We start from the raw sequence: 51,706 nt of genomic DNA, 5'->3' as shown, positions 1-51,706 counted from the left end.
ACCGCCATGGTGGAGCGGGTGGTCGCCCAGCTCACCAATGCCGCTGGCGGCGATGCGCAACGGGCCCAAACCGCTGCAGAAGCAGGGTTAATGGAAGTAGAGCGCTTGCTCTACAACCACAGCGAATCTCTTTAATTAAGGGGATCGAGGCGGGTCAGAACAACGGAAGGAGCTCCTGCTCAACCGCCTGCACCAGGGGCCATTGCCTCTGGTGCTGCAACCAACGCAGGCGCAGGATCAAGGGATCGATGTCGCATTCCAGCGGCCAACAATGTTCAAGCTGTTGGCGCTGATCAGGATTGGATCGGTAACGAGGACGGCTTTTGGCCATGGCGGCAGGGGGCCGGAAACCCCAAGAGCTGTTGGCTGGAAGCTAAGGGTGGCATCAACGGATGGAATGGTTAGAAAGACCTAACTTTCGCGGCTGACCGATCGCACGTCCTTCGTTTCAGCTCCCAGGAGACGGCTCGCGTAGCAGGATCCAACCCCGTCAGTGGCAACAGCAACTCGTTCAGCTGCTCCGCAGACGACTGGATCCGGAAGCAAGCCACGGACGCGATGTCCTGATCCATGCGGGACCTGGTGCGGGCAAGACCCTGGGGGCCTTGCTCGGATTCCAAGCCATGCAGCAAGAGGGAAAGCTGAAGTGCTTTTTGGTGATGTGTCACCGCACATCGATCCTCAGCCAATGGCGTTCATCAGCAGAGCGGCTGGGGCTTCGCCTCGAAGACTGGAGTGAATCAAGCGCCCAGCTTCAATCCCAAAACACCCATTCTCAAAACATCCAAAATGCCGATGGTTGGATCGTCACCTATCAAGGGGCGGCGAGTCAGCTGCAGGGGCTTAAACAGGCGCTCGAGTCATGGGCGGGTGATGAACTGCTCGCGATTGCGGACGAAGCGCATCATCTAGGGGTGGACCCGGATGAACCCGATGGTCCCGTCTGGGGACGCACCTTTCTAGAGCTCAGCAGCCAGGCGCGTCTGAGGCTGGGGCTCACAGGAACACCTTTTCGAGCCGATAATCTCGCCTTTTGTGCCGCGAGACGGATCCGTATCCAAGAAGGAGGGCAGCTGGTGGAACAGATCAGCCCTGACCTTTGCGTTGAACCCCGAGAGCTGATTGCAGCGGGCGATGTGCGACCACTGGAATTTCGCTTTCAAGACGGTTGGGTGGAGCACAGCCGTGAGGGGAAGCCTGATCGCGATGTCTCGCCACTCTCTGAGGAGGTGCGTGAAAGTTGGAGAGCACGCAATTTGCGCCGGGCGATCCGTCTATCCGACAGCAGCAGTATTGCTCAGCAACTTTTGATCAGAGCCAGGCGCAAGCTGGAGCAGGTGCGTGAACAGCACCCGGGCGCGGGTGGTCTTGTGATCGCCAAAGACATTGCTCACGCCCGCTCGATCAGCACCCTGCTGAGAGAACAGGGTGATCGGGTGGACCTGGTGCATTCACAAGACCCCGAAGCCGCTGTGCGACTCAGCAACTTTCAAGAGGGAGGTGCCGACTGGCTTGTGAGCATCGACATGTGCGCCGAAGGCTTCGACGCCCCCAGGTTGCGTGTTGTCGCCTATCTCACCACTGTTGTGACCCGCAGTCGCTTCGTGCAGGGCATCACCCGAGCCGTTCGGATGTGCAACATCAGGGCGGCTACAGAAACGGTGCCAAGAGACCCTTCCTATGTCTTTGCTCCAGCAGACCCCTTGCTGATGAGCTACGCGCGCAGTTGGTCCCTCTCAGAGCCCTATCGAATTCAAGCGCAACCGCAGGAGGTGGATGCCGATGACCCGCTGCAGTCCGGTGCGTGGAGAGGTCCAAGCCTGCCCTTGGAGGCCGTTAACGATGGCGCCGGTGCCGTCATTCGACTCAGAACCCCCGAATTACCCAATTTTTTGCATCAATGAAAACTTCTCTGTAGAAAAAAAAATGCGACGTTGTGCGAAATCACACACGATGTTGGCTCTCCAACAGGCAATGTGGTCTCTATCTGGGAGTCAGTCATGGACGCAGCACTTGAACGACGAGTCAGTGTTGCCACCTGCTGGGCAACAACCAGAATCAATGCTCTGGACAGCGCTGAGCGCTATGAGGACAGCTACGCCCTGACCCAAGAATTCAGAGAATGGATCACATGTATCGGGGAAAGTCCGGAACTGTTCGCTGAATCTGTGCTGAGCGTGGGGAAAATCTCAAAAAACCAAAAAGGTCTTGACCTCGAGGAAGGGGCGGAAGACTCGGTCGAAATCTGAATAAATTATTAAATCTTGCTCTTGCGGCACATCTTTTTCCGGAAATTTCACGGCGCTTCGCAATAAAAACGGAGCGATCGCCAAGAGGTTCCGTTTAGATTCAACTCATACTCAATACGCATAAGCCATGGGCGTGAGCGAGAATTTAGTGATTGTTGGATCCGGCCCGGCTGGGTATACGGCAGCCATTTACGCGGCAAGAGCCAACCTCAATCCGCTGCTCATCACTGGGTTTCAGCGCGGAGGCATCCCCGGCGGTCAACTGATGACCACCACCCATGTTGAAAATTTCCCAGGCTTTCCTGATGGGGTCCTTGGCCCCGATCTGATGGATCTCATGAAGGCGCAAGCGGAGCGCTGGGGCACTCACCTGCTCGAAGCCGATGCTGACGTCATCGACCTGAGCCAACGTCCCTACACCATTCAGGCGGACGGCGAGACGATCCAAACCCAATCGATCATCATCGCCACTGGCGCGAGTGCCAACCGCCTGGGATTACCCAGCGAAGATCGCTTCTGGAGCCAGGGAATCAGTGCCTGCGCTATTTGCGATGGCGCAACTCCCCAGTTCCGCAATGAAGAGTTGGCGGTGGTTGGCGGTGGAGATTCCGCTTGTGAGGAAGCGGTGTATCTCACCAAATACGGCAGTCATGTGCACCTATTGGTGCGTTCGGAGCGCTTACGGGCTAGCGCCGCCATGGCTGATCGCGTTCAAGCCAATCCCCAAATCACGGTGCATTGGAACACCGAGGTGGTGGATGTGGAAGGAACGGACTGGATGAACGGCCTCCGCCTCCGCAATCGAGACAGCGGCCAGGAAGAAACACTGGCTGTACGTGGCATGTTTTATGCCATCGGTCACACGCCCAACACCGAGCTCTTGAAAGGCCAACTGGATTGCGATCCCCGCGGCTATCTCGTCACCCAACCCGGCAGACCCGAGACCTCCCTCGAGGGGGTGTTTGCAGCGGGTGACGTCGCTGACGCGGAATGGCGCCAAGGGATTACGGCTGCAGGCAGTGGTTGCCAAGCGGCGCTTGCCGCAGAGCGCTGGTTAAGCCACCACGACTTGGCCACCCTTGTTCGTCGTGAGCAAGTGGAACCGCAAAAAGCCACGGCACCGCAAGCCATCGAAGCAACAACAGAAGCCACCTATGACGCCGGCGCTGAATGGCAAAAAGGCAGTTATGCGCTGCGCAAGCTCTATCACGACAGCAACAAGCCCCTGCTCGTGATTTACAGCTCCCCAAGCTGCGGCCCCTGTCATGTGCTGAAGCCGCAACTCAAACGGGTGTTGTCAGAGCTGAATGGACAGGCTCAAGGCGTTGAAATTGACATCGAAGCCGATCAGGAGATTGCCGAACAGGCAGGCGTTAACGGCACCCCAACGGTCCAACTGTTTTTTGACAAGTCGCTCCAGCAGCAATGGCGCGGGGTGAAACAGCGCAGTGAATTCAAGGGGGCGATCGAGGCCCTTCTCAAGGGCCAATAAGCCAAAAACCGATGGGTTAACGGCGGCGTGGGCCACCAGGACGATTACCACCTGGACGTCCACCCGGTGCGCCGGCGTTGCGCTCGCGGTAGGTAATCCGACCACGGGTCAGGTCATAGGGACTGATTTCCACCAAAACCTTGTCGCCTGCGAGCAGTTTGATGCGGAATTTCGTGAGCTTTCCGGCGGCACGGCACAGGCACTGGTGACCAGCGGGCTGCTCCAGGGTTACGAGGTAAAACCCGTTCCCCTGCTCTTTTTCAATCACACCCGAGGTCTCAATCATGCGCCAAGGTCAACGTCGTCATTGACACCAGTTTAGAAGGCCACCTCCAACGCATTTCCACCATTGCGCCCTCACTCTCTTTAGGGTCAACGCCCCTGCTAACAGCCCCTTTGATGCTCCCCCCGCTTTCCCTCGACCTGGGCCTGTTGCTTATTTCTATCGGCGCTGTGAATCTCTGGCGTAACCGTCAAAATGCGAATTAGCTTGTTGACAAGTTCTGCAGTGCTTCTGTGTCTGAATCAGCTCTGATTGCGTTCACATCCCTGGTTCAATCTGATTCTCAGCTGCGGGAACAGGTTCGCCAGGCACCCTCCCCGGCCCACGTTGTGAATCTTGCCTCCGAAAAAGGGCACGTTTTCAACCAAGCCACCCTGATGAAGATGCAAGCAGAGAAGACCAAGCACCTTCACGACGACCATCTCAACAACGCCTCCAGCTGGGGAGAAGCCCTTCTGCTCTGCTTTGGAGCGCACAACTGACCCTGCTGCTCCACAAGCCCTACGGGGTTCTGAGTCAGTTCACACCTGAACCTCAAAGTCGCTGGGGATGTCTCGCTGAGTGGGTCCCCATTCCCAATGTTTACGCTGCTGGGCGCCTCGATGCCGACAGCGAAGGCCTGTTGTTGCTCACCGATAACGGTCGGCTGCAGCAACGCCTCACCGATCCTCGCTTCGGCCATTGGCGGCAGTATTGGGTTCAAGTGGAGGGTTGCGCTACCGATCGCCAGCTGGATCAACTTCAGCGAGGAGTGATGATTCAAGGGCGCCTGACCCGTCCTGCCAAAGCAAGGCTGCTGGCGGAGCACGAGACACAGGCAATCAGCGATCGCCAGCCGCCGATTCGCGAACGCCGCTCGATTCCAACCTGCTGGATTTGTCTTGAACTCCGCGAAGGACGCAACCGCCAAGTCAGGCGGATGACCGCAGCCGTGGGTCTCCCCACACTGCGGTTGATTCGTCATTCCATTGACTTGATGGATGGGGACAAACGTTTGAGCCTCGAAGGCCTCGATCCTGGGAAGTGGCGAGAGGTCACCCGCACGGAAGATCAGCGCCTACAGCGACTGCTTAGCCGCTCGGCAACGCACCGGTGAGCGTGACCGCGCGAAATTCGATTCCCTCAACAACCCTCCAGGGCGTCTCAGAACGCTCTGCGTATTGCACCTGCTCAAGCCCTAGCGCTCGGAAATCCTCCAGAAACGCCTCCTCCAACCAGGCCCCGCTGATGCAGCCACTCCAAAGCTCGGCGTCCTGCTGAAGATCCATCGGCACCGGGCGATCACAAACGATGTCGCTGATCGCAACGCGGCCGGCAGGGCGCAACACGCGCCGAATGTTCTGCAGCAACAGCTCGCGTGCCGATGGGTTCACCAGATTCAGCACGCAATTACTTAGCACCACATCCACGCTGGAATCAGCGACCAGGGGTTCTCCCTGAGCATTGGTGGCATCCAGCGCCTCAATGGCACCCTCGAGAAAGCAAACATTGGCGTAGCCAATTCGCTCTGCCACCACGGGTGCAGCACAACGCGAGAGGGCCAACATGTCCGCATTTCGGTCCACACCAATCACGCGGCCTGTCGGCCCAACCACCTGCGAACAGATAAAGGCATTCTTGCCGCTTCCACTGCCGAGATCCAACACAGCATCTCCAGACCGCACCCAACGGGTGGGGTCCCCACAGCCGTAGTCCCTCTCCACCACCTCCTGGGGGATGGGCTTCAGCAAGGAGGGATCGAACGCCACTGGCGTGCAAAGGCAGGCCTCCTGTTCCGCTGCGGCAGCACCGTACCGGTCCTCTACCGCCTGGGTCTGATCGAGAGAAGACGGAGTGGGGCCGCAACAAGACGACATCGGCAACGGGGCGTACGTGCTCCCCATTCTGGACAGGACTGAGCCCAAAAGAGGCAGAGCCCCTAGCTCAGAACATCCTGAAGCTCACGAACGGTTTGCCATTGCCCGTAGTAGTAATTGGCGCTGGCGCGGCGATCGATATCTTCAATGCCATCAAATGCGTCGAAGCCAACGCTTTGCCAAAGCTCATGGCCACAGGCACGGTTGAGCTCCGTTTCCGCTTCTCGGGCGAGATTGTCGAGCCGTCGCTGAAGATTTTTAACCTGGGCGACAGACATGACAACACTCCGAAAACGACTCGATCCTAGCGGGTAAATAGTACAAGCGCACTATGCGTTGACTAAAGTGCCTAGAAGGGCAGCTTTTTCTTGGCGTCCTTGTCCAGATCAGCCTCCATATCTCTGAGGCGCTTCAAAATCGTGTCGTAGTACTCACGGATATAGGCCTCCATCTGGGTGGTTTCGTTGGGATCAAGGCCAAAGGCGCGATAACTGGCCTCCATGGGGGCATCAAGGGAGCCACCACCACCGGTGACTTCCGCAAAGGCAAGGCGCTCTGCCACGTTCACGGCTGGTTCAAAGAACGAACAGATGCTTTGCATCAGATTGAGCAAGGCCCCAGGAACGCGAAACACCCTTGCTGACCTTGAGCTCGCCAGCTCACAGAGTTGAATCACCTCTCCGGTGTTCCAGGCTTTAGGCCCTACCACCGGATAGGAGCAGCGAATGGTTTCTGGATGATCCACGGCCGCTACCGCAAAACGCGCCATGTCTTGCGTGTTCATGTAGGCAATCGGGGTGGGACTTCCACTCACCCAGACCGTTTGGCTTTCCAAAATTGGAATGGCGAACTGACTGATCACACCCTGCATAAACGCTGCTCCCTGCAGGATTGTGTAATCAAGGTCTGACTCCTCCAGCAGTCTTTCGGTGCAGTGCTTGATGTCCATCAAAGGGACATTGCGATGCTTTGACGCACCCAAGAGGGAGAGGAACACAAACCGCTTCACATCGGCTTTTTCACAAGCCCTAAGCAGATTGAGCTTGCCTTTCCAATCGGTGACATAAATGCTGTTGGGATCCGTTGGCCGACTGGTGGCAGCATCGATTACCGCATCCATGCCATCGAGGGCGTAATCGAGGCTGGCTGGCTCGAGAAGATCACCTCGTGTGAGCTCGCACCCCCACTCCTGTAGGAAGGCCGCCTTTCGAGGTGAGCGCACTACGCAACGCACTTTGTGGCCAGCATCAATCGCTTGTTTTGCGATTTGACGACCAAGCGTTCCTGTCCCACCAACCACCAGAACTTGCATCGGGTCAGTCATTGCAAGCGAGGAGCCTAAAGGGCTCAAAGGCTTGCCGCGCCCTTCAGTCGCCTTGAAGTTTCAAAAGCAGGGCACCACCAGCGAGGCCCACGGGAATCAACACCCAGAACACGACAGCAATTCCGAAAATTTCCGAAGCCATGAAACGGGATTCACAATCAACATCTATTTAACGATCTTTCCCGCCGAATTCGGCGCATCGTCGTAACAAGATGCCGAGAGGCGCATTGGTTCGCACCTGCCCAGCCATCACTCCACTCACGCAGGCGCCATACCCGGAGGCCCGCAGAGCGGCAACCAAGGGCTCGATCGCCGGCGGACCTTTGAGCTGAAACCGTCGAGACAATTCAGCCGTTGACCAGCAACAGGCCGGTTGACCGGGATCCGCCAACAGCCCCTCCAACATCCGCCTGCTACGAGGAGCAAGGGTCTGGTCTCGCCCCTCGCTCAACCCTGCGCTTACCCCTGCATTGAAGCCTGCGTCCAAGCGGTCACTGATCTCCAAGAGCCCGTTGATCGCGGAAACATTCTGAATCGGACCGATCCAGAGCGGACCACTCACCGCCCAGCGTCCGCAGCCATCCGTACAGGCGCAGGGCCTCCACCCCTGGAGGTCCAACATCGCTTGCACCGCTTGATCCCCGCAGCGCTCACAACGGGCGACGAAGCCCAGCTGCTGCTCCTCACCGGAACGGATGCGCTGGCGCATGCGCACCGCCACACGGAAGGTGCGGCCATCGCTGAAGCTGAACAAAGGTTCGAGGCCCCGTCCCAGCAGCCAAGCCTCACGGGCGACAGCAGCCAGTTGCAGACGCAGCGCCAGCTCCCAGCTCGATGGGTGAGCACGAGCCGCGGCACCAAACCGACGCACAGCGGCAAACCGGTCATGCCCCGTCGGAGAGCGACCGTCGGTGCTCGCGAGCAACAGCACGCCTCCAAACCGCATCGCCTGAAGCGTCGACTGCAGCAAAACATTCGGGCAGCCAAACGGATCGATATCGATCAGATCGAAGAAGCGGTGCTCCAAATAGGCCTCACGCAACAGCCGCTCCGCCGGCTGATGGATCTGGTTGAGCACAACCCCGTCGCAGGCATGCAACGGTTCGAGATTGGCAGCCAGCAGCGGCCCACGCTCTTGATCGGCGTCATTCACCCAGAGCTCCACAGGCTGATGAGACGCTCCTCGCGCCTCCAGGGCCCAGCGCAACGAACGGATCCCGCAGCCAGCCATGAGGTCAAGCCAGCGCAGGGGACGCTCTCTGGAGGCGCCCTCCAAGGTGGAAGCGGCTAACAACACGGAGAGATCTCTCGCCGGTCTGGAGTCGGGGCGAAAGAAACCACTCCCGGGCCGCAATGTGGCCATCCCTTCGCGATAGTGAGCGTTCAACTCCGTCAGGCGTGTGCACGCAACCGCTCTCCAGCCTGCCTCCAACGGTGCCGAATGGGGCGAAAGCGCTATTTGGACCTGGAAGAGCTACCGCTGTCACTGGCGCGTGCTCGGAGATCCCCAAGCCCCGGCGATGGTTCTGCTGCATGGGTTTGGTGCCAGCAGCAGCCATTGGCGGCACAACGCGGCCCCGCTCTCAAGGGCTGGATATCGGGTTTATGGACTTGATTTGATCGGCTTCGGTCGCTCTGAACAACCGGGGCTACATCCCCAGATCCGCTTGGACAACCGTCTTTGGGCGCGGCAGTTGGCAGCCTTTGTGGAACAGGTGGTTCAAAAACCTGCTGTCTTGGTGGGCAATTCCTTGGGGGGTCTCACCGCACTCACCACCGCGGCCTTTCGGCCTGAATTAACAACGGCAGTGGTTGCGGCGCCGCTGCCCGATCCCGCCCTGATCAAGCCGCTGCCACAGCGGCTGTCACCCCGCCGTCGCCGGCTACGGAATGCAGCGGTTCCGTTGCTCTGCCGCCTGCTCCCTCTCGAACTTCTTGTTCCCTTGATCAGCCGCACCTCGCTGCTGCGCATGGGGCTCCAAGGGGCATATTCACGCTCCATTCGCTCCGATCGGGAATTGCATCAGCTAATTGCCCACCCAGCCCGTCGCCGGACCGCCGCACGCAGCCTGCGCGCCATGAGTGTTGGCATGGCCTTACGTCCACGCGGAGCCACAGCACCAGCGTTGCTGGAGCGTTTAGCCAAGCAGGATCGGCCCCTGCCCCTCCTGTTGCTTTGGGGCCGGCAGGACCGATTCGTGCCTTTGCTGATTGGCCAAAACCTTCAAAGACAGCATTCCTGGCTGAAGCTCTGCGTGCTCGACGGCAGTGGCCATTGCCCCCACGATGAAAGCCCCGAACACTTCCATCAAGAGCTTTTGCGCTGGCTGGACCTTAATTTAGGGAGAACAAGCGCGCTGGAAGCACAGCAACGGGCATGAATCACACCCTGTCCGTCCTGGTGGAGGACGAATCCGGCGCACTGAGCCGCATCGCCGGCCTGTTCGCCAGACGTGGCTTCAACATCGACAGCTTGGCGGTGGGTCCTGCTGAAACGAACGGGCAATCGCGTCTCACCATGGTGGTGGAAGGCGATGAGCACACCCTTCAGCAAATGAGCAAGCAGCTCGACAAGTTGGTGAACGTGCTCCAGGTGCTCGATCTCTCGCAAATCCCTGCAGTGGAACGGGAGCTGATGCTGATGAAGGTTGCCGCACCAGCAGAACAACGCAGCGGCATTCTTGAATTGGTGCAGGTCTTCCGCGCCAAAGTGGTGGATGTGGCCGATGACGCGCTCACCCTGGAAGTGGTGGGAGATCCGGGCAAATTGGTGGCACTAGAACGCCTTATGGCTCCCTACGGCATCTTGGAAATCGCCCGAACCGGGAAGGTAGCCCTGGAACGGGCTTCAGGAGTGAACACCGAATTGCTGAAATCAGCCATCAGCGGAGCGCGTGTGCCCGCTTGATGGCTGATTTTCAAAGGCCTGGCGTCAGGAGCTTCGCCTTTATCAACTTGTCGTCCTGTTGGATCGCATCGACAACATCCAAGCCATCGGTAACGCGACCAAAGACGGCATAACGGCCATCAAGCTCAGGCAGCGGTCGTAAAGCGATGTAGAACTGCGCGCTTGCCGAATCGGGAGACTGGGAGCGAGCCATGGCAAGCGACCCTCGATCGTGGCTCAGCTTGAGCTTTTGCAAATCACTGGGATTGGTGCTCTGACGGCTGTAGCGGGGCTCCTCTTCATTTTGATAGGAGAGCTCGAGGGGGATGAAGCGGGCTTGACCACTGTCTGGATCGATAAAACTTCCCTGGCCGTATTGAGACTTCAAGGTGCTGACGTCGCTGGATGCAGGGTCGCCACCTTGAACCACAAAAGGCACGGGCTCACGAATCACCCGATGGAAAACAGTGCCGTCGTACACACCCCTCTTAACAAGATCCACAAAATTGCCGGCTGTTACAGGTGCCGCGTCACCATCGAGCTCAAGCTTGACCACCCCGCGGGTGGTTGTGAGCTCCACGTTGGCCTTCCCTTGAAGACAGGGACTACTGGCCTGGCTGCAACCCGAAGGAACGGAAGCCGTTGACGTGGACGTGGACTGGGAGCAACCCACCAGAAGGGGCAAGCAGACCGCAAGGGATAGGAGCGTCCGCATCATTGAGCGCTTCATAAAAGAGAAAAAGATCAAAGTCCTTCGAGATTCACACCTAAAAAACGTGCCAACTCAGCTCCGTCCTGTTCCAACTGGGCCAGAGGCAGGGGTTCACCCACTCGGGTGAGGGGCATGTCCCGTCTGCCACGCACCCGCAGCGAAACCCGGCGACGCGTGTTGAAGCCATCTCTCACCTCAACTTTCACCGCCTGAATGTCCTTGATGGGAATTTCAACACTGATCGGCTGACGAAATCCACGCCTCGAGATGGTCACCACACCGGCGGAGCGATCAAAACGGTTGCTACCTGAGCCCACATTGATCGTGATCACGGCCCAGAGATACGTGGCGAGCAGGGCTGCTGCGAGGCTGTACAACCCCATGACGAGACCCTGAGGGACAAAAACCAAGCCGGCGGGATGGCCGAGGGGCAGGAGATCCCTACCCAAATAGCTGGAGAGAGAAGCAAACAGGAAACCAATACCGCCAATCGTGACCATCAAGGCCACGAGAATGTTCGAAAGCCGGCGCGAGCCGAGGACGGGTTGTTCGAGCAGATCAGCGGCCATCAAAGCCCAAAGTCAGAGGTCATTTTGGACTGCAAAGCCAATCAGCTGAGCCCGCTACAAAGCATTGCCACGAAACGAGGACTCAAATCGAAAGAAACCCAGAAGATGCATTCCTATACAACGGGTTTCAGCTGGGCCATCTAAGCCCCGAAGCACCCAACAAGATTGTTAAGGTCCCCCATGAACCCAATGCATGCGGGTTAACCGCACCGTTCAACTCATGACGATCGCTGCAGGTCGCATGCCGCAGCGGGGATGGTTCGACGTCCTCGATGACTGGCTCAAACGCGACCGATTTGTGTTTGTCGGCTGGTCCGGCATTCTCCTTCTTCCCACGGCCTACCTTTCGATTGGTGGCTGGTTAACGGGAACCACCTTTGTAACTTCCTGGTACACCCACGGCATTGCGTCGTCGTACCTCGAGGGTTGCAACTTTCTCACCGCTGCTGTGTCCACCCCCGCTGATGCGATGGGTCACAGCCTTCTCTTGCTCTGGGGCCCAGAAGCCCAGGGTGACTTCGTCCGCTGGTGTCAGCTCGGAGGCCTTTGGGCTTTCGTTGCTCTCCACGGCGCCTTTGCACTGATCGGCTTCATGCTGCGTCAGTTCGAAATTGCTCGTTTGGTCGGCATTCGTCCTTACAACGCCATCGCCTTCTCCGGTCCGATTGCGGTGTTCGTCAGTGTCTTCCTGATGTACCCCTTGGGACAGAGCAGCTGGTTCTTTGCACCCTCCTTTGGTGTGGCTGCAATTTTCCGCTTCCTGTTGTTCCTCCAGGGCTTCCATAACTGGACCCTGAATCCTTTCCACATGATGGGAGTGGCCGGCATTCTTGGCGGTGCACTGCTTTGCGCTATTCACGGCGCAACCGTGGAAAACACTCTTTTTGAGGATGGTGAACAGTCGAACACCTTTAAGGCGTTCGAACCCACCCAAGAAGAAGAGACCTATTCCATGGTCACCGCCAACCGTTTCTGGAGCCAAATCTTCGGAATTGCGTTCTCCAACAAGCGTTGGCTGCACTTCTTCATGCTGTTTGTGCCTGTGATGGGCCTGTGGACCAGCTCCATCGGCATCATTGGCCTTGCCCTCAACTTGCGTGCCTATGACTTCGTGTCACAGGAAATCCGCGCTGCTGAGGATCCTGAATTTGAGACCTTCTACACGAAGAACATTCTTCTGAATGAAGGCCTGCGTGCCTGGATGGCACCGGCTGACCAGCCGCACGAAAACTTCGTCTTCCCTGAAGAGGTTCTGCCCCGTGGAAACGCCCTTTAATTCCGGTCTTATCGCCACTGGCGGTAAAGACCTCGACTCCACCGGCTTTGCCTGGTGGGCCGGTAATGCTCGTCTCATCAACCTGTCTGGCCGACTGCTCGGTGCCCACGTGGCCCACGCTGGTCTGATGGTGTTCTGGGCTGGCGCCATGATGCTGTTCGAGGTGAGTCACTTCACCTTTGACAAGCCGATGTATGAGCAGGGCTTGATCCTGTTCCCACACGTGGCCACCCTTGGCTATGGCGTTGGCCCTGGCGGAGAGGTCACCAACCTCTACCCCTTCTTTGTTGTTGGTGTTCTGCACCTGATCAGTTCTGCCGTGCTCGGATTCGGTGGCCTGTATCACGCCCTTCGTGGTCCAGAAATTCTGGAGAACTACTCCACGTTCTTCTCCCAGGATTGGCGCGACAAGAACCAGATGACCAACATCATTGGTTATCACCTCATCCTTCTGGGTGTGGGCTGCCTGCTCCTGGTCTTCAAGGCCATGTTCTTTGGTGGCGTTTATGACACCTGGGCCCCAGGTGGTGGAGACGTTCGTTTGATCACGAACCCCACCCTTGATCCCGGTGTGATCTTCGGATACCTCTTCCGCGCACCATTTGGTGGCGAAGGCTGGATCATCGGTGTGAACTCCATGGAGGACATCATCGGTGGCCACATCTGGCTCGGTTTGACCTGCATCTTCGGTGGCATCTGGCATGTCATCACCAAGCCTTTCGGCTGGGTGCGTCGCGCCTTCATCTGGAATGGTGAGGCATACCTGAGCTACAGCCTTGGCGCTCTGAGCTTCATGAGCTTCATCGCTTCGGCCTACATCTGGTTCAACAACACCGCTTACCCCTCGGAGTTTTACGGCCCAACGAACGCCGAATCCTCCCAGGCACAAAGTTTCACCTTCCTTGTGCGTGACCAACGCATGGGAGCCAACATCGGTTCCGCCATGGGCCCAACCGGTCTTGGTAAGTACCTGATGCGTTCACCAACAGGTGAAATCATCTTCGGTGGTGAAACCATGCGTTTCTGGGACTTCCGCGGTCCTTGGTTGGAGCCCCTTCGTGGACCCAACGGCCTAAGCCTCGACAAGCTTCAGAACGATATTCAGCCTTGGCAGGTTCGCCGCGCCGCTGAATACATGACCCACGCTCCTAACGCGTCGATCAACTCTGTTGGAGGCATCATCACCGAGCCCAACTCGGTGAACTTCGTGAACATCCGTCAGTGGCTCGCCGCGACGCAGTTCATCCTTGCCTTCTTCTTCCTTGTTGGTCACCTCTGGCATGCAGGCCGCGCCCGCGCTGCTGCAGCTGGTTTCGAAAAAGGAATCGATCGTCAAGCCGAGCCCACCTTGGCTATGCCTGACCTCGACTGATCATTCACTGATCACCGATCGCAACCCTCGCCGCAAGGTGAGGGTTTTTTTATTGGTCACACATTGTTGACAAGCATTGTGGATCAAACATTGTTCAAACACTGGCCGTCAAAACAAACGGCTCTCCTCAAGACAAGCTCAGAAGCCAACATCCAGCAGGGAATACCCCTTAGGGGCGCGGCCCTTTTCCCCTGGAGCCGCTGGAGTCACTGTTAAGGATTCCGCCTGCCTCAAGTCTTCAGAGGAGAAATCCACCTCTTCAACGCTGAGCTCGCTGGATGCATCTTGAGGCGTTGCGTCAAAGGATTTTTGAAGGGGTTCAAAAGCAAATGCAGGCGCCACTCCTGCCGTGACAATCAGCAGTGAAAAACAGCGGCAAAGCAGGCAGTTCATCATGGTCGCGACGCAAGAGCTGTCTTTGATTTAGCTACAACAAGAGAAAAATGACAACGGCATCAGGAGAGTGCCAGCCAGCGTCGAAGCAGCGGCAAACTCAGGCCGATCACATTCGAATAACACCCATCGAGTTGCTCCACACAGCAGCCACCGCGTCCTTCGAGCGCAAAACCACCAGCACACTGCAACGGCTCTCCGGAAGCGACGTACGCCTTCACTTCCGCATCCGTGAGATTGGCAAACAGCACACGGGTCGTGACACACGTGCGCTGCATCTCAGCCGCTGAACCATTTCTTGAAAGCGCCAGCGATGCGGGCAATAAACAGTGCCCTGTATGCAGTTCAGCCCAGCGCCCGCGCATCCGTTGCCAGCGCTCGACGGCCTCATTCGCATCCACAGGCTTACCAAACACCTCGCCCTCAAACGCAAGCACCGAATCACAACCGAGCACGGCCGTAATCAAGGGATTGCGCTCAGCACTCTGGGCAAGGGTCCGCTGCACAGCCAATGCCTTGGCCTCCGCCAATAGCTGCACCAACTGGGCTGGATCAGGATGCTGAATCTGATCCTCATCCACGCCGCTCACCCTCACCTGATGGGGGATCTGCGCTTGCTCCAACAGACGGCGTCTGGCTGGAGACGCGGATGCCAACAGCAACACAACAAACAAGCAACCTTGATCAGTTTGATGCTGGTCACAGCCACGCTCGGAATCAAGCGGGAAGAGAATGATCTCCGAAGCGGCAAGGTCGTGACCTCATCCACCACCCTGGTATCGGAACGAGCCTTGAAGCGGGCACGTCAGGCCATGCGCTGTCTTCCCTTTCGCCGCGCGTTCTATGACGACCTAGAACACGAAGCCCGAAGCAGCACCCAGCTCAGCAGCCAAAAGGATTGGATGGCTATCAGCCGCAAACCTCTCTCTCGCTCGAGCACGGAAGACGATCTGATCTGGCTCATTCAAGTGGGCGTGCTTCGCCGCGAAGTGGATGGCCAAGGGCTCACAGAGCGGGTGCGGCTCACGCCGATGGGACGCGACCTCCTCGATCATTGGGATGGTGAGATTCCAAGGGCAGATGCACTACAAGTGATGCATCACTGGCTGCGCAGGCATCGTCCCCGGCTATGACCTCGTCTCGATTCGAATTAACCCAATAAAAGGCTCACAAATTTGAGCTCACGAGCCGACAAAAAGGAGGACATTCTCATAACGTCGGGTCACTTTTCATCGGTGATTCAGCAAGGGTGATTGCCAAACAGTCCCAGTTGAAAACCATTTTGCTGGTGGCAGAGCGCGATGGTCAGCGCTGCGCCGGTCCTGTGCTGATTGCAGGCATCGCCGTGGGAGTGGGAGTGATCCAACTCTCCACTGGCACCCTCAAAGAATCCAGCCCGTTGAGCTTGCAAATGCTCAGTTTGCTGGTGCTTGAGCTGATGGGTCCGCTGCTGGTGAGTGTGCTGGGGATGGCCCTTCTACTCCCACGCTGGATCGATCGTGTGGCATCAACAGGTCATCGCGCCTGGCGCCGTTCCGTTCCGGGAGCGGCCTTGATCGGCATCGTGCTGATGCTGATGTTTTTCAGCGCCTCTCTGCTGGCAGGCATCCTGATCACCCCCCGCAGCGAACTCGGGATAGAACTGTTCGCGCTGTTGGCAAAAACAAGCTTTGTTGAATTGCTGCGCTCACTCCTGCGTTCAGCTGGCTTCCTTGCAGCACTCTGTGCCTGGTGTCAGTGGAGGGCAGATGGGCCGCTGCGTCAGGGCCATCGCAAGACTTATATCGTCAGCAACTTGCTCATGGAAGGCTTGATGATGGGGATCGGCCTGAAGCTGATCTGGTTCCTAGTGACCAAAATTCTTCCCATGAATGAATTGATCAGATGACGCTTTCTCCCAGACAACAAGGACACCGAAAAGACCGTCTTCTCTTCCTGGGATCAGGCCTTCTGCTGGTTGTGTTTGTCCTCGTGGGGTTTGCCAAAGCGCAGCGCTGGGGCACCCGGTTTGTTGACATCTACATCAAAGCCAGCGACGTCAATGGACTGAACCACGGAGAAGACATCCGCATTGCCGGCATCGTGGCGGGTCAAGTGGGAACGATGCATCTCGATGATCAAGGCGACGTGAAGGTCACGCTCAAGATTGAGGAAAACAAAGCCCATCTGATCGGGCCTTCCAGCAAGGCAAGTCTCGCCAAAGAGGGGTTGATCGGCGAGCCCTATCTCGTGATCACTGCCGATCCCAGACCACGGGAACAAGCCCAGGAGATACAAGGCCGCACAATCGGCTACGACGAACCGATCAATATCGATGCCCTGCTCAAAGAGCTGGCCAGCTCTCAACAACTACTGAATCTCACGCTGCGTAATACCACCGCCTTAACAGCAGAAAACGGGAGCATCAGCACAGCCTTTCATTCCACCCGTCGTCTTGCGGAGTCGTTGCAAAAGGAAGTCACAGCCGCGGCCCCCGTGGTGCGGGAATCGATCGCCAGCGTGGCCAAAGATGTTCACGCCGTAAGCCAATCGACCGAGGCTGTGGAGCAAGACACGCGATCCTTCATTCAAGAAACCCAACCTTTGGTTGTTGAGTCGCTCAAGGATGCCGATCAACTCACCCGTTCCAGTCAGGAGTTAATTGATATTTTGCGCCATCTGTTTGGCTCCTGGTTAGAGCCTGTTAATGGTGGCGGTGAAGACGTTCTCGAGAAACAGAGCTCGATGCCCCAAGAAGAGCAACCCATTCCACGACAGGAATGATCTCCTGGGGGCTAACCCTTCCTTGGACCACTCCAAGGAGAGAATGATGGCTCCGTTGTTTCCTTGGCTCCCTTGCAGCGCCCCCTGATGGTGCTTGGCACCTCGAGTGGTGCCGGCAAAACCCTGATGACAGCCGCTCTCTGCCGGGTGCTGAAACGACATGGAGAGCAACCCTTGCCCTTCAAAGGGCAAAACATGAGCAACAACGCCTGGGTGGATGCGTCCGGAGGCGAAATGGCCTATTCCCAAGCGATGCAGGCCTGGGCCGCAAAACTCGAACCCTGCTGCGCCATGAACCCAGTGCTGCTCAAGCCGAAAGGCGACAGCACGAGCGAAGTGATCCACTCCGGCCACAGCGTCGGCACCGCCAGAGCGGAACACTATTACCGCGATTGGTTTCGCCCAGGCTGGAAAGCGATTCGCAGCGGATTAGCCGAGCTGCAACAGCAATGGCCCGATGGACGGTTGGTGCTGGAAGGTGCCGGCAGTCCCGTGGAGGTGAACCTGCAAAAACGCGACCTCACCAACCTGAGGCTGGCGCAATATCTGCGAGCCAACTGCTTGCTCGTTGCCGACATCGAACGGGGAGGCGTGTTTGCCCAAATCGTTGGCACCCTCGCCTTGCTTCGGCCTGTGGAACGCCCTCTGGTGAAAGGGATCTTGATCAACCGCTTTCGCGGGCGCCGAGAACTTTTTGATGAAGGAAGAACCTGGCTCGAAGACCACACCGGAGTGCCGGTGCTTGGCGTCATGCCATGGCTCAACGATGTCTTCCCACCGGAAGACTCCCTCGACTTACTTGAGCGAAAACCCACCCGAGGACCCACGGACCTCGAGATTGCTGTGCTCAAACTGCCTTCCCTCAGCAACTTCTCGGATCTCGATCCCCTCGAAACCGAACCATCCGTGAAACTGCGCTGGGTCGCCCCGGGCGAAGACCTTGGCAAACCCGATGCCGTTGTGATCCCAGGCAGCAAACAAACCCTCCGCGATCTTGCCGCCATCCATCACAGCGGCCTGGGGGACGCTCTTTGCGCCTACGCCTTCAACGGTGGACACGTCTTTGGCATCTGCGGCGGGATGCAAATGTTGGGCGAAACATTGGGCGATCCGGAAGGTCTTGAAGGAGGCGGCTCATCCCAAACCAACAACCATCAAGGCCTAGGACTCCTGCCGCTTCATACGCTGTTTTCCGCCGACAAAGCCCTCAAGCAGCGCAGCAGTGTGGCCCGCTGGCCCAATGGAGGCAGCACTCTCAAGCTCGAAGGATTTGAACTGCACCATGGCCGCACCACTGCGACTGAAACCTGCCAAACGCTCTGCCTTGATGCAGAGCTTGGCTGGGTCAATCCCATCGGCGAGCAAGGAGGTCTTGTGGCAGGCACCTATCTGCATGGAGTGTTTGAGAGTGGCCCTTGGCGCCGACGGTGGCTGAATCAGCTGAGAGAGCGCAAGGGATTACCACCCCTTCGTGAGGATCAACCACATCACAGCCGTCAGCGAGATGCCCTGCTCGATCGCCTCGCTGATGCCTTCGAGCAACACATCCAGCTCGCCCCCCTGCTCAGCAACCGTCCAAACGGTTGAAGCCTGCTGCCCTCAAGGGCTCGTTAGGGTGAAATTAAGAATGAACCAGCGTGCTTTGCATCCGCCCAAGGGTGCCGTTTTGCCCCTATCCACGATGGAGAACCAACAGTCCGCCATCACGATTCAATGGCCAAACGGGAGCCAAAGTCAGTGCTCCAAAGGTGATGACTGGCTCGGGGCGGCGCAAGCGGCAGGCGTCCACATTCCAACCGGTTGTCTCGGGGGCAGTTGTGGAGCCTGTGAAATTGAAGTGAATGGTCAGACGGTGCGTGCCTGTATCAGCACGGTGCCGGCTTCAAGCTCCGGATCCCTTCGCGTGGAATTCGCCACAGACCCCTATTGGTAGTTGAAACATGGGCGTTATCGCGGGGTTGGTCGCAGCGCTGGCTTGGACCTTTGCAAGCAGCCTTTGGCGTGGCCTCTCCACCTCACTGACGGCTCTTGAACTGAACGGGCTGAAAAACGCGATCGCCTGTGCCCTGTTGCTGCCGGTGCTCTTGTTCCTGCCATGGGCAGATGAGAGCCAAGCCCTGCTCTGGCTGTTGATCAGCGGTGGGCTCGGCATCTCCTTAGGAGACAGCTTTTATCTGGCCGCCCTTCGTCGTCTTGGCACAAGACGCACCCTCACGCTTGAGGCTCTGGCACCGTTGCTCGCAGCCCTCGGCGGACTCGTCGTGATGGGCGAAAGCATTCAAGGGCAAGCGTGGGTAGGCGCCGCCATGGTGTCCCTATCGGTTTTGCTTGTGGCGCGTCAAAGTCCACCAGACAGCACGCGCGATCGCGATCGCAGTCGGAGCGTGCAGTGGCAAGGGATTGTCTTGGCGCTACTCGCCGTGTTGTGTGGAGTGAGCGGAGCAGCCGTCTCCCGCAGCGTTTTGATCAGCACGGATCTCACGGCATGGCAAAGCGCAGCCACTCGCCTGTTGGGAGGGTTGTTGCTCCTGCTGCCATGGCTGCGGATCCGCACCCTGTTCCCGAAGCCCCGCCCAAACCACAGGCGCTGGCCAAGAGTGCTGTTGGCCACCCTGCTCGGCACCAATTTTGGGATTGTGTTGCAGCAGGTGGTGTTGAAGCAATTACCCCTCGGTATCGGCATCACGGTTCTCAGCACGGCCCCCGTGATGGCTTTATTGGTTGCAGCACCGGAAGGCGACCATCCACGAGCAGCTGGCGTGTGTGCATCACTCCTGGCGGTGAGCGGAGTTGCCCTCGCCGTTCTCGCCTAACTCACGGAGCAAGCCAACGCCCTTCTACGGTTCAGCCACTGATAAAACGTTCATGAAAGCCCGCCGCTTGGTTCCCCTAATCGGCTCCGTTTTGGCCCTTTTGGCCATGGTGGCTTGGATCGGCGAGATCGATCTTGGCCTCGATGAATCGCTGCAGACCCCACCCACGGAGCAGTCATGAGGTCTCAAGCCACGTATTTCGGAGCCAATGGCTGGCTTTTGGAAATCGCTGATCTTCGTGTCCTCGTCGACCCCTGGCTCAGTGGCCCCTTGGTGTTCCCACCTGGAGCCTGGATGTTGCGCGGCGAACTGCCCCACCCCTGGCCTGTTCCGGAGAATCTTGACCTGCTTCTGCTGACCCAAGGACTCGCTGATCATTGCCACCAACCAAGCCTGAAACTGCTGCCGCGCGACCTGCCTGTGGTGGGCTCTGCAGCTGCCGCAAACGTGGTGAACCGTTTGGGTTTTGAACAGATTGAAACCCTCAAACCGGGTGAAACCTGCACCATCAAGGGGCTCAGCATCGAGGCCACAGCAGGCGCGGCGGTGCCCAATGTGGAAAACGGTTACCTCCTTGATTGGTCCGATGGGTCGTTGTATCTCGAGCCCCACGGCGTGCTCGATCCCAAACTGGCCTCCCGGCCTGTCGATACCGTGATTACGCCGGTGATCGACCTCGGCTTACCACTCGCCGGTAACTTCATTACCGGTGCCAGCGTGCTTCCAGACTTGATTCAACGCTTCACTCCCCGCACGGTGCTGGCCAGTACAACGGGTGGAGACGTGACCTTCAGCGGACTGATCAGCACCCTCCTGCAAGGGGCGACGATCAAAGAGCAGCCTGATCCACGCGTTGTCATCCCAGTGCCTGGCGAGCCTTTCGGACTAGAAGCCCACACGGCAAGCCCAGAAACAATCAACACCGCTAAACCGTAGATATCCCTGGACCAAGTCTCGATGGCCTTTGCCCAGTCCTTGACGCAACTCGAGATCCCAACCAAAGGGAAAGGGTTCACGCGACTGAACGAGCGCATTGAATCCTGGCTCGGAAGCAAGGACATCGAGCAAGGGGTTTTGCACCTCACCTGTCTGCACACCAGCTGCAGCCTCACGATCAACGAAAACGCCGATCCACGCGTGCTCAAGGATTTAGCCGCATGGATGGAGGCCGTTGTGCCACAGGACGGCAAAGGACCAGCAGACGCCCAAGGCCAACGGCGGCGTTATCTCCATGACGACGAAGGAGACGACGACATGCCTGCTCACATCCGAACGGCCCTCACCAGTCAGACCATGACACTTAGCGTTCAAAACGGTCGCTTGCTCTTGGGCACCTGGCAAGCGGTGTATCTGTGGGAGCATCGCCAACTCGGAAGCACACGGCGCGTCGCTTGCCACTTGGTCGGAGAGAAGCCGGCAAGCTCAACACAGGCAACCTCAACACAGGCATCCTCAACACAGGCATCCTCATCACAGGCAACCGAAACACGTGCAACCACAACCCAAACAGCGAGCAACCAAACCCTGCTCAATCTGCGCAACGCCACACGATTGAATCAACAAATTCAAGACAGAATTCAACCCGAAGCCTGGGCTGAAGATGGTGGGAATGCAACCGATGTTGACCTCTTAATTGACAGATTGCATGACATCAGCGACAGCTGATTCATTCGAACGATTCGTGCTTGGTCTCAGCCGCTACTAAAGATTCAGGCAACCCTCAACAAGATGGGAAGAGCACAAGCAGGAGCCGCCCACGTGATTGGACTCAGACGGCTTTATTGCAACCGCAATGGTGTGTTTTTGATGGTTGATGTACCAGCCGCAGACGTCAAACCCAAAAAAGCAGAACTGATCCTCAAAGGCTGGCTGATTGAAGACGACATCCTTGTGTAAACCAAAAGCCAAGAAGACGTCCACAATTGGGCAGCACGAGACGACAAGCTGGAAGGAGAATTCACTTAACGCCTCATGGAACCCATCACTTGGCTGATCATCACTTGGGCCACCTATGGAGCTCATCGCACCACTGCGGCCCTAGAAAAAGTTCCACAAGCCTCAAGAGATCAGTGCGAAGCCAACGCCAGATTGATCAAGGCATGGCAACCAAAAGCCAGCACCCTATGCATTGAAGGGCTGGGCTCTCCCTAATCCGCTTTCAGGAGCTTGATTAACGGCGGGCAATCCCTCTCCCGCCACCGATCAAACCAAAATCAATCAACAAACCAATACCAACAATGAGGAGTCCACTAAACGAACTAATTCCGCCATAGGACGCACTCGCCCAGCAGTACCCCAAGGTGGTGGTTGGCAATATCACCAAGCCAATCAAGGGTGCAACAAAATCTGGAAGAGGTAAGCCGCTGAAGGGTCCGAGCACAAAGGGCGCATTCACAAACCAGAGAAGAATCAGAATCAACCTTGGAACGAATAGGCCCAAAGCAGCCAGTAAACACATCAGCGTGAGGGAGTTTGAACTCTCTTTAGCAAAGTGAGTTCAAACGTGCCCGGTCGTCCAATCTGGAGATTCGGGATGGCTGTGTTGATGCTGGAAGAACAAGGGAATGGTTCGAAACCGCCATCCAGAGCAAGGGTCTTAATCGCCGGTCTGATCGGCAACGTGATGGAGTGGTACGACTTTGCCCTCTATGGCTACTTCGCCACGGTGATTGGCCAACAATTTTTTCCCTCAGCTAACCCAACGGCGTCCCTGATTGGTGCCTTCGGAGCGTTTGCCGCCGGGTTCATCGTCCGCCCCCTTGGAGGAATTGTCTATGGCCGCATCGGCGATTTGGTAGGACGTCGCCGCGCCCTAACCCTGTCGGTGATCGCCATGGCGATCCCAACCGTAGGGATGGCCTTTTTACCCACCCATGCCCAGATCGGAATTGCAGCGCCGATTGCCGTGGTGCTTCTACGACTCCTCCAGGGAATTTCAGCCGGGGGGGAATACACAACCTCGATCATTTTCCTCGCCGAATCTGCTCCAGATCGACAACGGGGCTTCTTTTGCATCTGGGGACTCTGGGGTTCCGTGTTGGGGATGCTGATGGGTTCAGCCTTTGGAGATCTCCTCACGAGAACCCTCACACAAACGCAACTGGGGGATTGGGGGTGGCGCGTGGCCTTTGCTATGGGCTCCGTCGTGGCCCTAACGGGGGTGATTATTCGCCAAGGCGTCGGAGAAGACAACACATCCAATAAAACAAAAACCCCACTCTCCTCAACCCTGGGTGCCCACCGAACGGCATTCTTCAGGGTGTTGGCGCTGAACATTGCCAGCAGCGTTGGCTTCTATGCGGTCTATGTCTATTTAGTGACCTACGTCGAAGACGTGGACGGGATCGCAGACAGCGTGGCTCTCAGCCTGAATACGGATGTGATGGCTGTTTTGCTGCTGCTGTACCCGATCACAGCCTGGCTCTCAGACAGGATCGGCAGAAGACCGATGTTGATGGGTGGGGCAGCCCTGCTCTGCATTGGGGCACTTCCATTCCTCCAACTGATTCACAGCCAAGACCCACAATCGATCGTTCGTGGAGAACTGGGATTCACACTGGCGCTTGCAGTGGTGGATGGTGGCAAGGGCCCAGCCAACGTGGAGCTGATGCCCGCGGAAGTGCGATGCACGGGGACAGCCTTGGCCTACAACCTTGCGGAAGGCTGGTTTGGTGGAACCACCCCGCTGATTGCGGCTGTACTGATTGCGAGGGCGAGCGGAAATCCCGTCTACTTAGCGATCTGGGTGGCACTCAGTGGTCTTTGCACCTTTGTGACGGCTGCCTTCTTCACAAGGGAGACAGCGTTCAAACCCTTACTGAAACAGGCTCAGCCCCAACAGTGCTGAACGATTCAGGCCGCCATTGGGAGGAGCTCTTCTTCCTCCTCCTCGTCTAAATCAGAGAATGTTTGACCAGCCTCAATGTCGTACAGCTTGTACAGGGCCATGGTGGCCTCCGCCCAGGATTCGCTCTCGACAGACTCCAGAAGCTGCTGGAAAACCAGAACATTCACCACTTCGAGATCAATCGAATCCATAGGAACGGGGCATTTGCCGGAAAGGTAACGCTGACAAAGCAATCAAAATCAAGCCAATCCCAAAGAAAACCTGTGGATCAGGAGGAGGAGCCAAGCGAAAGCAAGCGGAAAAGGGCGCATCAGGGGTCTGAAAACAAGCAAGAACTTGAAAACCCAGAAAAACAGACAAAAGAAGTGTTGATTAAAAGAAGAATCGCGGGCAAGAGATTAAGTCAAGAAAAAGGCAATCAATAACAAAGAAGCTGTAACAACTCATTCCACATCGAAACGAAAAGGTTCATGCGCGATTAAAAAATGCAAGAGTCAACAACGATCAAACTCCATCAGCGATACGTGCAGCGACTTCGCAAAATCATTGGCGTCAGCGCTGTTGTAGCTCTGGCCATTGTTGTGCTCCATCTCGCCCACACCCACGCTCTCGAACCCCTGCGTGCTCAGGTCGAAGGCATGGGTGTATGGGCACCACTTGGGATTGTGGCGCTCAGGGGAGTCAGCATCCTGCTTCCAGCCTTACCAAGCACAGCGTATTCACTGCTTGCTGGCGCACTGCTTGGGTTTGAGACAGGACTGATCACAATCTTCATTACCGATCTAGTTTTTTGCCAAATCGCATTTTTGGTAGCCAAACGCTTTGGACAAAAACCGGTGCGAGCCCTCGTAGGCGAGAAAGCAAGCAAACGCATTGAAAGCTTTAACCAGTCACAAATCGAAGGAAATCCTTTCTTCCTCACAGGACTTTTAATGACAGGTCTGTTTGATTTTGTGAGTTACGCAGCGGGCCTTGGCGGAACCAAATGGAAGATATTTACTCCAGCACTCATCATCAGCGTGGCACTGAGTGATCCACCCATTGTTGCCCTGGGCGCTGGGGTCTTTAGCGGAGGAAAGCTAATGCTTGGGCTAGCGCTTCTAGGTGTCTTTGCCTTAGCCCTCATTGCTGGACTTGTAAAAAAGTATCAAAGAAAAACTGCATAAGCCAAGGCGGCTGCCCTCGCTTTTGAGGGCAGCATTCAAGTCAACAGACCTACAACTAAAGCAAGCCGGCAGCACCGAAGCCGAGAATGACACCAAAGCCAATGACATGGCCAAGACTGGTTGTAGCCAGTAAAGCCTCTAAACCCAATCCTCCAAAGTATTTAGGATTAGGTAGTTGAGTCCCCTCCCCAGCCTTAAAAATTTTTGTTCCGAGATAGATAGCAAGGATATTGCACAACACCATTAAGAGACCCACCTTTGGAGACCAACTGAAGGTTGCAGGGGGGGCGACTGCGAAAAGGTGAAAGGCCATGGATGCAAGTGAATTTGGCTTATCATCGGGCCATTTGCATCGGCCGAAACCATTTCGTAAAAAGGCTTCAAACGAACGATGGGCAAGCTAGAAAGTTAATCCTCATCACGCGACATTCCTCGGCGAACGAGAAACTGCGTGAAGGCCAACAAACCGAGTAGAAATGCGGATGCAATCAGAAGCTTCAAAACAAAAACATTCAGAACATGCCCATCGATGCAGGCAGATGATTGAAATCACGTCATGATAGGTGAACAACCAGCCTAATGATCATGCGAGTAGCACAGATGTTGATGGTCACAACATCAGCTCTCCTGCTTTCAGGATGCATGCAAGAGTCAAAAACAACCAAAGCCTCGTCTCAAGTCGAGGGATCAATCGAGATCAAACTCAACCAAAGCAAGCCACAAGAAAGCAAAGGCATTGCTCAAAGCGATGGCAAAGAGATGGTGTTCGACGTGGGCTATGGGAAAAATGGCGTTGGATGCATCGGCAGCACATTTCAGGAAGGCGTGACTCCGCTGGGGACCTTCAAAGTGAATGCAATTATGAGCAAAGGTAGATTCGAAATGGATGAAGCGCTGATCAAAAAATCCGGGAAAACGAAACAATACCTAGCAAATAATCTGTTCAAAAATATGAACTCTATAGACTTTAAAGGGGATGGGGAAACTGGTGAGTATGGATCAGGATATATCAGCCTTACCCCAGTACCACCAACACCCCAGCCATTCAACTTTAACGAATACGACGGAATCTACCGGTGGTATAGCTTTGCAATTCATGGAACGAATGATGAGAAACGTATCGGACAACGCGTAACAGGTGGTTGCATCAATATGAACAACAAGGATCTCAATAAACTCATCAAAAACATCAACCTTGGCGATGAAGTCCTTGTAACATCAAACCAACCCTGCAATCTCTAAAGTCAAAAAGACAACACACGAAACACGAAATCTGAGTGTTAATACTCAATCACATGTGAGCATCCTCAAATACAGACATGCAGAACGATGCACAGGTCCTATAACTAGTTTTTAGGGTTACCGCCCATGACCATCCGTATTGGTATTAATGGGTTTGGACGCATTGGTCGCCTGGCTTTTCGCCAAGCCGTATCCATGGATGATGTTGAGGTGGTAGCAGTCAACGATTTGATCGACGTTGATTACCTCGCCTATCTACTCCGATACGATTCAACGCATCGACAATTCCAAGGCGACGTAAGAGTAGAAAATAAAAATTTGATCGTTAACGGTAAATCAATCCGTATTTCTGCTGAAAGAGACCCGAAGGAACTGAGATGGGGGGATATCGGTGCCGATTACGTGCTGGAAAGCACAGGATTTTTTCTTACGGACGATAAGGCGAGAGCACATATTGATGCTGGGGCAAAACGCGTCGTGATGAGCGCACCATCAAAAGATGAAACACCCATGTTTGTGATGGGTGTAAACCACAAAAACTACCAAGGCGAGGAGATCGTATCGAATGCAAGCTGCACGACAAACTGCCTTGCCCCATTAGCCAAAGTTGTCAATGACAATTTTGGAATCGTTAGTGGATTGATGACAACAGTCCACGCAACAACTGCCACACAAAAACCCGTGGACAGTCCATCTCTCAAAGACTGGAGAGGGGGTCGCGGAGCTGGTCAAAGCATTATTCCTAGTTCTACTGGAGCCGCCAAAGCTGTTGGAAGGGTGATTCCTGAGCTGAACGGAAAACTTACAGGGATGGCATTCAGGGTGCCTACACCTGATGTATCAGTGGTTGATCTCACAGTGAATCTGGAAAAATCAACCAGCTATGAAGAAGTCAAAGCTGCCATGAAAGCAGCTGCAGAAGGGGAGTTGAGAGGAATTCTCGGCTACACCAACGACCAGGTGGTGTCCAATGACCTGCTCGGAGATAGTGCAACATCCGTCTTTGATGCAGGTGCAGGAATGGCACTCAACGACCGATTCATGAAGCTTGTTGCCTGGTACGACAATGAATGGGCCTATAGCTGCAAATGTATTGATCTCATCAAACATATGGAAACCACACAGATGAGATAGATTTATACAAACGCATCAATGATCATTCCAGTCGAACAAAGCATCGCTTCTCATCGGACTGGAATGGTGGTCAAAAATAATCCGAGAATTCTTTTGCATGAAGAGATGGCATGCAAAAATAGCGATAGAGCAACGGTAAGGATGGGGCCACACCATGACAAATGTGCCGGATTTTAATTCGTCAACGGAGAAACGAGCACGGTTTGGGAAAGTCTTTTCAACCAGAGTAGAAAAACTGGTTGAAGATCTCCAAGCAATGTCAAAAACGGCAAATCTAGAAATCTATGAGTTTGACGACGAATTGGTTAAAAAACTCTTTATAGAGCTAGCAAAACGATTTAGAGAAACCGCCCATCGATTCGGAATAGAATTTGAGATCAGTATTGATCGAGAACCAATCGAATAATCAAGACAAAAGAAATCTGATATCCTATTTGGAAGAATATCGGTTCAAAGAACACCTCAGCAACACCCGGCAGGCTACAAATAGAGACAACTCAGCCTTTCAAACTAATTGTATTCACCGGGAGTTTCTTGTTTAGAGACTGTCACGCGACCCACTTTTTTCCCAGATTGGCGTAATAACTCATCTCCAGAGAACTCATAACCTAATTTGGCAGCAATTTTGGCTACATCATCCGCTGTTGAAGCCGAGAGAACGGTGGATTTAAGCGCCTCGTCGTCCTGCATCTTGACGAGAAAAGCTTTGAGTTGATCAAGAGCCATAGAAAAATCCTCAGCAACAACAATGAGTCATGGAACCAATTGAAGCGAGTCGGTTTTGGCGAACAAGAGCCAAAAGCACGAACAACCAACACTGTTCAACACAATCCTAAAGAAAAACTTAAATAAAATGGATTTTCGTGAAGGAGCAGCGTTAAAGACCCAATACTATCTTACTTTCAACACATTCGATAGAGCAAAGGACATGAAGTCGCTCGAGAAGGCTCCATCCTGTTTCATGCATTGGTGCGTACAAAAGGTCACTTCGAGCCTTTATTCAGTCTCTGCCACCACCAATGGAGTGCATTACGACCACGTTGGAAACTTCAGGACAGTGGGCGAGGCCCATAAGGCAGGACGGCGCTATGCAGCCACACAATCTCAATCTCTTCATCAGCAAAAGTGTGCGTAGCAGACAAAGAGATCGCTAGACAGCCAAACAACGGACAAAGTCAAGCTGCAAACATACAACCAGCAGGTAAAAACATAAACAATACAAAAGAATAGTCTTGATCAATCAAAATATGCAAGGTTAGGATTCACAAGCCTTGGGAATCCAATGCTTATATTAAAACCTAATCAATAGGGATTTATCCTTTCTTCTACCTTTCCGCCTTGGATTCAAGCTTGCAGCGCCTGTGCTGCATAACATTGCACAGCCATGGCAAAACAAGGCCAAGCACTATCACAAAGCCAATGAGATAAGGGGAACAGACTTTCCCAATGAATGAACGGACAAGTCAAATCACACCACCAAACCACTCATTCTGCAAACGAATGGATAGCTATCACCATGACAAAGCCTTAAAGCGCTGCCAATAAGGCGAGACACTTTAAAGCCATCACACAAAAGGCTTGATTGGTGCTTAAAGCATCAAGCTAGTCAACAAATAATGAAAGGTGACGGTTATCAACCTCAATCATTTCATCCTCATCCTGGTGAAACCAACAGCCATACATCAAATTGATAATCCGACTCACATCAAGATCTCGGTCGGCCACTTCCTGCCACAAGCGTCGAGACAACTCGCGGTCATCGAGCTTGAACTGAGCTTGAACCAGGCTTCTGGTGATCGAAAAATAGCTCTGACGATCATTGCGCAGACGGCATTCGGATGCCGCATCGACGGACATCAGTGAAGGCTGAGCCTGGAAAACGGAAACAGCAGCTTTGGACATGAAGATTCTCCAAATTTCAGAAACGTAGGGGAGCTAGCTCTCCCCATCGAAAAGACGACTAGCAAAAGTTGGTACCAATCCTCAACATGCCCTCCTTCTCTGTCTTGGTGAGACTGTTGAAGGTGACAGCTGAAGTCAGCTTGCTTCTGCTGAAGACTCAGGTGGAGTGTCGTCTGTCAAAGCGTCTCCGATCTCATCTCAACATTTTGAGCCAACAACCACCAACTGGCATCGGTGTTAAGGCGCATTGCCAAACCAACAAAACCGTCCAAGACTGGGAGGCTGTGGTGATAGCTGCTCTGAAGCCAAACGATCATCAACCATCAGCTGTAGCCACAAAAAGATCAATGAGCGATTACGAGCAACTGCTAGAGCAATTGAACAAAGTGCTTGTCATTGCTAAAGCCAATGGAAACAAACTTTTTATTGAAAATATCGAGCGAGATATCAAGGCATTAGAAGCTGGTGAAGAGTCTCCTATCATCAAAGAATATCTAACACCCGAAGAGAGACGATTAAACGACTCCACAGAAGAAAATTAAGCAAGCAACGCGGCTAAAACAACGACACACAACTATTGCTTTGGCTTTTTACTAATATCACCAAAATTGTCGTCATTAGGTTGTAAAAACTGCCAGACAACGGGAACAGTAAAAACGATCACAAGGCCAATGGTTGCAAGGATGGCGACTGTGTAATCTCCCAAAATCAAAGGCTCAATGGCATCTCAGCATAAAGCCTTTGGGTCAGAGACAAATTCCAAGAGCCAATCCCTGAGAAGCGGAATCAAAACAACCCCTGCAATCCACTGAAAAATTCAATCATCAGCTGGGGTCAAGGTCGATCAGGCTGTGTTGGAAGGGCAGGATCTGGACGATTGCGAGGGTCTTGGTCATTCCTCCAGGGAGTGAACATCACAAAATTTCCGAGCACGAGGCCAGCCGTAATGATCAAGGCAGCAACCTGTTCAACTTTCTCAATCCGCATGCCACGACCTTGAAGCTCTAGCTCTCATGGGCAAACTCAGACGCTCCTTCGGGCTCACCCTCAAGCATCGCCTGTCGTTCCAGAGGGAGCATCACTGAAATCGACGACGAGGTCACCATCACCATCGCGTTCAATCACAAAACGAAACCCATTCACAACGCCAGACCATTCACCTTCCTCAGGTTCCGCACTCTCGCCTGTCTGCTCTGAAACCTTGGTTTCAAACAACGTCGTGAATACATGCGCGGCAACCTCAGCAGCTTGTACGGCATCCATGTCGTCAAGATCGTGGGCGGCAACCGAGCAACCCTCAAGCAGCTCCGCATCAATCACGATCCCCTCTCCCAAATCAGAGATCAACGCCTTAAGAGCCTCGTCCTGCATTGTTGCTACCACAAAGTGTTCCATCAAACTCGTCACCTGGACGTTGGTCAAGGGAGGCGGCGAACAGGAACACGGGAATTTTGGACCGCAACCCCCTACGAACTGCCGATAACATAGAGATCGTTAGGAGATGAGTGATGATGCGCTTTGTCTACTTCAGCGTGCTGTTTGCCACTGCATACTGGTTTTTGGTTTCACTCGTACGCTTGATTCTTGCCAAGCGCAACGTCAACGTGATCGTTGAGTCTCCTGAGAGAAATGAAAATGTGAACGCACTCGAGCGAGCCTGGTCAGCAGACCTCCCCCAGGTTGAAGAAGAAGATTGAGAACCGATTACAAACCATTTGAACGATAAGGGGATAGAACATTTTTAAACTTCGAACTTAACTTCAATCCATCAAAATTTATTCATACACTCTAAACACAGGCGATTTCAATTATTCATTGAGATTATATCTGGTCATTTAACAAATGCTTCACATCATTGGATGAGAACAGTCTCTGATCAGTCTTTCAAGCATTACTAAAATAAAAACTAGCGTGTTGTCTTATCAGACGCCAACATGCTCTCTGCAACATTCCTCCAAGACGGCTAGAAACTCCGACTCCTCGGGTGGTTCATCAAATCGGCTAGCCGATTGAACACAAAACCTGATCCAGGTCTTAGCGGAATCAGCACCAGATTGAACAACTTGGGCGTAGGCGCTATCAAAGGCAACTCCGTCTTTGAGCATCGCTCCAATCGCTTGATAGAGACGATCCATCCCATCGAGCTGGGGATCGGCAAACACAGCCCGAATACGATCTCTCGACGCCATGGGGCCTTAACCGCAGAAGCAAGGTTGCAATCAGTCTCGCATTGTGATCAGCGGAGACGCAGCGATGCAAACGAATTGAAAACTCTCCCCATTCGATCCACATTGAGAGGCCCTCTCGCATGGAGAGGCATGGGATATTGAGCCGATCCGTGAAACATGCTATTTGAACAATCAGTCACAAGAAGGACCGATTAAGGGATCGATGCATGCTAAGAAGGCATCATAGTATTGAACAATAGAATGCCACTCATCACGATTAATATCACAGAGGGAATGCCTGAAGAGGCGATAGATCAGCTTCAAGAAACCATTCATTCTTGCTTTGTGAGCGCATGGGGAATCCCAGAGAATGGAGGCTTTTATATTATTAATGAACGTCCAAGATCACGTATGAAGATTAGTCGTGAGATGTGGGGGATCAAACGATCGGAGGATCCACCCCTGCTTCTTCAAATCACATCTTCGCCCAGGAGCAAAGCCTTAAAAGTGGAGTTGTTCCGCATGCTTGCGGAAGCGCTGGAGAAACAAGGCATTCATAAAGAAGACCTCTTCATCAGTATTAGTCCGACACAACGCGAAGACTGGTCGTTTGGGAATGGAGTTGCCCAGTTGCTACAGATAGAAGAAGGTCAAGCCACTTAACCAAATCCGATCTCAGAAGCAAGCTGTTGAGAACAACCAGCCTTGCGCAGACGGACTAACAATATTGTGAGCTTCGCAGCTGATCTAAGAAGCTAGTTATCACCAATGCTCAGCATGAGCTCGTGAGCATGGTGAAAGACTGGAAATACGACGATGGCGCTGATCTCAAAGCTTGTTCAGCCATACTTTTGTGGATGGTTTTGAACCTCAATCCTCTGGCTGACATGGACGCATAGAGGGATAGGCGGGGCATGAGAACGACATGAGATTGTCTGAGTGGTTTGACAGGGTGAAATGGCTCTAGGGTTTGAAGGACAAAGCTGGTTTTATCGATGTCTCGACTCCCTGTTGTGATCGCTGTTGCGGCTGTTGCCTCGGTCTCATTTTCCCCTGCTCACGCCAGCAAGTGGGTGGATGAGATCATCTTCGGCAAATGCGCCGAGGCGATGAATAAGGAATATATGAAAGCCGGCAAACAACTTCTCTTGAGCAAGAAAAATGAAACCTGTAACTGCGTCGTGAAGGAGATGGATAACCACAAGAGTATTGAAGAAGCCAAAAACTTCTGCATCAAGTAGAGCCGCCAGTTTCACGAACAACAAGTGGGTGAAGAGCCGTATCTGAACGGCTCTTCACCTGATGACAACGGTTGATTCAAGCCCCGAAGCGATCAAGCCGATGCTGCGCAACGCTAATCAGCAGCAGAAGGCTTTTGCCCAGAGCAAGTGAGACACCCCCCATTAATGCGATAGGGCGCAAGATGCCCTCGAAGGCAGAGCGTGCCACGAAAAAACAACACCTGCCCCAGCTCCCTTGCATGGGCGTCTGTGAGTGGCAGCGAAAGCCATCCATCTGGGACTTTGCCTGTCAGTTGGGCGCGACGCTGCTTGGCATCGATGCGTCGTTGACGCTCTTCACGGTCATTTTTGGCACAGACAGCTTCAACCTGAAATTCTCGAGAACAATCCAAACAGGCCGTGACCAAGGGCTTTTTACGGGCTGAATTCTGCGAAAGTTTGTCGCCTGGAACCTCACGTTCCTGACCACAAGAGCATCGACACCACCAATAGGCATTTCCGCTTTTGGTACGACGCTCTGAGGCACGGACGACCGTGAGCTTTCCGTACACCTCACCAACTCGGTTCCGGGGCTTGGATGGCATCTGGAATCGAGAAAGAGTGACCTGCTTCGCCATCTTCGCGAACACATGCTGACGAGGGAATCAGCGGATCCCAATCTCCGCTGGATCCGAGAGCTGCTTGATCAAGCGCTGTTCTCTGGCACTTCAGTGCTTGCATTACCTTCAGAGCGCGGTTTTATGGCTGAACCCGTTCCCTGGCAGATGTCCTTGCTTCTAAAGCGTCAGATTGAGCGGCTTCAAATCGCAATTGAGCTATCTACGGACTGGCTTGAGATTCAATATCTAAGGGCCGAGCTCGATCAGCTCAGAGACTTATACGAAGAGCCAGGCGCAGAGGCAGAAGCAGAGGCAGCTTGATCAGCAATCGCTGAAAACGTTTGTCATCCACTTCAGCGAACCACCCCTTGCACTATGCATAGGGCCAATAATTCTTGCGAAAAAAGATGATGTTCTCAAAATTTTTTGGGGTTGCAGCAGCAACCGCGCTGCTTTTGTCGGGCCCTGCCCTGGCATCACCCAAGCCAGTGGTCGAGGAGCTGTTCACAGCAAATCGAACCCTCGGCGGCAACGTTGTCGCCTATCCCGAGGGAACGCCAGAGATGCGGGTCTATCGGCTCACGCTTCCTGTTGGGGCCAAAATTCCTTTGCACATCCATCCTGCACCCGTTGTCGTGATGGTGGAGCAGGGAGAACTCAGCAATGTGCGGATCGTCAATGGTGCGGAGGAGACCGACACCATTAAGGCCGGAGACGGCTTCCTTGAAGGTCACCCGGAAGAGCCGCACTACGTGATCAACAGAGGGACTGAACCAGCCATCAGCCTGGTGACGTTTGCCAGCGTGGAGGGAATGCCCAACACGGTTCCTGTTCAATGACTGGCACCAAGAGGATCCTTTAGGTCCAGGACCTCTCAACATCGCGGAGGTTGAGAGGAGCGGTCAGTAAGTGGTGACTTGAGCAGCCTCTTCCATGGGCAGTGGCTAGGAAAAGAATGTCTTCATTTTTAGCCAACCATGCAAATGTATCTCGCGGACTGCATTTTTCCGGATATAGAAGGTCAGCTCGCTGCCTATAAAAGTTTTTGTGAATTATGGGATTCAGGGGAGATGGCAAAGGCCGATAGCTTCCCTGGCTTTGAGATGCTGTTTCGCGTCCATGCTCCAGGCGCTGGTCGGGTGACCTGTTTATTTAAAGCCGAAAGCGACGCACAGATTTTTGAACATTTCGCTCCTTGGCGCGCTCAATACGGCATTGAGATGGACTTCACTCCTGTGATCGGTTGCCAAGACGTTGTGGACCATCACAAAAAGCTGTTCGCAAAAATGGCCTAAGCACGCAGCCACGAAGCTGAATTGAATGCAAGAGAGCACAGAAGTCTGCGCTTTCTTGCACCAAGTTTCAGACGATTCGGGGAGTGCCACTAGCTGAAAACCTAGTGGAGCCAAGCGGATTCGAACCGCTGACCCCCTGCATGCCATGCAGGTGCTCTACCAGCTGAGCTATGGCCCCATCAACAGCTAAAAGACCCGCAAGCCTGTTCACTGTCGTGGCGAAGCATACACCGCCACGGAGCTCAAACCTGGCGCCACACCGCCATTAATTTGCCTTGAACCTGCACCTGCTCCGCTGGTAACTCAATGGGGGCATAGGCAGGATTCGCCGCTTCCAAGCGCACCAAACTGCCATCGAGATGGAAATGCTTAAGGGTGGTGCCACTCCCTGCCACCAAAGCACTCACGATCGTGCCCTGACGCAAGCGACCCGGCTCTTGCACAGGTCCCATCAGCACCACATCACCATCGGCGATGTGGGCATCCACCATCGAATCACCATTCACGGTGAGGGCAAACAAGCCCCGGGTTTCGAGCACGGGAGCCAGATCAAGGTGTTCCTGCACATCGTCGAAGGTTTCCACCAAACCACCTGCCGCTACAGCGCCAAGCACCGGAATACCCGACGCCACATCCCCCAACAATTGCAAGGTGCGCGCTTGTCCCTCCTGCCAAGTGAGCCATCCCTTCTGCTGCAAATGGCGCAATCGACTTTGCACAGGAGCGGGGGAACGCAGCCCCATCGCCTGCATCATCTGACGAATAGAGGGGCTGTGGCGATGGCTACCGATGTAGTCCGACAGCCAGTCGTAAAGCTCCTGCTGAGCAGTGGTGAGCGGCTCGGGGGATCCAGTGGTCACCGGGATGGTCCATTTCAGTCAATACATTTGTACCTATTCGCTGGGGGTTTGGCAAGGGGCTCAGGGATTGGGAGCTTGGGCGCAGATCCAGTTCACCTTGGAAGCCGTTCCCTGACGGCCTGGGTAAGGGCTCCAACGCCCCTCCTGATCCTGCCGCTCCAACACCCCATCAAGGCATTGGGCGCGCATCGATAGCTGGCGCGTACCCCACGGGTTGCTCTCGCCTTTGCGCATCAACAACAGGGCCTGAAACGTCACCGTCTGATCAAGGCGGCGAGGGTCACGCAGATATTCAGCCGCGTCGATCTTGGGGGATTGCATCGCCTCCATGAACGTCCATTCAGCCTGTTTTGCCGTGTCCTGATCAAGCATTTGCCGGCGCACCTGACTCCAAAACTTGGGCTCAGGTTTTGGCAACCAACTGGCATGGCTCGGCAACGCCGAGGCAACAGACACGGCGGCGGCCGTGGAACCCATGATCAGGATGGTTCGCACTGCAGCAGATGTTTGCAAGCCATCGCAGCTGCGCAGCCTGGAAAGAACGCTCATGGCTTGTCCTGGTCGACGTTTTTTTGCTTGATCAATTCCGCCAACATTTCCAATTTGGCGTTTTCAGATTCGGAGGCGCGAGAGGCCATCCAGGCACTGGAGGCTTTGAGCTGAGCGAGTTGCTGCACCAAAGAAAGAGCTGTTTCTCGAAGGGTGTCGATGTCATCGCACTCACGGATGAACCGGCCCCACTTTTCGAGTTCAAAGGACTGTTCCAGGCCTCGCTCGATCGGGTTCATACTCATGCGCTTTGCTCTCTTTTCTCCTGATCTTGCCGCTCCTGCTCGAGCAAGGGATCTGGCTCACCGTTGCAGATCGCTTGAGCCCTGCGATAAAAGCCGCTCTCACGGTCACCGGCCGCCTCTAGGGCTTCCAGAACCCTTTGCCAATTGTCTCGTTCGACTTGATCCATGTTTCAAGTTGACGTTGAAAAAATCTTACGTAGAAAGTCGAGACTGAGATCACGGACCACCGTCCATTCAGCATCCACCGTGATCGCATGACTACTGCGCTCTAACCAGCAAAGCTCTCGAGGAGAGGACTGCACATTGCGCATCAACAGCTCTATGCCACTGGATGAAATCACCTTGTCGCGACGACTGGCAATCGCCAGCAGCGGTTGCTGAACCTGGGTGAGCTGCTTGCGCGTGCAGGAGATGAGATCGAGCACGCGAGCACTGGTGGCCACGGGATAGCGGTCGTAAGACCAAAGCCGCTCTGCCGCGATCGGATCAAAGAAATCAGAGGCGGGCTTTGGCAACGATTGCGTGAATCGGATCAGCAAAGGGGCCAAAAAGCGGCGGGGGTCTCCGCTGCGAATGGGGGGTGAGTACAGCAAAAGAGCCTTGATTTGCGGGTAACGCAACGCCAGTTGCAGGCTCAAAATCGAGCCCAACGACAGTCCCCCCACCACCACTCTCTGCCCCTCTGACAACAGGCGCGTGATCAAGGCATCAAGAGGGTCGATCCACTGCTGCGGGTGCACCCCCATCAGATCCGTGAGCTTGGTTCCATGCCCCATGAGCAGGGGAACCTCAACGCCATAGCCCTCAGAATTCAAGGCCTGCGCGAGGAGCTGCATCTCGGAGGGTGAGCCGGTAAACCCATGGATGAGAACCACCGTCACGGCCCCACCAGGCAGTGAAAACGCCTGGGGCGATGCGCTCACAAACCACCAAGCAACACGGCGAGGAGAGCCTGCTGGGCATGCAGACGATTCTCCGCCTGGTCAAAGATCCGGCTGGAGGCACCCTCCATCACCCCGGCACTGATCTCCTCATCGCGATGGGCAGGCAAACAATGCAGAACAATCGCTTTGGGATCCGCTTCTGAGAGCAGGGCCTCATCCAAGCAAAACCCTTTAAACGCCTGCTCGCGCTCCGCTTGTTCCTCCTCCTGGCCCATCGAGGCCCATACATCCGTGTACAGCGCCTGGGCACCGCGCACCGCCGCCACTGGATCACTGGTGACCTCAATCTGCGCTCCAGACACGGCAAGAGCACGGGCTTGATCCAGCACCCCAGGAAGGGGCTCAAATCCATCGGGACAACCGATGCGCACATTCACGCCCAAAAGAGCACCGCAGAGCATCAAGGAGTGGGCCACATTGTTTCCATCCCCGACATAGGCCAGGGTTTGACCTTGCAGATCGCCAAAGGCCTCCTGCATCGTGAGGAAATCAGCTAAGGCCTGACAGGGATGTTCGAGGTCCGTGAGGGCATTGATCACCGGAATCGAAGCCCAGTAGGCGTAATCCACGAGCTCCTGTTGGGCAAAGGTGCGCACAGCGAGAGCGTCACAAAACCGACTCAAAACCCTGGCCGTATCTTCCAAGGGTTCACCACGACCGAGCTGGGTGACCTGGGGATTGAGATCAACGGTTTGACCACCGAGGCGGGCCATTGCTACTTGAAAGCTCACCCTGGTGCGCGTGGACGCTTTGGTGAAGATCAACCCCAGCACGCGATTGCCGAGATCGATGCGACGGTCACCAGATTTGAGTTGGCGCGCAAGGTCGAGCAGAGCCTGGGTTTCATCCGCCGAAACGTCCGCAGACGACAGGTAATCACGCCCGCTCAGGGAGGTGAGAACAGCAGCAACGCCCTTATCCATGCCAGCGGCTTTAAAGGAGTGTTATCGGGGATGAAAGGCCTGCTCGTCAAGCCTTCTTGATCCTCCGTGCTGGAACCGATGCTGTTCGCGGCGCCTGGAGCTCAGCGATCACACAAAAAAACTGCCCCCCGAAGGCGACAGTTGATGGAGTTCATGCACTTCCCTCAGTGAATGACAACTGAAATGGAATCCGCTCTAACGACAGAGCTGCTGCTTAGGCAGCAACGGAATGCTCCTCGGGCATCACGCTGGCCGACAGCATTTCTCTGAGGTCATCCCCTTCGATCACTTCTTTTTCAAGAATTTTCTGGGAGATCGTTTCGAGCAGCGCCATGTTTTGACGAAGGATCGCCAGGGCTTGATCGTGAGCACGATCCACAAGGCCCCGCACTTCGCGATCGATCGCCTGCGCTGTGGCATCACTCACCGCACGGCGAGGATTGTTGTTGCCGCCAAGGAAACGGCCACCACCTTGCTTGTCATACGCAAGCGGTCCAAGCGTGTCGCTCATGCCGTAGGTGCCCACCATCTGCTCAGCGATGTCGGTGGCGCGCTGCAAGTCATTAGCAGCTCCCGTGGTGATCTTTCCGAAGACAATTTCCTCAGCAGAGCGGCCGCCCAAGAGAGTGGCAATCTGCCCTTCTAGATCTTCGCGAGAGTTGAGGAAGCGCTCTTCCGTAGGAAGTTGCAGGGTGTAGCCCAGGGCACTCATGCCGCGGGGCACGATCGAAATTTTGGCCACTTTGCTGCCACCAGGCATGAGGTGACCCACGATCGCGTGACCAACCTCGTGATAAGCCACAACCTTTTTCTCGTCGTCTTGCATTACCCGGCTCTTTTTCTCGAGGCCGGCAACAACGCGCTCAATGGCTTCATTGAGATCGCCCTGGACAACTTCTTTCTTGTAATTACGGGCCGCCAAGAGGGCTGCTTCGTTCACCAAATTGGCAAGATCAGCGCCCGCAAAACCACTGGTGGCTTGAGCAATTTTGTCTAAATCAACCTCTTCAGCAAGTTTTACTTTTTTGGCGTAGATATCGAGAATCGTTTTGCGGCCAGAGAGATCCGGGCGGTCCACAAGCACCTGACGGTCGAATCGACCTGGGCGCAGCAGTGCAGCATCAAGAACTTCAGGTTGGTTGGTGGCAGCCAACACAATCACCGGCTTGTCTTTGGAGGCAAAGCCATCCATTTCGGTGAGCAATTGATTGAGCGTTTGTTCGCGTTCGTCGTTACCGCCAACCACACCCATCGAGCCCGAACGGCTCTTACCAATCGCATCCAACTCATCAATAAAGATGATGCAGGGAGCATTCTTTTTGGCCTGTTCGAACAGGTCGCGAACGCGCGCGGCGCCAGCTCCCACAAACAGTTCTACAAATTCGGAACCACTGATAATGAAGAAGGGCACCCCTGCTTCACCGGCAACGGCTTTGGACAAGAGTGTTTTTCCCGTACCTGGAGGGCCCACCAGCAACACACCTTTGGGAATGCGGGCGCCGATATCGGTGTAGCGCTCGGGTGTTTTTAAGAAGTCAACAATTTCATTGAGCTCATCCTTGGCTTCATCCACACCTGCCACGTCGGCAAAGGTGACCCGGGATTGCTCATCAGGCACGTACACCTTGGCCTTGCTCTTGGTGAAATTCAGCGCACCTTGCGCACCGCCACCACCCATGGAGCGACGGGCGAAGAACTGCAGCACCAGGATGAAAATCAGCGGCGGGACCACCCAGCTCAAAATGGTGGTGAAGATATTGGGCTTTTTCGGCGGCGCGGCAGCAAACTCAACGCCTTTGCTTTCAAGGCGCTGAGGCAGATCCATGTCAAAGATCGGCGTGGTGGCGAGCACGGAAGGGGCCCCTTCCTCCACCTCACTGAGCTCGTAACGAATTTGATCTTGGGTGATGAAGGCGCGCTTAACCGCTCCATCGTTGACCTGATCGATAAACAGGGAGTAAGGCACCCGAGGCACCTGCTGCATCCCTTGATTGGGAATGAAGCTGCTGAGCAACAACAACACTCCGAAGCCAATCAAAACAATGTTGATGATCCCGAAGCGCCGATTAGGGCGATTGTCGTCTTCTCGAATCGCCATGAAGCCGGTTCCCGAATGCGCACCAAACTAAGTCGGTAGTTTCCCTGTTGGGTGCCCGTGCTGGAGGGAGAACCGAACGCCTGGATGGCCAGCGAAAGTCTGCGTCCCCATTGGCATAGTTCCCTAGGAACCAGCGCATGGCTCCATCCCCTTGGCATTTGGACCAGCCGTCGCCTCCGTAAGGGCCATGGACCTCTCAGAAAGAAGCACTACCAGGCCCTTAATTTGATCGAGATCCTTCGCGCTTTGCTGAGGCCAAAGCGGGTGGAACGCCTCGAAACGCAGACAGCCCTGGCGTTCATTGTTGGCCCCCTTCTGTTTGCGCTTGGTTCCTGGGTGCAACTACACACAAACCAAGAGCCACGGTTGGCTCTTGGTTTGCTGGCAATCGGTTCTGTGTTCTTCACAGCCGGTGGTTGGTGGCAACTCCAGCAAGCACGAATTGGAGATCGAATGCTGCCAAGGGACGGGCCGTCCTGGGAGTGGTGTGGCCTGCGTTGCACCCTCACTCAAAGCATTGGCACGGTGTTGTTCAACATCGAGACCTTTTTCAGTTGGAGCCTCCAACATCCAAACACTGAGCTCTGGCTATGGCTGGGGATCCTCCCCAATGTGCTCGGATCCATCCTCTTTCTGATTTCTGCTGCCTACGGACTGCAAGAGGTCGGACACGGAAGACTTTTGGTGTTCGAACCAGATCACCTTGGCTGGTGGATTTCGATCGTGAATGCCTTGGGTTGTGTCTGGTTCATGCAATCGGCCATCGCCGGGTTACCAACAAACTTGCCCCTGGAACAGGTCTTCGACAGCACAATGTCCATGCGTACGACCTTGCTGGGCTCGCTGGCGTTCGCGATCGTTGGAATCCTGAGCCTGGCGGAATGCTCTGAAGATGAAATCAGACCGAGCGAAGCGCCGCTATCGAGAAAAAATTTATGAGCTGCTGCTAGCCCTCTGCTTAGTGGTGTTGGTCAGCTTTGCTTTTCCGCGCTTGAGCTGGATCGGCCCCCTGGGCTACGCCTTGATCGCCTTGCTGCTCACGCAATTGGTGATGATCCGCAAGACGTCGCTCAGCGTGGGAGACCGCCTGTACCAACTCCTAGGTCTTGGAGCTCTCCTTGCCCTGCTCCTGTGGCAAATCACGCCTGTGCGCTGGGTGGTAAGCGGCGTTCCCCTTGTGCTCAGCTGGAGTTTGCTGGTGGGATGGAGCGTGATCCGCTTGGTGGAGCGGCTCTCCCTGGAACGAAGAGTCACCTCTGGATTGTTGATGGGCGCTGCCGCTGGCTATCTGCTCTTAGGCCTGACGGCGGGTTTGGTGATGAGTGCGGTGGAAACCATCCAGCCGGGCAGTTTCGAACCGCTCAACATCCTTCAAGAATCCGCCAACGGGGCTGACGTCAGCGTGCTGGTCTCGATGGACGCCTTCTCCCAGATCAACTATTTCGCCTTCATTTGCTTAACCACGGTGGGCTTTGGTGACATCCAACCCGTGCTGCCCATCTCGCGGATGCTGGCCGTGATCACAGGAATTATCGGACCGCTCTATTTAGCCGTGGTGATGGGAGTCCTGATCGGTCGCTACACCAACCAAGTGGAAGAGAAAGAGATCTTTGAACACGACGATCGACGCTGAGCAGATGCGTCAGCACTAGCGTGGAGCGAAAAAAGAATCAACAACAACCATGCAATATGCATCCCTATCCAACGGCGACCAGATGCCGTTGTTGGGCTTAGGAACGTGGAAGTCCGAATCAAGACAGGTTTATGCGGCCGTACGGGAAGCGATCAAGATTGGATATCGCCACATTGATTGCGCGAGCGTTTATGGCAATGAAAAGGAAGTTGGTGATGCGATTCGGGATGCCATCCAGAATCATGAGGTCACAAGATCTGAGCTTTGGATTACATCCAAGCTTTGGTCTAACTGCCATGGGAAAGATCGCGTTGAGGCGGCACTGAACCAATCCATTCAGAATCTCGGCGTGGACTATCTGAATCTTTACCTGATTCATTGGCCGGTGAGCATCAAGCCAGAGAAACCGTTTGCAGAATCGGTTGATGATCTGCTCTCACCGGAACAAAGTCCGATCGGCGAAACATGGGAGGCGATGGAATCAGCATGCGAAAAAGGCCTGACAAGACATATTGGTGTCAGCAACTTTTCGATTCAAAAGTTGCAAAAACTGATCTCCTCTTGCAAACAAAAACCAGAGGTGAATCAAGTAGAGCACCATCCCCTTTTGCAACAGCAAGCACTCTTGGAGTACTGCGCATCGGAAGGGATTCTGATCACCGCCTATTCCCCACTCGGGTCCATGGACCGGCCCGAAGCCTTCAAAGTGAAGGATGCGCCGGTTGTGCTCGAGAATCCCGTCATTCGCTCGATTGCAGAAACGCGTGGCTGCTCGCCGGCCCAGGTGGTGCTGGCATGGGATGTGCAACGGGGCATCTCAGCCATTCCCAAGTCGGTCAAGCCGTCACGGTTGCTTGAAAACCTGCAAGCGGCGGAGATCAAACTCAGCACCAGCGAGTTGCAAACGATGGAAGCGCTCGATCAAAACATCCGCCTGGTGAACGGATCGTTTTGGGTGATGGAGGGAGGTCCCTGGACACTTCAATCGCTGTGGGATACCCCTTAAACAGCCGGGCCCAGGGGAGGCGTGATGGCTTGCAGCAACAGATCAGATCCCAACCGTTCTGCCTTCAGCGCGGACAGAGGAATCACCTGATCCATCGCCGAGAAACCCAGATCGCCCAGGGAGGTCCTGGCCAAGGTGCCTCCGAGAAGCTTGGGGGCAATCACCACCGCCAATTCCTGCACACACCCTTGCTGTAGAGCTGCTGCTGCCAGGGCCGGGCCGCATTCCCAGAGCACGCGGTTGCAGCCTCTTTCAGCCAAAGCATGCAGGAGATCCAAAGGCTCGCTGGCGAAAAGCTCAAGAGGTTCCGGCCCCTCTGGCAGGGGGCGATCAGCGCTCCCTGGCCCATGGGCCAGGAGCGTTGGGGCCAGGCTGGTATCCCAAAGCTGTGCCTGGGCAGGCAGGTCAAGACTGCGGCTCAGCACCACGCGCAGGGGTTCGGGCGAACGCCCTCCACGGCTGGTGAGCAGGGGGTTGTCAGCGCGCAGCGTGCCAGCACCCACAATCACCGCATCGCAACCAGCGCGCAACTGATGCACCCAGCCCCGCGCTGGAGGAGCACTAATCCACTGGCTTTCGCCATTTGGCAGGGCCGTGCGGCCGTCCAAACTCATCGCCCACTTGAGAAGGGCCCAGGGCCGGCCGGTTTGAACGCGATGCACAAAGGCTCGGTTTTGCTGGGCCGCTTCCGCCTCCAGCACCCCAGTGATCACCTCCAATCCAGCATCGCGCAAGCGCTGAATGCCACCACCGGCCACGCGTGGATCAGGATCTGTAAGGGCCACAACCACGCGCTGAATGCCAGCAGCAATCACCGCCTGCGCACAGGGGGGCGTGCGGCCCTGATGACAGCAAGGCTCGAGCGTGACAATGATCGTGCCGCCCTGGGCGCGGGCACCCGCTTGAGCAAGGGCACCCACCTCGGCATGGGCTTGGCCTGCTTTGGCATGAAAGCCCTCACCCACCAGGACTCCTTGAGCATCCAAAACCACTGCACCCACGAGGGGGTTGGGGCTGGTTTGGCCTTCCGCCAGGGCTGCCAACTGCAGCGCCCGGCGCATCCAACCATTCCAGTGCTTGCAGCCCGCTTGCATCAGCTCAACGGCTGGGTTTGCACATCCCGCCACTCACCCACCACATAGGGGGGAACGGGCAACTCATTAAAGACACCTGGCAGGAACAGGCGCAGAGGACGGTTGTTGCTCAAATTGCTGAGCAGCGGATCGAGGGCGAATTCAGCGGCTGCTTCGCGGCCGTCGCTGGCGAGCGCGGGATTGTCGAGAGTGATGTCATCCAAGTCCCATTCCTTCACTCCGGCTTGAACATGCAGCGATACCGGATGCTCAAGCCGAACTTTTCCGGGGTAACCCACAATTCTCAGGATCACTGGGTTACCGGGCTCACCGGTGCGATAGGCCACGGCTTGCCAGCTGTCGTAATCAAGGTCTCGCAGGCTTTCGAGACTGCGCAGCATCGGTGCACCCGCCTCATCGTTGTGTTGGTGAACCTGGGCTAGGGCTGCATTGGGCGTGACAAGAAGCAGGAGCACCGCAGCGAGCAAGGAAACCAAAAGCCGACGCAGCACACCCATCTGAACAAGCCAATTCGTGTGGCCATCATCGGCGCTCCATGCCTGGAGTGCGGGACTCTCAGGCGTGAGCTAAAAACGGAACCATTTTGCGACGAGTACCAAAGCCGACGCCGCAATCACATCAACAACAAAATCCTCCCCATTCAGGAGAGGATGATGCCGCTCAACCAAGGGCACTAGAACTTAAAATTGCCAGAGCACTCAACAGCTCTTGGATCAAGCTAATGCCGTAAAATCACTGATACTAAATTCACCATTTCCGCCCAAAACATAATCAAACTCTGGAGCCTTATCAACCGCATCTGCATAGGAGGCACCCTGACGCAGAATGTCATCAGCAGCCTCCACCAAACTGAGATCACCTTCAGCATCATTGCTCAGGGCCCAGAACATCATTCCACCCAGATCTTTCGCATGAACGTAAGCCGCTTTTCCAGCGATTGTGGCGGTGGTTTCAATGGAACTCCATTCATCACCGTTATAGGCAAAGGCCGCTTTGCTGTTGTCATCCCAGTAGAGATCTGTCTGCCCCGTGATCACATCCGTCACGATGTCTTTGTAGTCATAAACCCCGGCTTCAAGCGATCCTTCAGCCTCTGCACCCATCCCTGACTGTTGATAACCAAAGCTGCCGCCATCCTCGACCCCACCCCAAGCCCGGGTATAGGCCGGAGCCCCCAAAACCACCTTGCTGAGCTCCACGCCAGCATCTTCGAAAACAGACACAGCCGTTGTGACGTCGTAATTGTTGGCATCACCCGTCATCGCTGCCTGATGCCCCGTTTGATTCTCCCAACCACCGTGGAAGTCGTAGGTCATCACATTATAAAAATCAACGTAAGGATCGATACCAGCAAGATTGAGATTGGCAAGCTTTTCTGAGCCACCAGCTGTAGCAATAGAAACCTCATAGTTTTCACCTGTCTCCGATTCAAGCGCATCAAGCTCAGCGCGCAACTGTTCAAGCACTAAGGCAAAGTTTGCCCCATCGTTAGGACTCGATGCATTACCGGGATCCCCACCACCACCGGGGTATTCCCAATCAAAATCAACAACACTGAAGAAATCGTTGTTCCTAAAAATATCCACCACATCACTGGTGAAGCGATCGCGACCGCTTTGGGTTGCAAACGCTGTGCTGAACTCATCGGAGAGCGTCCATCCACCTAAGGCAAACCCAAGCTCAACATTGGGGTTGAGCTCCTTGAAACGACGAAGCTGCTCGAAATTGCCTGCATCCTGGGGACCCGCATCATTCCAACCAACGGGAACACTGGTGACCGTGACCGAATCAGCCGATTCACTGATCGTGTAGCGATCGGAGTTGTAAGCAGCGATCAGAGCAGGATCAACCGCTGCATACTCCGCTTGGCTAAACGTACGGCTCACTTGATCCGCTGCCTCAAACCGCTTCTCTTGCGCTGCATAGGAATCAAACAGCTGAACAGAGCCATCCGCCTTCACATCAAAAAAGCTGTAATTGAGATGGGTCATCGCTTGCCCATTCACATCGGACAGATTGATATCGCGCTCATACACACCCCACTCCTCGAAATAGGTGACGATGCGCTTGTCACCACCCCCATTCGGAGCTTGCAGATCCAACGAATCCACAGACTCGTTGAAGGCAGTGGGTTCCATCACTGAATCCATCACTACATCCAGCGCTGAATCGATCTGCTCCGACGACACAGTTGAGCCATCTGAAACATCTGCAGTCTCTGCAGGATCTGCAACATCAACATCAACATCAACATCAACAAAATCAAACACCTCAGCAGGGTTTGTGGCCTCACCAGCCGCTTGGTAATAAGACGACTGTGAATCGCCTGGATCTAAGGGAGCAGCCCATGATTTAGGAGAGAGCAAGACGTCGTAGCGTCCATCACTGCGCAGCTCAGACTGCACATCAAAGTTGCTGACCGATGTCAGCGGTGCATCCATGACAAGGGCAACACTCCAGTCGGTGCCGGCAGAACCATTGCCCAGATTGGTCACGGTGATCTCGCCAGCAAAGACGCCAGACCAACCACCGGTGATCGTGGCCGATACAGAGAGTCCCTGCGAATCTGCCATCAGCGGCGATGGCTCAGAAACTGGCGATGGCTCAACGACTGGCGATCCTTCAACAATGGGCAGTTGCTCAGCAATGGGCAGTGGCTCAGCAATGGGCAGTGGCTCAGCAATGGACGCTGCTTGTTCTGGAGCCACAACATCGGCCCCAGACGCAGCAACAAAAAACATTGCATTGGTGAGTGCACCCGAATCCGCCAGGCCAATGCTTCCGGCGTTGAAAGACAGATCAACAGACCCACCAGCTGGAATCTCAAGGCCCCAGGCGGGAGGCGTAATCAACACCTGATAGACACCACCACCGAGATCGTTCACTGAGGATTCAGCCGACCAACTCTCAAAATCGGGTTGATTGGTCAAAAAACTGAACGACCAATCCTTGAGTGCAACATTCGATGCGTTCGAGAGCGTGAGGGTTCCACCCATCCCCCCGGAATAGAGATTGCCAGCAACCGAAGCCTGCAGTTCGCCCGAGCTCGATGGCATCGGATGGTTGTGCATGGAGTGGTCAGTCATGGACTGAGACGCGTCCATCGCTATCACGGTGGAGTCAGGATTCACCATCAGCCCAGCCCGCACCTGCTCGCCATCGGTGGAGGCACCACTGGGAGCTTGAGGCGTGAGGAGACCAGCCCGGCTCACTAGGGACACCTCTTCGGCCGTGAAGCCAAAGGGAACCTCGAGGTTGTCCTCCATCACCTGATCGTGATGAAACTCGAGATTGGCGCCGATCAAATCACTGCGCTGAACGCCTGTTAACAGAACACTTTGATTCGTGGGCTCAAACTGAATCAATAGCCCCTGATCCGTATCGACCACAGAGAGTCGTTCGCGTGTACCGGTGTAGAGAAAGTTCAGCTTTTGGGTTTGAGGATCAAAGCCATTAATCACCTCTTGAACACCAAATTGATGGGAGCGCACGTACACAGTCCCCGGTTCACGGGAACCGATGCCTTGCTCCCAAGACAGCACCGCGCCAATGTCTTGACGAAGATGTTCATTGCCAACAACACCAAGGTTATCCAGGCTGAGATCGTTCCAACTCAACCCCTGAAGGGCTTGCACCTGATCTCCCCAGGGATTCACAATCCCCGCCGTGCCATCAGGTAAGGCACCAAGAATTAAGCCATGAACAGATATCTCTCCAAAATCCAAACGATCTTTTGTTGGATTGAAATCGGTGATATCAGATCCTGCAGGGTTGGCTTGATAGGTCACGCCACCAATAAAGGAATCAGTCATCATTCAGACCTCAAGAACAGAAAGAGAAGAGCCATGAAATGCAGATTTCGAATCATGCCAGAACCAATATTTAAGGAAGCAAAACAATCACCAGCTCAAGACAAAGCCGGCATCAATGCAGCCTCAAAATAAAAGCAGACAACAAAGAATCAGTTTCCCTCTAGGAAACCGAGAATCAATGAATCTTCCTTCAAGCAAAGAAGGAAAAGCAATTCAGAAACGCAGCTTTTGAACTCCAAAACCACGTTTACAGATCCAAACCCCCTAACCATGACCCAACCGCATAGCGACTATGACCAACTGCATCTGAGAAAGACACCAAACAATCAAAAAGCTCGCCATTGCTGACGAGCCAAGCCTGGAAAAGCAGTCAACGCTGCGATTGAAGCGCCTACGAACCGGCGACACAGCGCTTGCCTTCAGGCTGCATCATCAGATTGACCAATGCAGGGCCATTTTGACCGATCGAACCCGCCACTTGAGAGATGGCTGTGAGCGTTTTTCCGTCATACCGAGCTTGATAACCATTAGCCATACAGGTGCAGTAGGCATTTTGGTTGGAGACGTTGGGAGTTTTGCCTGACTTACAACCCTTCAAGAAGGAGTCGCGAAAACTCCGAGACAGCTGAGCGTCCGTTGGTTGCTTCTGGGCAGATTGCGCCCATCCGACTTGGGGAATCAAGGCCAAACCAAGAGCAGCAACGAAAAGAAACGAAGAACGCATCAACAAAAAACGAATAGAACAAATTTAACCGAAAACATTGGCCATCAAACAACCATCGAGGTTCTAACACTGGCAAGACACCATAGAACTGACGTCTATTGCTTGTCAGAGCTCTGCAAGCCAAGCTTCTGCATGATGGCATTGAATTGTCGCTGCAACTTATTGACCTTTTGATCACGAGCTTCTAATTGAGACTTGAGATTTTCAATCTCATCTCGATTCGAAGAATCACGGGCCGTGAGTTCCTCGATCTGAGCTTTAAGAATCTCGATCAGATTCTGAGTTGCCTCGGATGCAGCTGCATCCGACCCAGCATTCGTGCGCTGGTTTTCCATCAACTCCTCCAATCTCCTTGTGAGAGAGTCAATTTGTTGATCGCGAGACTGCACTTCACCCTCCAAACGGCTGATGTCTCCAGACACTTCACCGAGGTAAGCAGACACTTGAGGGTCAGAAACGGAGATCCCTGCACTGGAGTCAGAGCTGGGCTCTGCACTGCGCAGTTCCTTCACCTCAGATTGCAAGGCTGCAATTTGCTGGCCGTACAGGCTCTCTTTTGCCACCTTGTCGGAGCGATCAATCTTGCCCAACGGGAAGGAGAAGCCGATACGACCTGCGAAGGATGACGTAGAGCCATACTCGTAATCAACCGATGGCGTATACGCAATCGCTCCATTGAGATGGAAGCGATCCTTGATCCGTAGGGCACAACCACCGGCAACTGAATACTGCGAGCCGAAACCACCCCCGGCAAAACCACAACGGGCTGGTTCATCTGGTAGCAGCGACACCTCGGGCAATCCAGACAGCGCAGCGCCAACAGCACCGGCTGACTCCGCAGCACGACCTAAACCGCGGGCTGCTTTTTCAAGTTTTGGAATCGTAGTTTTCACTGCTGTTTCCACTTGCCCCATCGAGACCGATGAACGCTTGAGTGTTCCATCATCGTTTGCTGCCACCAGCGCCGTTCCTGATCCACTCAATCCAGGAATCGTCACCTCATCCGCTGAGGTACCTATGACCACTTGATTGGTTCTTGTAGTTGTTGCACCAGCACCAAGAGCTGTTGATCCAGCAAACACTGCTGATGATCCAGCACCAACAGCTATTACTTGATTTCCTTTGGCGACGGAATCCGATCCAATCGCTATGGCATTGACGCCATTCGCCGTTGAATAAGCACCAATTGCCGTGGCATTCGTCCCAATCGCTTTGGACTCGCCGCCATAGGCCGATGTGGAAGTGCCATCAGACAACGAATTCGTTCCACCTGCAATCGGATCGGTATTAAATCCAAGCGCCTGCGCTCCCGAACCAAAAGCGAAAGCCCGGCGACCATTGGCCAAAGCACCAGATCCAATGGCTACAGATTGATCGCCATTGGCGGTAGAGAAACCGCCAATGGCCATGGTGTTTTCTGATGTGGCATTCGCTCCAAAGCCATAGGCCACAGCACCACGACCTGTAGCTGATGAATTCATGCCGGAGGAAATAGAACCTACACCCGATGCATTGGCCAGAACACCAAGAGACGTGGATCCTGCTCCAGTGGCTTTAGCAAAAGTACCTAAGGCAGTTGCTGCAACAACTTGATCTGATCCTGCACCGCTATTGGCCTGACTGCCAGCACCAATGGCGGTGGTGCCAGAGCCTGTTGCATCCGATAATTGGCCATAACAAGTTGCTCCGTTGCCAGCGCCCACGCAATAGCTGTTGGGTAGGTCCGCTTCTGCGAAGGTGGCGACCTTCAGCACACCATCAGGTTGGGTCACGATCACTCCTACCTGGCTAGGAATCTGAGTTTTAAGGCTTGGCGTCTGGATGCTTGAAGTTCCTGTTCCAATCGTGATCCGATCGACTGCGGTGGTTTGGGCGCCCGCACCAATAGCCGTGGAATCGGCATAGGATGCATTTGAACCCACACCAAGGGCAAGAGCATTTTCTGCATTGGCGATACTGGAATCACCAATCGCAATCGACGAGACACCGGAGGCTATTGCACTATCACCAATCGCTAGTGCTTTGGTTTGAGTTGCAGAACTGCCACGACCAATGGAAATCGATTGCACACCAGATGCATCTGAGAAAGCACCAAAGGCTGATGCAGAAGCAGCAGTTGCGCGCGCATTGCGTCCTAAAGCAACGGCATTAAATGTGTTAGTAAAAGCACCAGCACCAACAGACGTTGCACCTAAATCAAGATCATTCGTTGCTCCCGCTGCAGTGGAATACGCACCCAATGCTGTGGTATTCATTCCCGTTGCATTTGCAGCCGGACCATAACAAACAGCGTTGTCTCCATTGCCTTCGCAGGTAAGAGATTCAAGGGTGTTATCTCCAACCTCTTTTCTAGAAAGTGTTCCATCGCCATTGGCAGTGACAATGGCACTACCAGTGCCAAAAAGATTGGCAAGCGTAACTTGAGTAGAAGCAGAACCAAGCATGAGCTGATTCGCTCGGGTCGTTTTGGATTCAGCTCCAATCGCAGTAGAGCGCAGTTGACCAGAATCAGATTTATAGCCAAAAGCGGTTGACTCCCTACCAGAAGCCTTCGCGTCCTTACCAAAAGCAGAACTATCTTCTGCAGATGCAATCGCTTCGTAGCCAACCGCTGTTGACTCTTTGCCAGAAGCGATGGATCCCGTACCAAAGGCAGAACTTTCTTCTGCATTGGCAATGGCTTTGTAGCCCACAGCTGTTGCCTCATCCCCAGAAGCATCAGCACTACGACCAATTGCAGTTGCATTCGTAGACGATGCAGAGGATGCATTACCCAATGACGTAGCTCCAACAGCTGTAGATTTCGCACCTGATCCAATCGCGGTTGATGAAGCTCCTGTCGCCTCAGCATCGTTGCCATAACATTCAGCACCGTCTCCCTCACCAGTACATTTGAGAGCGTTGTATGAACGGTCGGCGATGTTTATCCCAACTTCATAATTTGTGGTGTAATTATTAGCCTCGTCAAAACCACCGGTTGCAGTCACTGTGACTTTTTGATCAACCGCTGAAACAGTGGTCTTGAGAGCACTTAGCGAACCGTTGGGATTAACAATAATATTATTGCCACCAGTGTTCACTTCTAGTTGACCACCATTATTAATTGTCAGACCATTACCCGCTGCAACCTCAACGCCATAACTCGTTGTTTGAGTTCCGGCGTCGTATTTAGAGGTAACGGTGACACCGTTACTGGTAGAAGCAGCCCCACCAGCAACTGCACCTGCTTGGGTTG

At 54.6% G+C, this 51,706-nt stretch carries 69 protein-coding genes and 1 tRNA gene (1 of these 70 cut by a window edge); 37 read left to right on the top strand and 33 right to left on the bottom strand.

The annotated features are described in order from the left end of the window. On the top strand, positions 1-135 hold the 3' end of the coding sequence (locus tag SYN8016DRAFT_RS00325; RefSeq protein ID WP_006852209.1) for a hypothetical protein. 456 nt of this gene lie to the left of the window's left edge; only the last 135 of its 591 coding nucleotides appear in the window; its start codon lies off the left edge, out of view; the stop codon is at positions 133-135. A 19-nt stretch (positions 136-154) separates the two neighbouring features. Here the strand turns inward: SYN8016DRAFT_RS00325 and SYN8016DRAFT_RS15450 are convergent, their stop codons facing one another. Next, positions 155-331 (bottom strand): hypothetical protein, encoded by a 177-nt coding sequence (locus tag SYN8016DRAFT_RS15450; protein ID WP_006852208.1) that lies wholly within the window; start codon positions 329-331, stop codon positions 155-157. A gap of 148 nt (positions 332-479) precedes the next feature. Between SYN8016DRAFT_RS15450 and SYN8016DRAFT_RS00320 the strand changes: the two genes are divergently transcribed. The 3 genes from SYN8016DRAFT_RS00320 (at position 480) to trxB (ending at position 3,741) form a co-directional block, all read left to right on the top strand. Next, a complete protein-coding gene (locus tag SYN8016DRAFT_RS00320; protein ID WP_071778010.1) occupies positions 480-1,904 on the top strand; it encodes a DEAD/DEAH box helicase family protein in 1,425 nt (474 codons plus the stop codon). A gap of 96 nt (positions 1,905-2,000) precedes the next feature. Next, a complete protein-coding gene (locus SYN8016DRAFT_RS00315) occupies positions 2,001-2,249 on the top strand; it encodes a hypothetical protein (protein WP_006852206.1) in 249 nt (82 codons plus the stop codon). Between the two features lie 127 nt (positions 2,250-2,376). Further along, positions 2,377-3,741, top strand: coding sequence for a thioredoxin-disulfide reductase (trxB, locus tag SYN8016DRAFT_RS00310; protein WP_006852205.1), 1,365 nt, complete (start codon positions 2,377-2,379; stop codon positions 3,739-3,741). Between the two features lie 16 nt (positions 3,742-3,757). On the opposite strand, the gene infA is transcribed toward trxB, so the two are convergent. Then, positions 3,758-4,027, bottom strand: coding sequence for a translation initiation factor IF-1 (infA, locus tag SYN8016DRAFT_RS00305; RefSeq protein WP_006041809.1), 270 nt, complete (start codon positions 4,025-4,027; stop codon positions 3,758-3,760). A 230-nt stretch (positions 4,028-4,257) separates the two neighbouring features. On the opposite strand from infA, the gene SYN8016DRAFT_RS00300 reads away from it, so the two are divergent. Both SYN8016DRAFT_RS00300 and SYN8016DRAFT_RS00295 read left to right on the top strand, forming a co-directional pair. Beyond that, positions 4,258-4,506, top strand: a complete 249-nt coding sequence (locus tag SYN8016DRAFT_RS00300; protein ID WP_006852204.1) for a Nif11-like leader peptide family natural product precursor — start codon at positions 4,258-4,260, stop codon at positions 4,504-4,506. Then, on the top strand, positions 4,464-5,120 hold the full coding sequence (locus tag SYN8016DRAFT_RS00295) for a pseudouridine synthase (protein WP_371212437.1): 657 nt from the start codon (positions 4,464-4,466) through the stop codon (positions 5,118-5,120). Before SYN8016DRAFT_RS00300 ends, SYN8016DRAFT_RS00295 begins: the two co-directional genes overlap by 43 nt. Here SYN8016DRAFT_RS00295 and SYN8016DRAFT_RS00290 read toward each other — a convergent pair. The 5 genes from SYN8016DRAFT_RS00290 to SYN8016DRAFT_RS00270 form a co-directional block, all read right to left on the bottom strand. Continuing rightward, positions 5,095-5,907, bottom strand: a complete 813-nt coding sequence (locus SYN8016DRAFT_RS00290) for a methyltransferase domain-containing protein (RefSeq protein ID WP_006852202.1) — start codon at positions 5,905-5,907, stop codon at positions 5,095-5,097. The genes SYN8016DRAFT_RS00295 and SYN8016DRAFT_RS00290 overlap by 26 nt on opposite strands. Before the next feature lie 35 nt (positions 5,908-5,942). Further along, positions 5,943-6,158: a hypothetical protein gene (locus tag SYN8016DRAFT_RS00285; protein WP_006852201.1), complete on the bottom strand. Its 216-nt coding sequence runs from the start codon at positions 6,156-6,158 to the stop codon at positions 5,943-5,945. Positions 6,159-6,229: 71 nt separating this feature from the next. Further along, entirely contained in the window at positions 6,230-7,192 is a 963-nt protein-coding gene (locus tag SYN8016DRAFT_RS00280; protein ID WP_038013019.1) for an NAD(P)H-binding protein, read from the bottom strand. Positions 7,193-7,247: 55 nt separating this feature from the next. After that, positions 7,248-7,346: a cytochrome b6-f complex subunit PetM gene (gene petM, locus SYN8016DRAFT_RS00275; protein WP_006852199.1), complete on the bottom strand. Its 99-nt coding sequence runs from the start codon at positions 7,344-7,346 to the stop codon at positions 7,248-7,250. Between the two features lie 27 nt (positions 7,347-7,373). Beyond that, positions 7,374-8,567 (bottom strand): N2,N2-dimethylguanosine tRNA methyltransferase, encoded by a 1,194-nt coding sequence (locus tag SYN8016DRAFT_RS00270; RefSeq protein WP_006852198.1) that lies wholly within the window; start codon positions 8,565-8,567, stop codon positions 7,374-7,376. 37 nt (positions 8,568-8,604) lie between these two features. Here SYN8016DRAFT_RS00270 and SYN8016DRAFT_RS00265 point away from each other — a divergent pair, with 37 nt between their 5' ends. After that, positions 8,605-9,585, top strand: a complete 981-nt coding sequence (locus SYN8016DRAFT_RS00265; protein ID WP_006852197.1) for an alpha/beta fold hydrolase — start codon at positions 8,605-8,607, stop codon at positions 9,583-9,585. Next, a complete protein-coding gene (gene ilvN, locus SYN8016DRAFT_RS00260) occupies positions 9,582-10,112 on the top strand; it encodes an acetolactate synthase small subunit (RefSeq protein ID WP_006852196.1) in 531 nt (176 codons plus the stop codon). Before SYN8016DRAFT_RS00265 ends, ilvN begins: the two co-directional genes overlap by 4 nt. Positions 10,113-10,122: 10 nt before the next feature. On the opposite strand, the gene SYN8016DRAFT_RS00255 is transcribed toward ilvN, so the two are convergent. After that, positions 10,123-10,821: a peptidylprolyl isomerase gene (locus SYN8016DRAFT_RS00255; RefSeq protein WP_038013014.1), complete on the bottom strand. Its 699-nt coding sequence runs from the start codon at positions 10,819-10,821 to the stop codon at positions 10,123-10,125. A gap of 14 nt (positions 10,822-10,835) precedes the next feature. After that, positions 10,836-11,372, bottom strand: a complete 537-nt coding sequence (locus SYN8016DRAFT_RS00250) for a photosystem I assembly protein Ycf4 (protein WP_006852194.1) — start codon at positions 11,370-11,372, stop codon at positions 10,836-10,838. A gap of 220 nt (positions 11,373-11,592) precedes the next feature. Between SYN8016DRAFT_RS00250 and psbD the strand changes: the two genes are divergently transcribed. Then, a complete protein-coding gene (gene psbD, locus SYN8016DRAFT_RS00245; protein WP_006853965.1) occupies positions 11,593-12,648 on the top strand; it encodes a photosystem II D2 protein (photosystem q(a) protein) in 1,056 nt (351 codons plus the stop codon). Further along, positions 12,632-14,020, top strand: coding sequence for a photosystem II reaction center protein CP43 (psbC, locus tag SYN8016DRAFT_RS00240; RefSeq protein ID WP_006852192.1), 1,389 nt, complete (start codon positions 12,632-12,634; stop codon positions 14,018-14,020). Before psbD ends, psbC begins: the two co-directional genes overlap by 17 nt. Before the next feature lie 138 nt (positions 14,021-14,158). Here the strand turns inward: psbC and SYN8016DRAFT_RS00235 are convergent, their stop codons facing one another. Then, positions 14,159-14,413, bottom strand: a complete 255-nt coding sequence (locus tag SYN8016DRAFT_RS00235) for a hypothetical protein (protein ID WP_141561295.1) — start codon at positions 14,411-14,413, stop codon at positions 14,159-14,161. Positions 14,414-14,475: 62 nt separating this feature from the next. Then, complete coding sequence (locus tag SYN8016DRAFT_RS00230; protein WP_006852190.1) at positions 14,476-15,078, bottom strand: nucleoside triphosphate pyrophosphatase; 603 nt, start codon at positions 15,076-15,078, stop codon at positions 14,476-14,478. Between the two features lie 27 nt (positions 15,079-15,105). Here SYN8016DRAFT_RS00230 and SYN8016DRAFT_RS00225 point away from each other — a divergent pair, with 27 nt between their 5' ends. The 11 genes from SYN8016DRAFT_RS00225 (at position 15,106) to SYN8016DRAFT_RS00185 (ending at position 22,140) form a co-directional block, all read left to right on the top strand. After that, a complete protein-coding gene (locus SYN8016DRAFT_RS00225; RefSeq protein ID WP_006852189.1) occupies positions 15,106-15,546 on the top strand; it encodes an Npun_F0494 family protein in 441 nt (146 codons plus the stop codon). A gap of 116 nt (positions 15,547-15,662) precedes the next feature. Continuing rightward, a complete protein-coding gene (locus SYN8016DRAFT_RS00220) occupies positions 15,663-16,301 on the top strand; it encodes a hypothetical protein (RefSeq protein WP_006852188.1) in 639 nt (212 codons plus the stop codon). After that, complete coding sequence (locus SYN8016DRAFT_RS00215) at positions 16,298-17,176, top strand: MlaD family protein (protein WP_006852187.1); 879 nt, start codon at positions 16,298-16,300, stop codon at positions 17,174-17,176. Before SYN8016DRAFT_RS00220 ends, SYN8016DRAFT_RS00215 begins: the two co-directional genes overlap by 4 nt. Before the next feature lie 87 nt (positions 17,177-17,263). Beyond that, the gene (locus SYN8016DRAFT_RS00210) at positions 17,264-18,763 is read left to right on the top strand and encodes a cobyric acid synthase (protein ID WP_006852186.1); all 1,500 of its coding nucleotides are present in this window, start codon (positions 17,264-17,266) and stop codon (positions 18,761-18,763) included. Positions 18,764-18,857: 94 nt separating this feature from the next. Next, positions 18,858-19,109, top strand: coding sequence for a 2Fe-2S iron-sulfur cluster-binding protein (locus SYN8016DRAFT_RS00205; protein WP_038013541.1), 252 nt, complete (start codon positions 18,858-18,860; stop codon positions 19,107-19,109). A 7-nt stretch (positions 19,110-19,116) separates the two neighbouring features. Then, entirely contained in the window at positions 19,117-19,989 is an 873-nt protein-coding gene (locus SYN8016DRAFT_RS00200) for an EamA family transporter (RefSeq protein WP_006852184.1), read from the top strand. A gap of 52 nt (positions 19,990-20,041) precedes the next feature. Next, positions 20,042-20,170, top strand: a complete 129-nt coding sequence (locus tag SYN8016DRAFT_RS15895) for a hypothetical protein (RefSeq protein WP_006852183.1) — start codon at positions 20,042-20,044, stop codon at positions 20,168-20,170. Next, positions 20,167-20,925: an MBL fold metallo-hydrolase gene (locus SYN8016DRAFT_RS00195; RefSeq protein ID WP_006852182.1), complete on the top strand. Its 759-nt coding sequence runs from the start codon at positions 20,167-20,169 to the stop codon at positions 20,923-20,925. The genes SYN8016DRAFT_RS15895 and SYN8016DRAFT_RS00195 overlap by 4 nt, the downstream gene beginning before the upstream one ends. 21 nt (positions 20,926-20,946) lie before the next feature. After that, positions 20,947-21,654 carry a secondary thiamine-phosphate synthase enzyme YjbQ gene (locus tag SYN8016DRAFT_RS00190; RefSeq protein WP_006852181.1) on the top strand — a complete coding sequence of 236 codons (708 nt, stop codon included), beginning with the start codon at positions 20,947-20,949 and terminating at the stop codon, positions 21,652-21,654. 63 nt (positions 21,655-21,717) lie between these two features. Beyond that, on the top strand, positions 21,718-21,885 hold the full coding sequence (locus SYN8016DRAFT_RS15175; RefSeq protein WP_006852180.1) for a hypothetical protein: 168 nt from the start codon (positions 21,718-21,720) through the stop codon (positions 21,883-21,885). A 75-nt stretch (positions 21,886-21,960) separates the two neighbouring features. Then, positions 21,961-22,140, top strand: a complete 180-nt coding sequence (locus SYN8016DRAFT_RS00185; protein ID WP_006852179.1) for a hypothetical protein — start codon at positions 21,961-21,963, stop codon at positions 22,138-22,140. A gap of 19 nt (positions 22,141-22,159) precedes the next feature. Here SYN8016DRAFT_RS00185 and SYN8016DRAFT_RS00180 read toward each other — a convergent pair whose 3' ends face one another. Further along, positions 22,160-22,447 carry a hypothetical protein gene (locus tag SYN8016DRAFT_RS00180; protein WP_006852178.1) on the bottom strand — a complete coding sequence of 96 codons (288 nt, stop codon included), beginning with the start codon at positions 22,445-22,447 and terminating at the stop codon, positions 22,160-22,162. Between the two features lie 75 nt (positions 22,448-22,522). Here SYN8016DRAFT_RS00180 and SYN8016DRAFT_RS00175 point away from each other — a divergent pair, with 75 nt between their 5' ends. After that, on the top strand, positions 22,523-23,836 hold the full coding sequence (locus tag SYN8016DRAFT_RS00175) for an MFS transporter (RefSeq protein WP_006852177.1): 1,314 nt from the start codon (positions 22,523-22,525) through the stop codon (positions 23,834-23,836). A 5-nt stretch (positions 23,837-23,841) separates the two neighbouring features. On the opposite strand, the gene SYN8016DRAFT_RS00170 is transcribed toward SYN8016DRAFT_RS00175, so the two are convergent. Beyond that, entirely contained in the window at positions 23,842-24,027 is a 186-nt protein-coding gene (locus SYN8016DRAFT_RS00170; protein WP_006852176.1) for a hypothetical protein, read from the bottom strand. 72 nt (positions 24,028-24,099) lie between these two features. On the opposite strand from SYN8016DRAFT_RS00170, the gene SYN8016DRAFT_RS15170 reads away from it, so the two are divergent. Together SYN8016DRAFT_RS15170 and SYN8016DRAFT_RS00165 are read left to right on the top strand one after the other, a co-directional pair. After that, the gene (locus SYN8016DRAFT_RS15170; RefSeq protein ID WP_159098276.1) at positions 24,100-24,261 is read left to right on the top strand and encodes a hypothetical protein; all 162 of its coding nucleotides are present in this window, start codon (positions 24,100-24,102) and stop codon (positions 24,259-24,261) included. Positions 24,262-24,321: 60 nt separating this feature from the next. Then, positions 24,322-25,002: a TVP38/TMEM64 family protein gene (locus SYN8016DRAFT_RS00165; RefSeq protein ID WP_006852175.1), complete on the top strand. Its 681-nt coding sequence runs from the start codon at positions 24,322-24,324 to the stop codon at positions 25,000-25,002. 55 nt (positions 25,003-25,057) lie between these two features. On the opposite strand, the gene psaK is transcribed toward SYN8016DRAFT_RS00165, so the two are convergent. Next, positions 25,058-25,315, bottom strand: a complete 258-nt coding sequence (gene psaK, locus SYN8016DRAFT_RS00160; protein WP_006852174.1) for a photosystem I reaction center subunit PsaK — start codon at positions 25,313-25,315, stop codon at positions 25,058-25,060. Between the two features lie 287 nt (positions 25,316-25,602). Here psaK and SYN8016DRAFT_RS00155 point away from each other — a divergent pair, with 287 nt between their 5' ends. The 3 genes from SYN8016DRAFT_RS00155 to SYN8016DRAFT_RS00145 all read left to right on the top strand — a co-directional run bounded on the left by SYN8016DRAFT_RS00155 (position 25,603) and on the right by SYN8016DRAFT_RS00145 (position 27,784). Beyond that, on the top strand, positions 25,603-26,244 hold the full coding sequence (locus tag SYN8016DRAFT_RS00155) for a L,D-transpeptidase (protein WP_253909748.1): 642 nt from the start codon (positions 25,603-25,605) through the stop codon (positions 26,242-26,244). 126 nt (positions 26,245-26,370) lie between these two features. Continuing rightward, entirely contained in the window at positions 26,371-27,378 is a 1,008-nt protein-coding gene (gene gap / locus SYN8016DRAFT_RS00150; protein ID WP_006852172.1) for a type I glyceraldehyde-3-phosphate dehydrogenase, read from the top strand. A 154-nt stretch (positions 27,379-27,532) separates the two neighbouring features. After that, entirely contained in the window at positions 27,533-27,784 is a 252-nt protein-coding gene (locus tag SYN8016DRAFT_RS00145; RefSeq protein WP_006852171.1) for an RNA polymerase-binding protein RpbA, read from the top strand. A 104-nt stretch (positions 27,785-27,888) separates the two neighbouring features. Here SYN8016DRAFT_RS00145 and SYN8016DRAFT_RS00140 read toward each other — a convergent pair whose 3' ends face one another. Together SYN8016DRAFT_RS00140 and SYN8016DRAFT_RS00130 are read right to left on the bottom strand one after the other, a co-directional pair. Next, complete coding sequence (locus SYN8016DRAFT_RS00140) at positions 27,889-28,104, bottom strand: Nif11-like leader peptide family natural product precursor (protein ID WP_006852170.1); 216 nt, start codon at positions 28,102-28,104, stop codon at positions 27,889-27,891. Between the two features lie 876 nt (positions 28,105-28,980). After that, positions 28,981-29,280 carry a hypothetical protein gene (locus tag SYN8016DRAFT_RS00130; protein WP_006852169.1) on the bottom strand — a complete coding sequence of 100 codons (300 nt, stop codon included), beginning with the start codon at positions 29,278-29,280 and terminating at the stop codon, positions 28,981-28,983. An 86-nt stretch (positions 29,281-29,366) separates the two neighbouring features. Between SYN8016DRAFT_RS00130 and SYN8016DRAFT_RS15660 the strand changes: the two genes are divergently transcribed. Further along, positions 29,367-29,822, top strand: a complete 456-nt coding sequence (locus tag SYN8016DRAFT_RS15660; protein ID WP_006852168.1) for a hypothetical protein — start codon at positions 29,367-29,369, stop codon at positions 29,820-29,822. A 292-nt stretch (positions 29,823-30,114) separates the two neighbouring features. Here SYN8016DRAFT_RS15660 and SYN8016DRAFT_RS15165 read toward each other — a convergent pair whose 3' ends face one another. After that, the gene (locus SYN8016DRAFT_RS15165; RefSeq protein WP_006852167.1) at positions 30,115-30,267 is read right to left on the bottom strand and encodes a hypothetical protein; all 153 of its coding nucleotides are present in this window, start codon (positions 30,265-30,267) and stop codon (positions 30,115-30,117) included. Between the two features lie 60 nt (positions 30,268-30,327). Continuing rightward, complete coding sequence (locus SYN8016DRAFT_RS00120; RefSeq protein ID WP_006852165.1) at positions 30,328-30,675, bottom strand: hypothetical protein; 348 nt, start codon at positions 30,673-30,675, stop codon at positions 30,328-30,330. A gap of 113 nt (positions 30,676-30,788) precedes the next feature. Between SYN8016DRAFT_RS00120 and SYN8016DRAFT_RS00115 the strand changes: the two genes are divergently transcribed. After that, positions 30,789-30,977: a hypothetical protein gene (locus tag SYN8016DRAFT_RS00115; RefSeq protein ID WP_006852164.1), complete on the top strand. Its 189-nt coding sequence runs from the start codon at positions 30,789-30,791 to the stop codon at positions 30,975-30,977. Positions 30,978-31,202: 225 nt separating this feature from the next. On the opposite strand, the gene SYN8016DRAFT_RS00110 is transcribed toward SYN8016DRAFT_RS00115, so the two are convergent. Further along, positions 31,203-31,469, bottom strand: coding sequence for a hypothetical protein (locus tag SYN8016DRAFT_RS00110; RefSeq protein ID WP_006852163.1), 267 nt, complete (start codon positions 31,467-31,469; stop codon positions 31,203-31,205). A 240-nt stretch (positions 31,470-31,709) separates the two neighbouring features. Between SYN8016DRAFT_RS00110 and SYN8016DRAFT_RS00105 the strand changes: the two genes are divergently transcribed. Then, the gene (locus SYN8016DRAFT_RS00105) at positions 31,710-32,111 is read left to right on the top strand and encodes a tautomerase family protein (RefSeq protein WP_006852162.1); all 402 of its coding nucleotides are present in this window, start codon (positions 31,710-31,712) and stop codon (positions 32,109-32,111) included. A 332-nt stretch (positions 32,112-32,443) separates the two neighbouring features. Next, the gene (locus tag SYN8016DRAFT_RS00100; protein WP_006852160.1) at positions 32,444-32,689 is read left to right on the top strand and encodes a hypothetical protein; all 246 of its coding nucleotides are present in this window, start codon (positions 32,444-32,446) and stop codon (positions 32,687-32,689) included. 113 nt (positions 32,690-32,802) lie between these two features. On the opposite strand, the gene SYN8016DRAFT_RS00095 is transcribed toward SYN8016DRAFT_RS00100, so the two are convergent. Then, positions 32,803-33,273 (bottom strand): hypothetical protein, encoded by a 471-nt coding sequence (locus SYN8016DRAFT_RS00095; protein WP_038013528.1) that lies wholly within the window; start codon positions 33,271-33,273, stop codon positions 32,803-32,805. Between the two features lie 45 nt (positions 33,274-33,318). On the opposite strand from SYN8016DRAFT_RS00095, the gene SYN8016DRAFT_RS00090 reads away from it, so the two are divergent. The 3 genes from SYN8016DRAFT_RS00090 to SYN8016DRAFT_RS00080 all read left to right on the top strand — a co-directional run bounded on the left by SYN8016DRAFT_RS00090 (position 33,319) and on the right by SYN8016DRAFT_RS00080 (position 34,583). Next, on the top strand, positions 33,319-33,609 hold the full coding sequence (locus SYN8016DRAFT_RS00090; RefSeq protein WP_006852158.1) for a hypothetical protein: 291 nt from the start codon (positions 33,319-33,321) through the stop codon (positions 33,607-33,609). A gap of 134 nt (positions 33,610-33,743) precedes the next feature. Continuing rightward, complete coding sequence (locus SYN8016DRAFT_RS00085; protein WP_253909747.1) at positions 33,744-34,127, top strand: cupin domain-containing protein; 384 nt, start codon at positions 33,744-33,746, stop codon at positions 34,125-34,127. A 138-nt stretch (positions 34,128-34,265) separates the two neighbouring features. Beyond that, on the top strand, positions 34,266-34,583 hold the full coding sequence (locus SYN8016DRAFT_RS00080) for a DUF3303 domain-containing protein (RefSeq protein WP_006852156.1): 318 nt from the start codon (positions 34,266-34,268) through the stop codon (positions 34,581-34,583). Positions 34,584-34,688: 105 nt separating this feature from the next. Here the strand turns inward: SYN8016DRAFT_RS00080 and SYN8016DRAFT_RS00075 are convergent. The 8 genes from SYN8016DRAFT_RS00075 to ftsH all read right to left on the bottom strand — a co-directional run bounded on the left by SYN8016DRAFT_RS00075 (position 34,689) and on the right by ftsH (position 40,202). Next, positions 34,689-34,761 (bottom strand) — tRNA-Ala (locus tag SYN8016DRAFT_RS00075). Between the two features lie 64 nt (positions 34,762-34,825). Continuing rightward, positions 34,826-35,449 (bottom strand): transcriptional repressor LexA, encoded by a 624-nt coding sequence (gene lexA, locus SYN8016DRAFT_RS00070; RefSeq protein ID WP_038013005.1) that lies wholly within the window; start codon positions 35,447-35,449, stop codon positions 34,826-34,828. Positions 35,450-35,503: 54 nt separating this feature from the next. After that, entirely contained in the window at positions 35,504-35,992 is a 489-nt protein-coding gene (locus tag SYN8016DRAFT_RS00065; RefSeq protein WP_006852154.1) for a hypothetical protein, read from the bottom strand. Beyond that, entirely contained in the window at positions 35,989-36,237 is a 249-nt protein-coding gene (locus tag SYN8016DRAFT_RS00060; RefSeq protein WP_006852153.1) for a hypothetical protein, read from the bottom strand. The genes SYN8016DRAFT_RS00065 and SYN8016DRAFT_RS00060 overlap by 4 nt, the downstream gene beginning before the upstream one ends. Next, positions 36,234-36,404, bottom strand: coding sequence for a hypothetical protein (locus SYN8016DRAFT_RS15445; protein WP_006852152.1), 171 nt, complete (start codon positions 36,402-36,404; stop codon positions 36,234-36,236). Before SYN8016DRAFT_RS15445 ends, SYN8016DRAFT_RS00060 begins: the two co-directional genes overlap by 4 nt. A 3-nt stretch (positions 36,405-36,407) precedes the next feature. Continuing rightward, positions 36,408-37,160: a carboxylesterase gene (locus SYN8016DRAFT_RS00055; RefSeq protein WP_006852151.1), complete on the bottom strand. Its 753-nt coding sequence runs from the start codon at positions 37,158-37,160 to the stop codon at positions 36,408-36,410. Next, positions 37,157-38,104 carry an ornithine carbamoyltransferase gene (argF, locus tag SYN8016DRAFT_RS00050; RefSeq protein WP_006852150.1) on the bottom strand — a complete coding sequence of 316 codons (948 nt, stop codon included), beginning with the start codon at positions 38,102-38,104 and terminating at the stop codon, positions 37,157-37,159. Before argF ends, SYN8016DRAFT_RS00055 begins: the two co-directional genes overlap by 4 nt. A gap of 214 nt (positions 38,105-38,318) precedes the next feature. After that, positions 38,319-40,202, bottom strand: a complete 1,884-nt coding sequence (ftsH, locus tag SYN8016DRAFT_RS00045; protein WP_006852149.1) for an ATP-dependent zinc metalloprotease FtsH — start codon at positions 40,200-40,202, stop codon at positions 38,319-38,321. A 51-nt stretch (positions 40,203-40,253) separates the two neighbouring features. On the opposite strand from ftsH, the gene SYN8016DRAFT_RS00040 reads away from it, so the two are divergent. From SYN8016DRAFT_RS00040 to SYN8016DRAFT_RS00030, 3 genes are read left to right on the top strand one after another with little or no spacing between them, the layout of a single operon-like run. Continuing rightward, entirely contained in the window at positions 40,254-41,141 is an 888-nt protein-coding gene (locus tag SYN8016DRAFT_RS00040; protein WP_253909746.1) for a hypothetical protein, read from the top strand. After that, entirely contained in the window at positions 41,095-41,835 is a 741-nt protein-coding gene (locus SYN8016DRAFT_RS00035) for a potassium channel family protein (protein WP_006852147.1), read from the top strand. Before SYN8016DRAFT_RS00040 ends, SYN8016DRAFT_RS00035 begins: the two co-directional genes overlap by 47 nt. 49 nt (positions 41,836-41,884) lie before the next feature. After that, on the top strand, positions 41,885-42,841 hold the full coding sequence (locus SYN8016DRAFT_RS00030) for an aldo/keto reductase (protein WP_006852146.1): 957 nt from the start codon (positions 41,885-41,887) through the stop codon (positions 42,839-42,841). Here the strand turns inward: SYN8016DRAFT_RS00030 and ribD are convergent. The 5 genes from ribD to SYN8016DRAFT_RS00005 form a co-directional block, all read right to left on the bottom strand. Further along, positions 42,838-43,935, bottom strand: a complete 1,098-nt coding sequence (ribD, locus tag SYN8016DRAFT_RS00025; RefSeq protein WP_006852145.1) for a bifunctional diaminohydroxyphosphoribosylaminopyrimidine deaminase/5-amino-6-(5-phosphoribosylamino)uracil reductase RibD — start codon at positions 43,933-43,935, stop codon at positions 42,838-42,840. The genes SYN8016DRAFT_RS00030 and ribD overlap by 4 nt on opposite strands. After that, the gene (locus SYN8016DRAFT_RS00020) at positions 43,935-44,432 is read right to left on the bottom strand and encodes a DUF3122 domain-containing protein (protein ID WP_006852144.1); all 498 of its coding nucleotides are present in this window, start codon (positions 44,430-44,432) and stop codon (positions 43,935-43,937) included. Before SYN8016DRAFT_RS00020 ends, ribD begins: the two co-directional genes overlap by 1 nt. Before the next feature lie 216 nt (positions 44,433-44,648). Beyond that, the gene (locus SYN8016DRAFT_RS00015; protein WP_006852143.1) at positions 44,649-47,747 is read right to left on the bottom strand and encodes a glycosyl hydrolase family 18 protein; all 3,099 of its coding nucleotides are present in this window, start codon (positions 47,745-47,747) and stop codon (positions 44,649-44,651) included. A gap of 391 nt (positions 47,748-48,138) precedes the next feature. After that, a complete protein-coding gene (locus tag SYN8016DRAFT_RS00010) occupies positions 48,139-48,471 on the bottom strand; it encodes a hypothetical protein (protein WP_006852142.1) in 333 nt (110 codons plus the stop codon). A gap of 95 nt (positions 48,472-48,566) precedes the next feature. After that, positions 48,567-51,706: YadA-like family protein (locus tag SYN8016DRAFT_RS00005; protein ID WP_006852141.1), on the bottom strand; the 3,140-nt coding region annotated here is incomplete at its 5' end.

This window comes from Synechococcus sp. WH 8016, from assembly GCF_000230675.1.
GTDB lineage: Bacteria > Cyanobacteriota > Cyanobacteriia > PCC-6307 > Cyanobiaceae > Synechococcus_C.
Note: the sequence above shows the minus strand (reverse complement) of the source record. Positions and strands in the feature narration are given on the sequence as shown.

Bases quoted from the DNA above. Each gene is read 5' to 3' on its own strand.
- SYN8016DRAFT_RS15450 (WP_006852208.1), bottom strand. From the start codon at position 331: ATGGCCAAAAGCCGTCCTCGTTACCGATCCAATCCTGATCAGCGCCAA.
- SYN8016DRAFT_RS00315 (WP_006852206.1), top strand. From the start codon at position 2,001: ATGGACGCAGCACTTGAACGACGAGTCAGTGTTGCCACCTGCTGGGCA.
- trxB (WP_006852205.1), top strand. From the start codon at position 2,377: ATGGGCGTGAGCGAGAATTTAGTGATTGTTGGATCCGGCCCGGCTGGG.
- infA (WP_006041809.1), bottom strand. From the start codon at position 4,027: ATGATTGAGACCTCGGGTGTGATTGAAAAAGAGCAGGGGAACGGGTTT.
- SYN8016DRAFT_RS00290 (WP_006852202.1), bottom strand. From the start codon at position 5,907: ATGGGGAGCACGTACGCCCCGTTGCCGATGTCGTCTTGTTGCGGCCCC.
- SYN8016DRAFT_RS00285 (WP_006852201.1), bottom strand. From the start codon at position 6,158: ATGTCTGTCGCCCAGGTTAAAAATCTTCAGCGACGGCTCGACAATCTC.
- SYN8016DRAFT_RS00280 (WP_038013019.1), bottom strand. From the start codon at position 7,192: ATGCAAGTTCTGGTGGTTGGTGGGACAGGAACGCTTGGTCGTCAAATC.
- petM (WP_006852199.1), bottom strand. From the start codon at position 7,346: ATGGCTTCGGAAATTTTCGGAATTGCTGTCGTGTTCTGGGTGTTGATT.
- SYN8016DRAFT_RS00270 (WP_006852198.1), bottom strand. From the start codon at position 8,567: ATGGCCACATTGCGGCCCGGGAGTGGTTTCTTTCGCCCCGACTCCAGA.
- ilvN (WP_006852196.1), top strand. From the start codon at position 9,582: ATGAATCACACCCTGTCCGTCCTGGTGGAGGACGAATCCGGCGCACTG.
- SYN8016DRAFT_RS00255 (WP_038013014.1), bottom strand. From the start codon at position 10,821: ATGAAGCGCTCAATGATGCGGACGCTCCTATCCCTTGCGGTCTGCTTG.
- SYN8016DRAFT_RS00250 (WP_006852194.1), bottom strand. From the start codon at position 11,372: ATGGCCGCTGATCTGCTCGAACAACCCGTCCTCGGCTCGCGCCGGCTT.
- psbD (WP_006853965.1), top strand. From the start codon at position 11,593: ATGACGATCGCTGCAGGTCGCATGCCGCAGCGGGGATGGTTCGACGTC.
- SYN8016DRAFT_RS00235 (WP_141561295.1), bottom strand. From the start codon at position 14,413: ATGAACTGCCTGCTTTGCCGCTGTTTTTCACTGCTGATTGTCACGGCA.
- SYN8016DRAFT_RS00225 (WP_006852189.1), top strand. From the start codon at position 15,106: ATGCTGGTCACAGCCACGCTCGGAATCAAGCGGGAAGAGAATGATCTC.
- SYN8016DRAFT_RS00215 (WP_006852187.1), top strand. From the start codon at position 16,298: ATGACGCTTTCTCCCAGACAACAAGGACACCGAAAAGACCGTCTTCTC.
- SYN8016DRAFT_RS00210 (WP_006852186.1), top strand. From the start codon at position 17,264: ATGGTGCTTGGCACCTCGAGTGGTGCCGGCAAAACCCTGATGACAGCC.
- SYN8016DRAFT_RS00205 (WP_038013541.1), top strand. From the start codon at position 18,858: ATGGAGAACCAACAGTCCGCCATCACGATTCAATGGCCAAACGGGAGC.
- SYN8016DRAFT_RS00200 (WP_006852184.1), top strand. From the start codon at position 19,117: ATGGGCGTTATCGCGGGGTTGGTCGCAGCGCTGGCTTGGACCTTTGCA.
- SYN8016DRAFT_RS15895 (WP_006852183.1), top strand. From the start codon at position 20,042: ATGAAAGCCCGCCGCTTGGTTCCCCTAATCGGCTCCGTTTTGGCCCTT.
- SYN8016DRAFT_RS00195 (WP_006852182.1), top strand. From the start codon at position 20,167: ATGAGGTCTCAAGCCACGTATTTCGGAGCCAATGGCTGGCTTTTGGAA.
- SYN8016DRAFT_RS00190 (WP_006852181.1), top strand. From the start codon at position 20,947: ATGGCCTTTGCCCAGTCCTTGACGCAACTCGAGATCCCAACCAAAGGG.
- SYN8016DRAFT_RS15175 (WP_006852180.1), top strand. From the start codon at position 21,718: ATGGGAAGAGCACAAGCAGGAGCCGCCCACGTGATTGGACTCAGACGG.
- SYN8016DRAFT_RS00185 (WP_006852179.1), top strand. From the start codon at position 21,961: ATGGAACCCATCACTTGGCTGATCATCACTTGGGCCACCTATGGAGCT.
- SYN8016DRAFT_RS00180 (WP_006852178.1), bottom strand. From the start codon at position 22,447: ATGTGTTTACTGGCTGCTTTGGGCCTATTCGTTCCAAGGTTGATTCTG.
- SYN8016DRAFT_RS00175 (WP_006852177.1), top strand. From the start codon at position 22,523: ATGGCTGTGTTGATGCTGGAAGAACAAGGGAATGGTTCGAAACCGCCA.
- SYN8016DRAFT_RS00170 (WP_006852176.1), bottom strand. From the start codon at position 24,027: ATGGATTCGATTGATCTCGAAGTGGTGAATGTTCTGGTTTTCCAGCAG.
- SYN8016DRAFT_RS00165 (WP_006852175.1), top strand. From the start codon at position 24,322: ATGCAAGAGTCAACAACGATCAAACTCCATCAGCGATACGTGCAGCGA.
- psaK (WP_006852174.1), bottom strand. From the start codon at position 25,315: ATGGCCTTTCACCTTTTCGCAGTCGCCCCCCCTGCAACCTTCAGTTGG.
- SYN8016DRAFT_RS00155 (WP_253909748.1), top strand. From the start codon at position 25,603: ATGTTGATGGTCACAACATCAGCTCTCCTGCTTTCAGGATGCATGCAA.
- gap (WP_006852172.1), top strand. From the start codon at position 26,371: ATGACCATCCGTATTGGTATTAATGGGTTTGGACGCATTGGTCGCCTG.
- SYN8016DRAFT_RS00145 (WP_006852171.1), top strand. From the start codon at position 27,533: ATGACAAATGTGCCGGATTTTAATTCGTCAACGGAGAAACGAGCACGG.
- SYN8016DRAFT_RS00140 (WP_006852170.1), bottom strand. From the start codon at position 28,104: ATGGCTCTTGATCAACTCAAAGCTTTTCTCGTCAAGATGCAGGACGAC.
- SYN8016DRAFT_RS00130 (WP_006852169.1), bottom strand. From the start codon at position 29,280: ATGTCCAAAGCTGCTGTTTCCGTTTTCCAGGCTCAGCCTTCACTGATG.
- SYN8016DRAFT_RS15660 (WP_006852168.1), top strand. From the start codon at position 29,367: ATGCCCTCCTTCTCTGTCTTGGTGAGACTGTTGAAGGTGACAGCTGAA.
- SYN8016DRAFT_RS15165 (WP_006852167.1), bottom strand. From the start codon at position 30,267: ATGCGGATTGAGAAAGTTGAACAGGTTGCTGCCTTGATCATTACGGCT.
- SYN8016DRAFT_RS00120 (WP_006852165.1), bottom strand. From the start codon at position 30,675: ATGGAACACTTTGTGGTAGCAACAATGCAGGACGAGGCTCTTAAGGCG.
- SYN8016DRAFT_RS00115 (WP_006852164.1), top strand. From the start codon at position 30,789: ATGATGCGCTTTGTCTACTTCAGCGTGCTGTTTGCCACTGCATACTGG.
- SYN8016DRAFT_RS00110 (WP_006852163.1), bottom strand. From the start codon at position 31,469: ATGGCGTCGAGAGATCGTATTCGGGCTGTGTTTGCCGATCCCCAGCTC.
- SYN8016DRAFT_RS00105 (WP_006852162.1), top strand. From the start codon at position 31,710: ATGCCACTCATCACGATTAATATCACAGAGGGAATGCCTGAAGAGGCG.
- SYN8016DRAFT_RS00100 (WP_006852160.1), top strand. From the start codon at position 32,444: ATGTCTCGACTCCCTGTTGTGATCGCTGTTGCGGCTGTTGCCTCGGTC.
- SYN8016DRAFT_RS00095 (WP_038013528.1), bottom strand. From the start codon at position 33,273: ATGCCATCCAAGCCCCGGAACCGAGTTGGTGAGGTGTACGGAAAGCTC.
- SYN8016DRAFT_RS00090 (WP_006852158.1), top strand. From the start codon at position 33,319: ATGCTGACGAGGGAATCAGCGGATCCCAATCTCCGCTGGATCCGAGAG.
- SYN8016DRAFT_RS00080 (WP_006852156.1), top strand. From the start codon at position 34,266: ATGCAAATGTATCTCGCGGACTGCATTTTTCCGGATATAGAAGGTCAG.
- SYN8016DRAFT_RS00065 (WP_006852154.1), bottom strand. From the start codon at position 35,992: ATGAGCGTTCTTTCCAGGCTGCGCAGCTGCGATGGCTTGCAAACATCT.
- SYN8016DRAFT_RS00060 (WP_006852153.1), bottom strand. From the start codon at position 36,237: ATGAGTATGAACCCGATCGAGCGAGGCCTGGAACAGTCCTTTGAACTC.
- SYN8016DRAFT_RS15445 (WP_006852152.1), bottom strand. From the start codon at position 36,404: ATGGATCAAGTCGAACGAGACAATTGGCAAAGGGTTCTGGAAGCCCTA.
- argF (WP_006852150.1), bottom strand. From the start codon at position 38,104: ATGGATAAGGGCGTTGCTGCTGTTCTCACCTCCCTGAGCGGGCGTGAT.
- ftsH (WP_006852149.1), bottom strand. From the start codon at position 40,202: ATGGCGATTCGAGAAGACGACAATCGCCCTAATCGGCGCTTCGGGATC.
- SYN8016DRAFT_RS00035 (WP_006852147.1), top strand. From the start codon at position 41,095: ATGAAATCAGACCGAGCGAAGCGCCGCTATCGAGAAAAAATTTATGAG.
- SYN8016DRAFT_RS00030 (WP_006852146.1), top strand. From the start codon at position 41,885: ATGCAATATGCATCCCTATCCAACGGCGACCAGATGCCGTTGTTGGGC.
- ribD (WP_006852145.1), bottom strand. From the start codon at position 43,935: ATGCAAGCGGGCTGCAAGCACTGGAATGGTTGGATGCGCCGGGCGCTG.
- SYN8016DRAFT_RS00020 (WP_006852144.1), bottom strand. From the start codon at position 44,432: ATGGGTGTGCTGCGTCGGCTTTTGGTTTCCTTGCTCGCTGCGGTGCTC.
- SYN8016DRAFT_RS00015 (WP_006852143.1), bottom strand. From the start codon at position 47,747: ATGACTGATTCCTTTATTGGTGGCGTGACCTATCAAGCCAACCCTGCA.
- SYN8016DRAFT_RS00010 (WP_006852142.1), bottom strand. From the start codon at position 48,471: ATGCGTTCTTCGTTTCTTTTCGTTGCTGCTCTTGGTTTGGCCTTGATT.